Source organism: Sinomicrobium soli (assembly GCF_003285545.1).
In the GTDB taxonomy this organism is placed as follows: domain Bacteria; phylum Bacteroidota; class Bacteroidia; order Flavobacteriales; family Flavobacteriaceae; genus Sinomicrobium.
In genome coordinates this window covers 1-57524 of sequence record NZ_QLNV01000017.1, presented here as the reverse complement: position 1 = coordinate 57524, position 57524 = coordinate 1, and the positions used below count along the sequence as shown (strand labels likewise).

Below are 57524 nucleotides of genomic sequence, written 5' to 3'. Positions count from 1 at the left end.
GCCCTGATCTTCTTGTTGTCCCTTATCGCGGTATACGGACAGCGGGCAACACTGGTTTCCTTTTCCGGCTTAATGGCCATGTCCCTGGCCTTCGCCCACACTTATACGGGACGGGAGCTGATCGATCATGTATTACTCATGCTGTCCGGAGGTTTTTTCTACCTCGGGATCTCCATGATCTTTTACTATATAAGACCCCTCCGCTATGCCGAACTGCAAATGGCAGAGTGCATTCTGCTTACTTCCCGCTATCTCAAACTGAGGGGGTGCATGTGGAATGAAAAAGCCAACAGGAAAAAAATTACCAGGGAATTGCTGGACCTGCAGGTAGAACTCAATGAAATTCACGAAAAACTCCGGGAGACCCTCATACGCAACAGGACGAGGGGCGGTTCTTCCAACCAGAACCGCCGGCTGCTTATCGCGCATATAGAACTGGTAGAGATCCTGGAACTGGCCATGGCCACCTCTTTTGATTACGAAAAAATCCACCGTGCCTTTCACCGGTATCCTTACGTACTGAATGCCTACCGGCATCTCGCCTATAACCTGGCCAGCCTGCTGCTTCATCTCGGGCAAAGCGTAGAGAAGAACAAAAAATATACCGCTACGCTACATCCTTATAAGGACCTGGAATCGTTTAAAAAAAACATAGACCGCTTCCGGAAAGAGACCAATGCGGCAGACCATCCGGGTACGGAAGAAGTACTGGCATTGGTCAATATGTTTAACTATGTAGAGCAACAGGTAGAAAAAATCAGGGTAGTGGAATACTCCTTTACCGGCCTGGTCCCTCCGAGACAAGAGGTAAAACGGAAAGACCGCGAACTGGAGAAACTGCTTACCCCCCAGCATTATTCCCTGATCACCATAACGCAGAACCTCAGTTTTTCTTCCACCATTTTCCGCCATGCCCTGAGGCTTACACTTACCGTATTTGCAGGTTTCCTCATAGGCAATATGCTGACCATTCAGAACACTTACTGGATATTGCTTACCATTGTGGTCATTATGCGTCCCGGATACGGCCTTACCCGGCAGCGTTCCTTTCACCGTACCATAGGAACCCTGGCCGGAGGGGCTATTGCATTCGGCATCATTTCCGTGATCCACAACTCCACGGTACTCGGAATTATGGCCATGACCTGCATGGTACTGGGATTTTCCTTTTCCCAGCGCAATTATTCCATAGGGGCTACCTTTATTACCCTCTATGTCATTTTCGTGTACGGTATGCTCACTCCCGACATACGGGAAGTTATATTGTTCCGCATTACAGATACCCTTATCGGTACCGCACTGGCATTTGCGGCCAACCATTTCCTGTGGCCCAGCTGGGAATTCCGGAGCCTTCCGGGATTTCTGGAAAATTCCATACGGGCGACCCGGAACTATATCGGGGAAATCTCGGTGTATTACAACCGTAAAGGAGAGGTCCCCCTCTCCTACCGTATCGCCCGGAAACAGGCTTTTATAGAGATCGGCAACCTCATGGCCTCCTTCCAGAGAATGGCCCAGGAACCCAGGTCCCGGCAGAAACAGCTGGGACAGTTTTACGAGCTTGTGGTACTGAACCACACCCTGTTGTCTTCTGCTGCTTCCCTGGGTGCCTTTATACAATCGCGCAAGACCACCAAGGCATCCGAAGCCTTCAACGCTATCACCAAAGCTATTGTGCAGAATCTCGACCGGGCCGTGACACAACTGTCGGAAAACCCGGAACGGCATGAAGAACACACCGAAAACAGGGAACAGCTCAACCTGCGCTTTACGGAATTAAAAGAGATCAGGGAAAAGGAAATAAGGGCATCCGGCGGTATGCACGATGACAATTTCAAATCCAGAATGGAAGAAGGACAGCTTATTATAGAACACCTCATAGGGCTCACCAATCTCTCCGAGAATATCGGCAAGGCCGTGGGGAAAATAGAAAAGACAGGAAAGCCGTCGGGAATACTCCACTTTTAATTTCCATTCCTGCATAATCCGGGGAACACCCGGGCAGAAAACAACACTACGGTTTTCATTTAGTTTATTAGTTCGTAGTTCTTAGTTCGTAGTGTGGGCAAGTTTTGACTCTGAACTGGTTCATAGTTGTCATTCCGACGATAGGAGAACCCCGAAGGGCTCAACGCAGTTAAATCCCCAGGCATTCCGTGATGTTGTTGAGGTTCCTTTGGACCAGGGTGGAAATTCTTCCCCCCGACCAAGAGCCGGGACAGGCACTTCGGTCTGAATGACAACTTCCGACTCCTCACTTCCGACTCCTCACCATTTTCATCATTTGCAAAAATCCCGAAAAACAGGGATTTTCGGAATCCTGTAAAGCCGCTATATTTGACACTACTTTGAAAGGAAAGCGGAACTATGATTATTCCTACTAACCCGCTTTCCGGGATCAGTAAAGTTTGGGGTAATGAAATAGCCACAGGAACAGTATTCCAATTGTTCCGTGGCTATTTCTCTTTTCTTCCCCTTATGTTCCGGACAGTATGGCTCCCAGTTCCTGCAAGGTTACTGCCTTCTGTTCGCCGGTCTCCATGTTTTTGAGGGTATAATGCCCTTCCCTGATCTCGTTTTCCCCGGTCAGTACGGTATAGGGAATACCCCGCTTATCGGCGTACTGCATCTGTTTTTTCATTTTGGCACTGTCAGGATAGAGTTCGGCCCTGATCCCCTGTTTCCGCAATGCCATCAGTGCCCTCAACCCGTAACGGGCTTCTTCTTCTCCAAAATTGATAAAGAGTGCCCTGGAAGTCAGGGTTACCGCCTCCGGGAAGAGATTGAGTTCCTCCAGAACGAGATATATACGATCCAGGCCAAAAGAGATCCCTACGCCACTGATACCTTTCAGCCCGAAGATCCCCGTAAGGTCGTCATACCGGCCTCCGCCACCGATAGACCCCATGGCCACCCCGGCAGGGGCAGCTACTTCAAAAATGGCACCCGTATAGTAATTCAGGCCACGGGCCAGGGTTACATCCAGGTCAAGCACCGCAGTCTGTAGTCCGTATTCCGCGATGGTATCACAGATAAAACGCAGTTCTTCTACTCCCCTTTTTCCCTCTTCAGAAGTGTGGAGCAGTCCGGAAAGCTGCTCCAGCTTATCGGCTATAGTCCCCTCAAGGCCGAACAGGGGCTGCACCCTTGCAATGGCATCTTCGGCAATCCCCTTTTCCCGCATTTCCCTTTTTACACCGTCTTCCCCTATTTTGTCCAGCTTGTCCAGGGCCACGGTAAAATCGATCAGCTTGTCCTTCGCCCCGATCACCTCTGCTATTCCCGAAAGTATTTTACGGTTGTTCAGTTTTATGGTCACTCCTTTCAACCCCAGGGCAGTAAACACCGTATCATAGAGCTGTACGAATTCCACTTCCTGCCACAGGGACTGCGATCCTACCACATCGGCATCACACTGGTAAAATTCGCGGAACCTTCCTTTCTGCGGCCGGTCGGCCCTCCATACGGGCTGGATCTGGTATCGCTTGAAAGGAAAGTCTATCTCGTTCTGATGCTGTACCACATAACGTGCAAAAGGCACTGTCAGATCATATCTCAGCGCTTTTTCAGAAATATTCGCGGTCATACGCAGACTGTCTTTCTGCGCGTACAGTTTGTCGTCTACCTTACCGAGATAATCTCCTGAGTTCAGTATCTTAAAGATCAGACGGTCGCCCTCTTCGCCATATTTCCCCATCAGGGTGGAAGAGTTTTCAAAGCTGGGGGTTTCTATCGGCTGAAACCCGAAAAGCTCAAACTGTTTCCGGATGACGGCAATGATATAATTTCTTCTGGCGACCTCTGCCGGTGAAAAATCGCGTGTCCCTTTGGGAATACCTGGTTTCTGTGCCATGTAACAGGTCTTGTGATTACAGTTTTTACTAACTATCGGAAATACCCGGGCCATTCAGGTCACGCGGGTGTTATCCGAAAACAAATATCATAATTTTTAGCCATTTCAGGGCAGGATATCACGTATAAGTTCCCTATACCACAGTTGTCTACAACATCCCGTCCCTGAGGATATCGTCGAACCAGCGGTACAGTTCTCCCTTAGTGATTACCGCTCCTTTCTCTATCAGCTCAAATTTATCCCGGTTCCTGTCTTCCGAATATGCTTTGGCGGCGGTCATGATCTCCACCATATCAGTCATAAAATGCTTTTTAAACCAGCCAAAACCCTCCTGTGTCGTGAGGTCTATATCCGGGTTCAGCACCCGGATACCGATCAGTCTCATCTCTTTGCCGGTCAGGTGGAAGAGGTTCATCTGCCGTTGCGATATATTCTCGAGGTAGTCCACTTTCTGCAGTACCCCCTCCCAGATAAGATCACTGAAAACATCTACTTCCTGTTCTGCGGTCTCCGGCTGCTCCTTTTTTATCCTGTCCCACTCTTCTGCGGTAATCGACTGTGCAGCGAGGAAATTGATAAATTCCCGGTGCAGTTCTTCCAGTTGTTCCCTGGTAAGTCTCCTGTACTTCATACTTAGATCAGATAAGTCCTAAAAAAAGAAAATCGCCTAAAAAGGATCTTTTAGGCGACTTCCGGTATTATGATAACCTGTAAATTACTTTGCTTCGGCTACAACTTCGAAAGGAAAGTCTACTACCACCTCCCGGTGAAGCCTGATCACAGCATTGTATTTCCCGGTACGCTTTACGCTTCCGCCGTTAATGCTGATGTATTTGCGTTCGATGCTTTGCCCTTCTTTTTCAAGAGCTTCTGTGAGATCGATATTGCTTACAGAACCGAAGAGTTTATCCCCGGCACCGGTTTTGGCAGCTATCCTGATCTCCAGTTTGGAAAGCGCGTCTGCCACTTTTTTGGCGTCTTCAACGATCTTCTGCTCCTTGAATGCCCTTTGTTTAAGGTTCTCAGCCAGTACTTTTTTGGCCGACGGAGTGGCCAGTACGGCAAATCCCTGGGGAATAAGATAATTGCGTCCGTAACCGTTTTTAACAGTTACGAGATCATCTTTAAACCCTAAATTATCTACGTCTTTCTTCAGTATTAATTCCATTGTCTGCCCTTTTTTATTTTAACAAATCAGCTACATAAGGCATCAAAGCCAGGTGACGTGCCCTTTTGACGGCCACAGCCACTTTTCTCTGGTACTTCAATGATGTTCCGGTAAGTCTGCGCGGCAGGATCTTACCTTGCTCATTCACAAATTTCAGCAGGAAATCCGGGTCCTTGTAATCGATATACTTGATCCCCGACTTTTTGAAGCGGCAGTATTTCTTGGCTTTAGTGGTCTCTATATTAAGCGGGGTAAGGTACCTGATCTCCCCGTCTTTTTTTCCTTTGGCCTGTTGTTCGATAGATGACATAATTTCTAAGCTTTTTGGTTTAACTTATTCCTTCGTTTTTCAGCCCAGGCTACAGCGTGCTTATCCAGCGTTACAGTGAGAAAACGCATAACCCGCTCATCCCTTCGGAATTCCACTTCGTAAGGATTGATCGCCTCTCCGTTTACTTTAAACTCGAACAGGTGATAAAATCCGCTCTTTTTGTTCTGAATGGGGTAAGCCAGTTTTTTAAGCCCCCAGTCTTCCTTAGACACAAACTCTGCTCCCCTGGAAACCAAGAAATCCTCGAACTTCTTTACTGTTTCCTTTACCTGCGTATCAGATAAAACGGGATTAAGAATGAAAACAGTTTCGTAATGATTCATAATTATTTTATTTTTAAGGCTGCAAAAATACTCTTTTCAGTTTTATTAACCAAATCTGCGGTACTGATTTTTGCTTCAGGGGGTGAAGGTTGGTTAATAAGTTAATCAGTTAATAAGTTATTTAGGCAACCCGCATTAACCCAATAACCCAATAACCCAATAACCCAATAACCCAATAACCCAATAACCTAATAACCCAATAACCCAACACCAAAAAACTTTAAATAAGCCCGTTCTTTTTTTCTCACAAAATTGGTGAAAGCAAAAAAAATCAGTAAAATTGTCCATTATTTTCGCCCTGATTTAACAAAATTCCTTATTCTGGATATTACCCCGTCCTTTACAGAGGGATTTCCCGTATGGAAACAAGAACTTAACCGAAAAGACGAGATAGCATCATGAAGATGAATTGTATAATTGTAGATGACTCCAACATACAGCGCATGGCCGTGGCCAGACTGATCAAAAATACTCCTTCCCTGGAACTCGTCGCCGAATACGGAAATGCCATGGAAGCCAAAAACGGGTTGAAATCGAAGAAAATAGACCTTATTTTTCTCGACATCGAAATGCCCATCATCACCGGCTTTGACCTTCTTGAGTCATTGCACGATCCTCCGCAGGTGATACTGATTACGGGCAAGGCAGAATATGCCCTGAGAGCGTTTGACTACGATGTTACCGATTATCTCCACAAGCCCGTTTCCTCCGAACGCTTTGATGTAGCGGTAAAAAGGGCCATCAAAAAACACAGGCTGAAAACCGTGGCCAAAGAGGATGACGATCATATTTTTGTAAAGAGCAACCTCAAGAAACATAAGGTTTTCCTCAATGAGATCAAATGGATCGAAGCATTGGGCGACTACGTAAAACTGGTTACCGATGAAGAAGGCATCATCGTACTCTCTACCATGAAGTCCTTTGAGCAGGAACTCCCCCCGGATCGTTTTATGCGTATTCACAAGTCCTTTATCATAAACCTGGACAAAGTAGACCGCTACAACAGCAGGGAAGTAGAGGTAAGCGGCACCAAACTTCCCCTGAGCCGGAACCGGAAGGCCAGGCTGGCTGAAATACTTGGTAAATAGGATGTAAGACGCAGAATTACCGGGCGCAGGATTTATAGGACCAGGGCACGGTTCTAATAACAATCCACATCAAAAATCAGCCGGGTACTGCGATATGCCGGTATAGCAGAAAAACTGCCGTGTATACGCCACAGTATTTCCTTGACTGTTTTGAGTGACTGTCCCCGGGGAATCTTGATCATGATATCCCTGATATACTGGTTCCTTATGCGGCCTATGGCAGGAGATTCCGGACCGAGAATACAATCGTCTTTCCATCCTCCGGAAACAAGGGAATTCCTGACGCTTTTTGCAAACCAGTCTGCCGCCTCTGCTGCTGTCGAATAATTCCGGTGCCTTACGGATATCCGGATCAGCCTGAAAAAAGGCGGGTAGGAAAACTGTTTCCGGTCGTTCAGCTGGTCGGTCAGCATATCCCCGTATTTGTTCATGGAGGCCTGCTGCAGGATCTGGTGATACGGGTTATAGGTCTGTATGAGCACTTTCCCCCTTTTTTCCGTCCGCCCCGCGCGTCCTGCCACCTGTAAGATCAACTGAAAACTCCGCTCGAACGCCCGGAAATCGGGATAGTTGAGCAGGCTGTCCGCATTCATGATGCCCACAAGGCTCACCTTCCTGAAATCCAGCCCCTTGGTAATCATCTGTGTCCCTACCAGAATATCGATCTCCTCCTGTTCAAAAGCGGTGATAATCTTCTCATAACCGTACTTGCCGCGGGTGGTATCAGAATCCATACGCCCTACCCTGGCGTCGGGAAACAGGTTTCTCAGCTCCTCTTCCACCTGTTCCGTGCCCAGCCCTTTCGTATCCAGGGCATGGCTTCCACAGGCCACACAGCTTCTCGGCAACGCCATGGAATACCCGCAATAGTGGCACCTCAGTTGCTTGCGGGTACGGTGGTAGGTAAGGCTCACATCGCAATTGGGGCACTGCGGCGTGTGCCCGCACTCCTTGCACTCCATCACCGGGGCATACCCCCTCCTGTTCTGAAAAAGAATCACCTGGTCTCCTTCAGACAGCACATCTTCTATCTCCTCGATCAGCCGGTCGGAAAAATGACCTTTCATCCGCTTCTTTTTCGTTCGCTCCCTGATATCCACAAGTTCCATTTCCGGCAGCATCACATTCCCGTATCTCCGCGTCAGCCCCACAAGGCCGTACTTCCCTGTCCTGGCATTATAGCTGCTCTCCACACTGGGTGTAGCCGATCCTAACAGTACCTTTGCCCCGTACATTTTTCCCAGCACAATGGCCACGTCCCTTCCGTGATACCTCGGGGCGGGGTCGTATTGTTTAAAAGAGGATTCGTGTTCTTCATCCACCACAATCAGCCCCAGATCGGAAAACGGAAGAAACACGGCCGACCGGGCCCCGATCACGACCTGTGCCCGGGAAGAACCGTTCAACAGGTGATACCAGACCTCGATACGCTCATTATTGGAGTATTTCGAGTGATACACGCTCACCTTATCACCAAAATAACGCTGCAGGCGACCGATAAGCTGGGAGGTAAGTGCGATTTCAGGCAGGAGGTAAAGTACCTGCTGCCCCCGGGCTATCGCTTCTTCTATCAGTTTGACATAGATCTCGGTCTTTCCCGAAGACGTTACCCCGTACAACAGGGCCACATCCTTTTCCTTAAAATATTCCTCTATCTCCTTTAATGCCTTGTCCTGATATTCGTTTAAAGTGACGGAAGCCTCTGTATTCCCGCCACTATATGCCACCCGGTCTGTCTGCAGGTAATAATCTTCCAGGATATCCTTGTCGAGCAGGCTTTTGATTACGGCGGGAGAGGCCCCGCTGGTTTCCTGTAGTTTTTTCAGTTTTACGGGCTTCCGGGTAGTCGCGGAAAGAGAGAAAAGCGACAGCAGTACTTCCCGTTGCTTCGGGGCCCTGTTCATAGCATCGAGCAACTCCCGGAGCGCATCTTCACCGGCATAGCGGGAAGCTATCCGTACAAAACGCAGCAGTTTGGGCTTATACCGCTCCTGGATTTCTTCCTTCACACGGATCACCCCTTTTTCCAGGAGGCGCTTAAGCACCGGAAGGGTATTTTTCCGGTCCAGTATGGCGGCTACTTCAGCTACTTTCAGGACGGGCTGGTGCTGTAGCGCTTCGAAAATCAGCCATTCGTCATCCTTCAACTCCGCTTCAGACATCTCAAAATCATCATTGCGGAGCACTATGGTCTCACTTTCTATCAGGAGGGCTCCGGGAAGGGCCGCACGAAAAACCTCCCCGGCAGTACACATATAATACGAAGCCATCCAGAGCCATAATTCCATCTGCCTGCCGGTAACCAGCGGAGTTTCATCCAGTACCTGGTGAATATCTTTTGCTTCGTATAGCTGCGGAGGGGTGTGGTGCAGGCGAAAGGCCAGCGCCGTATATATCCTGGATTTACCAAAGGGAACGGCAATCCGCATCCCCGGCTTCAGGGCGTGGTATTCCTCTTCCGAAACCCGGTAGGTAAACTGTTTCTCTACAGGTATGGGCAGAATAGCATCTACAAAATACTGTTGCATGAAGCAAAGATAAGAAAGGGACCTGGTTATCGGATTACCGGGTTATAAAAAATCAATCTGCCCGGAACCAGTTCTGGGTACGGTATAAAAATGCCACATATCCCCTGACATTCAGTTTTGCGGGATCTTCCTCATCTACCCATATCCTGCATTTGTATTCCTTTCCCTTATTCGGGTCCAGGATAATTCCCCCGGAATACTCGTCACCGTCCTTTTCCAGGCCTTCGATGATGACCATATTAAGAATAGATTTGTCTTTTTTCTCCCCCTTGCATTTGTCACAACGGGCATCCAGCCTATCCTTGTTCAGTATCTCTACAACCTTCCCGTATACTTTTCCGTCCTGTTCGTAGATCTCCACTATCGATTTTTCCTGCCCCGTTTCATCGTCGATAGTCTTCCACTTTCCGAAAACATCCTGTGCCCGCACCGGTAAGATCGCGCATACACATAGTACTGCAAAGCATATTCCTGTTATCTGTTTCATAATTATTGGGTTATTAAGTTATTGGGTTATTTGGGTTACGGGTTGAATAGTTCTTGGTTTGTTATAGTTCATTCCGACTTCTGACTTCCATCCATTTCGTGATTTGCCAAATAACTTTACAGGCGCCTGCAACCTGCAACCACCCCCATAAAGATATCAAAATTTCCGTTTCAGGCTGCGAAGGGAGGCATTAAGTTCAAAGCCGAGCAGCAGGATATTGGAATTGAGCCATATATACAGCATCAGGATAAGAAGGGCCCCTATGGAACCGTAGAGCTCGTTGTACTGGGAAAAATTCTCTATATACACCCCGAAAAAATAAGAGGTAAGCACAAACAATACCGTAGTAAGCAATGCCCCCGGCGAGAAAAAACGGGTGTTTTTTCCTTCGATAGTACCGTAATAGTACAGTATGGAAGTAAACAGGTAAGTGATAAAGACAAAGAAAAGGAATTTGATGACATTAATCCACTGTTCCGCATTTTCCACATACCCTTTATTGCTCAGCCTTTCTATGATATCGGTTTGCAGGAACACCAGGACCACTACAGACAGGAGCAAAAGCAAGGCCATGATCACGGCAACCCCCAGCGCTACAAAATACTGTCGCACCACATTGCGGTTAATACGGACGTGATAGGAATTTTCAAACCCACCGAACACCGCATTGATCCCGTTGGTCATCAGGAAAACAGACAACAGGAAGACAGAAGAGAGCAGCCCTCCCCGTTTCTTGTCGGCAATATCACTGAAAACGGGATTGAAATAAGAGGCCGTTTCCGGGGGCAGCAGGCCGTCGATAAAGTGCAGGAATTCCATCCGGAAATCATCTGCCGTCATATCCGGCAATACAAAAGGAATATAGGGAATAAGGTTAAGCACAAAAAGCAGGAAAGGAAAGATCGCCATAAAGAAACTGAAGGATATGGCACTGGCCCTGTAGGTAAGCGCACCTTTTACGATCCCCATGGCATACATCTCCAGCAGGTCGTACACGGAAAGTCCTTCAAATGTTTTGAGCTTGATCTTCTTAAAAAAGATAACCAGTGAACGAACTACCGGTATTTTTTCCAGTTTTTCCTCGATTTCTATAGACATATCAGGTCTTGATTACAGATCACGGCTACGGGATCCGCAACTATTATATAACATCGTGCACATCGCCCTCCTGTTCCCCGACAGCTTTCAGGCTGAGATCCATATTGTAAACCGAATGTGTGAGTGCCCCGGAAGAAATATAATCCACGCCGCATTCGGCATACTTCCGGATGGTACTTTCATCGATCCCGCCGGAAGATTCGGTCTGGCACCGGCCCGATATACGCCTTACGGCTTCCGCGGTTTGTCTGTAATCAAAATTGTCCAGCAAGATCCGGTACACTCCCTCGTTGCCCAGTATCTCGTCCACTTCATCCATATTCCGGGCCTCCACGATGATCTTCAGGTCTTTCCCCCTGGATTCGAGGTACTTCCTGGTCTTTTCAAGTGCCCTGCTTATCCCCCCGGCAAAATCGATATGATTGTCCTTAAGCATGATCATGTCGTACAGGGCGAACCGGTGATTTTCTCCCCCTCCTATCTTTACCGCCCATTTTTCAAGAGCCCTGATCCCCGGGGTGGTCTTTCGGGTATCCAGGATCTGTGCTCCCGTACCCTCAAGCAGTTTCACATACTTTGCTGTCTTGGTCGCAATGGCGCTCATACGCTGCATGGCATTGAGCACCAATCGCTCTGCCTTCAGGATAGCCTGCGAACTTCCCTTCACATAAAACACGATATCTCCGGGTTTTACCCTGGTGCCGTCTTCCATAAGTACATCGATCTCCAGGCCGGGGTCCACATGTTTAAAGACGCGCTGTGCAAAATCAACCCCCGCCACAATCCCGTTATCCTTTACCAGCAGCCGGGCTTTTCCCCTGGCGGTTTCCGGTATGCAGGCCAGGGAACTGTGGTCGCCGTCCCCCACATCCTCACGTATGGCATTGACTATGATCAGGTCGATCTCGCGTTCGAATTGTTCTTTTGATATCATCGGTTTTTCCGTTTGCGCTAAAATACTAATTTCCACCCCTCTTACAATCTCCTGCACCAGACAGGGGCCCGGGCGGTCTCCGCTCCGGAATCAAAGGTACGAACTGAAAACCGGTGAAAAAACATATCCCCCGATATTTTTTATTTGCCGGCAATACCCGCATTTGAACAAAAAATCCTTGCACGGTAACCCCTGCTCTGCTTACTTTGCCTTTATGAACATCAGACTGCTCGCCATAGGAAAAACAGACAGCAAGACACTGCAATCGCTGGTACAGGAATATGAAAAGCGGCTCGGGCATTACGTCCGCTACTCCGCCGAGATCATTCCCGACATTAAGAATTCGGCCAGAATGAGCGAAGCACAGCAAAAAGCCAGGGAGGGCGATCTGTTACTGAAAAAGCTTCAGCCCGGAGATGTGCTCATTCTTCTCGATGAAAAGGGAAAAGCATACCACTCCGTAGGCTTTTCAGAGTTTCTTCAGAAAAAAATGAATGCCGGGACCAGGCAGCTCGTCTTTGCCATCGGTGGACCTTACGGGTTTTCCGATGCTGTTTATGCACAAGCCGGGGGGAAAGTATCGCTGTCGCCCATGACCTTTTCACACCAGATGGTACGCCTCTTCTTTACCGAACAGCTGTACCGCGCCTTTACCATACTGAACAACGAACCGTACCACCATCGTTAGAAAAATCCGGAGGTACCAAAAAATACACGATATGAAACTGGTTTTTGCCACCCATAACCTCAACAAGTTAAAAGAAGTACAGTCACTGCTTCCTCCTGATATCACCCTGCTGAGCCTCGATGATATCAACTGCCGAGAAGACATCCCGGAAACAGCCGATACCATCGCCGGAAATGCCGTGCAAAAAGCGGATTATATCCGGGAAAACTATGGATACGATTGCTTTGCAGACGATACCGGGCTCGAAGTTGAAGCCCTTAACGGGGCGCCCGGAGTGTATTCGGCACGCTATGCGGGAGCAGCAAAAAATGCCGAAGCCAATATGGAGAAACTGCTTTCGGAACTGCAGGACAAGGAAAACAGGAGTGCCCGGTTCAAGACCGTTATCGCCCTTCATCTCAGGGGAGAGACCAGGCTCTTTGAAGGTATCGCAGAAGGGCAGATCACGGAAAAGAAACGGGGAGACCAGGGCTTTGGTTATGACCCTGTATTTCTGCCTGACGGATATACGGAAACTTTTGCCCAGCTTACGCTGGACACCAAAAACCGTATCGGGCACCGGGGAAAGGCCATCAGGCTTCTTATAGATTTCCTGAAAGGCTGAGATCAGCGCCGGTTATGCTTTACCCGTACCCGCCTTTAAAACGTTCCCACTATACCTACGGTCCCGGCACCTACATTAAAATTCCAGGAGATCCTGTTTTTCTTTTGCGCATAGGGCGAATCATACCTGGAATCCAGGTAGTGGTCTATGGCCTCTACCGTAGCCACACTGATCGCCAGGCTGAGCACCACGTCGGAAAGCCAGTGCGCTCCTTCCCATAACCGGGATACGGGAGGAATAAGCCCCACGGTATAAATTCCGGCCTTGGCCCAGGGGTTGTTCACAAGTTTGGCCAGGGCATAAGCATTGGTAAACGATAATATGGCATGCCCCGAAGGGAAGGAATGATAATCGGAATTGTCCGGAAAAGGGTCAAAAGTATCTTTCGACTTTCCCGTTCTGGGCCTTGCCCGTCCTACCGCCAGCTTGCTCACCTGCTGCAACAGCCCGGCCGTACTGGCCGAAGAGATCAGCAGTACTCCCGTACGCCTCCATTTCTCACTTTTGGTAAACAACCCGGTAAGATAAACAGCTCCCGTAAGCATATAATTGTTCTGGGGGCTGCCGTAATACCAGCCGTAATCCCTGATCACTCCGGGAACATCATCGGCCTGTCTCATAAAAAAATCACTGGTCTCCCGGTCGGCCAGAAATACCAGTCCCGTTCCGGCCATGACACCACCGAAAACCAGCCAGTCATCCCCTTTCCAGTGAAAAGGACGGCTATATGCATGCCCCATTCCACCAAAAATACTGGCACCGTCGTATTTGAACATCTGCCAGAAGGTTTGCTCTCCTGTCTTTTCTTTTTCGGAAGGTTCTTCCGGAAAACGGGTTTGGGCATACCCTGCAGTATCTGACAAATAAATTCCCAATACAGTGACAAACGAGAAAAACAGTATAATTACTCTCATAACAATGCGATCCTTTACCCTTACGAAAAAAGTGCTGCAATATACGATAAAGCAGTAATGATTATTCCTCCCTTCCCGAAAATTTTGGCCGTCCTCCCGACTCTGCCAACCCGAAAGGGCAGACAAATCCTTACACCTCCGCAGCCGTCCCAGGTGTGGAATACCAGGAGATAATCCCGTGTTTTTTAACACATAGAACAGGAATTGTCCATCTGTTCCTCTCCCCCATATTTTTGGTCCGGGCCGGAGACCATGCCTGCCAAAAGCAAAAAAATCATTGTCGAAAAACATATAACTATATCATAAACAATACCTTTAACTTCAAAAGCCGCGGTTAAATTATTGCCAAAAAAATAGTCATTAAACGCGAATAAAGAGTACCTTTGCCCCTTATTTTAATTTTATTTATGAACAGATTTGAACAATTAGGACTTGGCGAAGAGCTTTTAAGCGCTATTGAAGACATGGGATTCGAGACTCCCTCCGAAGTACAGGAAAAAGCCATTCCAGTCCTGCTTGCCGACGATACTGATATGGTAGCACTGGCGCAAACCGGGACCGGAAAGACCGCAGCATTCGGCTTTCCGCTGATCCAGAAGATCAATTCCGGAGACAAGACCACGCAGGGACTCATACTGTCTCCCACACGGGAATTATGCCTGCAGATCACCAACGAACTTAAAAACTATTCCAAATATGTCAAAGGGCTCCGCGTGGTGGCCATATACGGAGGGGCCAGTATCACCGAACAGGCCAGGGAAGTAAAACGGGGGGCACAGATTATCGTAGCTACTCCCGGACGAATGCAGGATATGATCAACCGCCGCATGGTGGATATCACCCATATCGATTACTGCATACTCGACGAGGCCGACGAAATGCTGAACATGGGATTTTATGAAGATATTTCTTCCATCCTCTCCCATACCCCTGCCGAAAAAAACACATGGCTGTTTTCGGCGACCATGCCGAAGGAAGTGGCTGCCATAGCAAAGAAATTCATGTCGCATCCCGAAGAGATTACGGTAGGCGCCAAAAATTCGGGGACCGATACGGTACAACACGAGTATTACCTGGTTCACGGCCGCGACCGGTACCTGGCCCTGAAACGCCTGGCCGACGCCAACCCGGACATATTTTCGGTAGTTTTCTGCCGTACCAAGAGAGACACCCAGAACGTGGCGGAAAAACTGATCGAAGACGGGTATAATGCCGCAGCGTTGCACGGCGACCTGAGCCAGAACCAGCGCGATATGGTGATGAGGTCTTTCCGGACCCGGCAGATACAGATGCTGGTGGCTACCGATGTTGCCGCAAGGGGAATTGATGTAGACGATATTACCCATGTGATCAACTACCAGCTTCCGGATGAGGTGGAAACCTATAATCACCGCAGCGGGCGTACCGGACGGGCAGGTAAATCGGGGATCTCCATGGTTATCCTGGCCAAAAGCGAATTGCGGAAGATCAAGGCCATCGAAAAGATCATCAAGAAACAGTTCGAAGCCAAGAAAATTCCGAGCAGTATGGAGATCTGCGAAATTCAGCTCTACCACCTGGCCAGCAAGATCAAGAACACGGAGATCAACGAAGAGGTAAACCACTACCTCCCGGCCATCAACGACGTGCTCAGGGATATCGACAGGGAAGAGCTGATCAAGAAAATGGTATCGGTAGAATTCGGCAGGTTCTTCAATTACTACAAGAAGGCCAAAGACCTCAACGTAAGCAGCAACTCCAGAGAAAACGCCCAGGGCGGTGACCTGCCCCAGGAAGGAAGTGTCCGTTATTTTATCAATATAGGCGAACGCGACGGCTACGACTGGAGGACCCTCAAGGATTTTTTGAGGGCTACCGTAGAAGAGCTCGGGCGCGACGATATTTTCAGGGTCGATGTCAAGGAAAGTTTTTCCTTCTTCAATACCGGTGCCGAATACACCGAAACCATACTGGGGATCTTTACGGACTTTAAAATGGACGGGCGTTTTATCAATATCGAGATCTCCCAGAATCCCGGTGGCGGAGGACGCAAAAACCGCGGCAAAAACAAAGGCCGGGGAAAATCTTTCTCCTCAGACCGCGGAGGGTTCGGCAAAAAAGGGAAAAAAGGGAAAAAACGCAAATGGTAAGCCACCGGAACCGGTTATTCCGTACCTTTCCCCTATAACACTGTAATACCGGCAGGGTCGCAAAGCATCCCGACCGTACAGATACAGACAGCCGTGAACCCTATATGGTGATTGCGCAACCCGTAAAACCGACGGTTCACGGCTGTTAATTGTATATTAAAAAAGTAAAGGTTTATCCTCTTTTTTAATTTTCGTTTAGTATTTTTAGCCCCGGGACTAACCCCGGTAAAAAGGGCTTTTCAGGAGAAGCAGGGTCCTTGTGAAAAGATCACGACACCGTCCTGAACCCCCCGGGAAAAACTAATTGATCCGTGAATAAGACCATTTCTTTCATTATAACCTTGTTATGTACTGTCTACTGTTTTTCACAGGAAAGCGGAAGTCTTCACGGGGTGGTATTCAACACCAGTACCGATGCCCCGCTGGACAACGTACACGTCGTGAACCTCAACCAGGTGATCGGTACGGTGACCGACGGCAGGGGGACCTTCGATATTCCTGCCAGCGCCAACGATACCCTGTACCTCTCCTTCCTGGGGTTTAAATCCATCAAGGTCAGGGTAACCAACGACATGCTTAAATTCGGCAACACCCGGATAGGGCTCACCGAGCTGGCCTATGCCCTCGAAGAAGTCGTGGTAAGGCCCTACAGGCTCACGGGATATCTCGAGATAGACGCCAAAAATATTCCTATCAATACGGCAGGCCGCTACAGCATTTCCGGACTGCCCAAGGGGTATGAGGCGGGTAGTGCCAATCCGGGAGCCATTTCGAAGGTACTCGGGGCCATATTCAATCCTGTCGATTTCCTCCATAATGTCTTCGGAAAAAAGGCAAAGGAAATGCGCAAACTGAGAAAAGTAAAGGAAAATGATGAAATAAGAAACCTGCTGGCCTCAAAATTTGACCGCGAAACCCTGTCGGAACTGTTGCAGCTCGAAAAAGTGGATATCGACGAGATCCTGAGAAACTGTAATTATTCCAAAGACTTCATACGTACCGCCAACGACCTGCAGATCCTCGACGCCATTCACGATTGCTATGAAGAATACAAGGTATTGAACCGTATAGACGAATAGCCAGGGTTCAATCTTCCCGGTAATACCTCTTCAGCACATCATCTATACTTAGGTATGCACATCCACCCACTTCTGGGCGCCCATGGCAATATTCTTGTCGAGCCGCTTGCTGAACCGCTCTTCTATGATGTGTATGTCCTGTATTCCGAAAACATCACAACTGCGTATTACCGCACTGGCATTGTGCATCTGGAACACATCCTGCATGGCTATGGTAAAATGCCTTGTCCTCCGGGACAGTATTTCCCTGAATTTCGCCCTGCGCGCTTCGGTTAAAAAACCCTCCAGGTATTCCAGTAAAGCCAGATCTGTCATGATGTATTTCTGAATGTTTATCAGATTTCAATCAGAATCAAGTCAAGTTCCTTAATTTTAGAAAAACCTTTGTCAGCTGTAACTAAAGGAACTCCATAAACCAAAGAAGTGGAAGCAACAATAGCATCAGGCAATTTAATATTGTATTCTCTCCTCATTTTAATCGTCTCTTCTTTGATCTTCGCGTTCCATTCAATGCCAAAACAATCACCTATAAGTCGTTTTAACTTATCTTCTTCAGATTTTGTAATTCCATTAAATCCCAGCAATTCAACCTCGGAAACGAAGGAGATACCAAAATCATACTCCAAAAAAGGTTCGATTATCTTATTCCCTTCATGAACATAGATCAAAAAATTTGTGTCTGCAATAAAATCAATCTTCATTTTCTCTTATTGCAATTTGATATTCTAATCCGTCAATTTTTCTTTTCAACTTTCCATAATGGTTGGCTAAGTTCCCTTTTTTATTCTTCCTTTTTAGCTTTTCAGTTAGGATCTTAGTCACGTTTTTGGAGTTATTTTTAGTGATTACTACCGTCATCTCCTTAATGTTTGTTTTAAGTTGAGGATATAAATCCTCGAAATTGTATTACAACTACTTTAGTTTCCATAAATTTTCATAGACAGCCACAGAAAATAAATTTTTAATCTACCCGACAGACTTGAACAAGCAATAAGAAACTTATTTATCAAATTTACCAATTATTTTAATATCAAATCCATTTCGGCTTATGATTTTAAGAACCAATACAAGTCACAACGGGTTCAGAAATACATGAATCCCATCGCTATCATATTAAACGTGAACGCCTGTTCGAACACTGTCGCTTTTTTTTTTAATTTTATCATCCCAGGGTATATTTTAAAACCTGGAGAGAATAACGCAGGTATGAAAACGAAAGCAGATAAAATAGTAGTCCTCACCGGTGCGGGGATCAGTGCCGAAAGCGGGATCAGTACCTTCCGGGATGCCAACGGGCTCTGGGAAGGCCACGATGTCATGGAAGTGGCCTCCCCGGAGGGGTTTCGCAAAAACCCGGCACTGGTCCTGGACTTCTACAACAAGAGAAGAAAACAGCTGCTCGAAGTATCTCCCAACCGGGCCCATCACGACCTGGCAGCCTTACAGGAGGAATACCAGGTATGTATTATCACACAGAATGTGGATGATCTTCACGAAAGAGCCGGCAGCCGGCATGTCATACACCTTCACGGTGAACTGCTAAAGGCCAGGAGTACCTTTGACGGGGACCTGGTATACGACTGGCGAAAAGACATCCTGCCCGGTGACTTCTGCGAACACCTCCACCAGCTCCGCCCGCATATCGTATGGTTCGGTGAAGACGTACCCATGATCCCCGCCGCCATTGCGGAAATTTCGCAGGCAGATATCGTCATGGTCATAGGCACCTCCATGCAGGTCTATCCCGCAGCCGGGCTTATCGGTTATGCCCCCGGGGGGATTCCCGTATACTTTATAGACCCTGCCCCCAATATCGATACCAGAAGCTTTCCCGGGCTTATCGTAATCCCCGAAAAGGCCACTACCGGCGTAGCCCGGGCCATTACACACCTCAAAACACCAGATCGATGAGCAATCTCATTTACGACAAACTCACCTGCGTCAATGCCCTGAGAGAAAACCGGAAAAAACTCTCCGACGAGGTCCTGGCCACCCCTGCCCTCTTCCCCGAACTGCTGGCAGCCTGTTTTTCCGGCGATCCGCAGTATGCTGCAAAAGCCGCATGGGTGTTGGAATTCGTATGTATTAAAAAACCGGACCGGATACTCCCCCATATCGACATTTTTATCGGCGGGCTCCGGTCGCTGAAAGCCGACGGCGCCAAACGTTCCTGCGGGAAAATATGCGAGTTGCTGTGTGACCGTTACTTTGACCGCAAACCGAACACTGTGAAAAAACGACTTACCCGCCAGCACCTGAATACGCTTGCCGAAGTGTGCTTTGACTGGCTGATAGCCGATGAAAAGGTAGCCCTGAAAGCGTATGCCATGCACTGCCTGTACCTCCTCGGTACCAGGATATCCTGGATACATCCGCAATTGCGCCCCGTCCTGGAACAGGGCTATCACCACCACACTGCGGCATACCGGTCGAGGGCAAAAAAAATCCTCCGGAAATGTCCGAAAAACATCGAAACGGGTGAATAACCGCATTTAAAGACCGGACTAATAGCCCGATTTTCTTTAAATTCGCATGGTAGACCTTTCCGGCGGGAAAAGTCAGCAAACCCACAAAGGCTATCCCCGGGCTGTTTCCGGGAAAAACAAAAATACGGGGCAAAAGGAATATGCGAAGGGACGGGCGGAGTGAACCGAATACACACTAAACACTAAAATAGCGAAAAATGTCAAAAAAAGTAGTTATCGTATCGGCGGTACGGACCCCTATCGGGAGTTTTCTGGGAGGGCTTTCGGGCATCCCGGCCCCAAAACTGGGGGCCCTGGCCATAAAGGGAGCGCTGGAAAAAATAAACCTCGACCCCGCCCTGGTCGATGAAGTCCTTATGGGCAATGTGGTGCAGGCTGGCAACGGCCAGGCCCCCGCAAGACAGGCAGCCATATTTGCCGGTATACCCAGCAGTACCCCGTGTACTACCGTAAACAAGGTCTGCGCCAGTGGTATGAAAGCCGTAATGCAGGCCGCCCAGGCCATAGCTCTGGGCGATGCACAGGTGGTCGTGGCCGGAGGCATGGAAAACATGAGCGCCATTCCACATTACGTACACATGAGAAAAGGCGTCAAATTCGGCCCGGCCACCCTGGAAGACGGTATGCAGAAAGACGGCCTTACCGATGCTTACGACCACAATGCCATGGGCGTCTGCGGCGATGCCTGCGCAGCGGAATACGGTTTCTCGCGGGAAGACCAGGACCACTTTGCCATACAGTCGTACCAAAGATCGGCCGGCGCGTGGAAAGAGGGAAAATTTGCCGACGAAGTAATCCCGGTAGAAGTTCCTCAGCGCAAGGGAGACCCGGTAGTCATCCGTGAAGACGAAGAATACAAAAATGTGATCCTGGAAAAGATCCCTTCGCTGCGCCCTGCATTTACCAAAGACGGTACCGTAACCGCGGCCAATGCCTCCACCATCAACGACGGGGCTGCCGCCCTGGTACTGATGAGTGAGGACAAGGCCCTGGAACTCGGGCTTACTCCCCTTGCGGTGGTCAGGGGATATGCCGATGCCGCACAGGAACCGGAATGGTTTACCACTGCCCCGGCAAAAGCCCTTCCCAAAGCATTGGACAAGGCTGGAATAGCACTGGAAGAGGTCGATTATTTCGAGTTTAACGAAGCTTTTTCGGTAGTAGGCCTCGCCAATATGAAGATACTCGGGCTGAGTGCCGACCGGGTCAATGTAAACGGAGGAGCGGTATCACTGGGACATCCGCTGGGATGCTCGGGAGCCAGGATACTGGTTACCCTGATCCACGTGCTGAAACAGAACAATGCAAAAACCGGTGCCGCCGCCATCTGTAACGGAGGCGGAGGCGCCTCGGCACTTATCGTGGAAAGGCCGTAAACAAACAGTATCATCCCGGGAGTATTCCGGAAACTCCCGGGGGATATATACCCCGGAAATTAAAAACTGATTTTATCATACATGCAATACGGAATTTGTAATCTCAGTGTCGTTCCCCTGCGGTCAACCCCTTCAGACCATGCCGAACTCAGCTCACAGGTACTGTACGGGGAGCACTTCAAGGTACTTGAAAAACAGAAATACCGGAGCAGGATCCGGCTTGCATACGACCACTATGAAGGATGGATAGACAACAAGCAATACCTGCTTATCGAAGAAGCGGTCTATACCTCCCTGGACAAACAACCGCCGGGACTATGTGCAGACATGGTGGAATTCATTACCGATCACAACGGACAACTCATGCCTGTTCCCATAGGATCGCACGTAGGTACCGCCCCCCTGCTGTCCCACAGTTTTGACGGCAGGATACAGCAGACCGGCGACAACAAGCAGAACCTCATCCCCACGGCATACCTCTTTCTCAACGCCCCTCACCATCAAGGCGGAAAAACCCCCTTCGGGATCGATGCGGCAGGACTGGCACAAATGGTATACAAACTGAACGGTTACCCCCTGAAACGCGAAGCCGCCCAGCAGGCCACCCAGGGCGAACCCCTGAGCTTTATCGAGGAATCGGAGCCCGGAGACCTTGCCTTTTTTGACGATGACGAGGGCAATATCGTACATACAGGCATTATCATGCAGGACAATTATATTATCCACACAGACGGTAAAGTCCGTATCGACCGTATCGACCACACCGGGATCTTTAACGTGGATACCCGAAGGCATACCCATAAACTGAGAGTGATCAAAAAGATTATCTGACTTTAAAACATAAACTCTTTCGCAACAACAACTTGCGGATAAAGTAGGCACCACAAAAAGCTATATTTCCCGGATAGAAAATAATGCAAGTGATATCCGGCTTTCGACTTTGATGCGGATCATCAGGAAAGGATTGGGCGGGAGCCTGAAGCTATCACTGAATATCTGAGAGGCTATCTAAATAAAAAAGAGATCGAAACTGCGTTTATAAAAAAATGCTTTCCGATCCCTTTGAGTTTACGGATACGGGATAATTACTCCCTGATCAGCTTCTTGTACTTAATGCGCTTGGGTGTAACATCAGTCCCCAGGCGTTTTCGTTTGTTCTCTTCATAATCCGAGAAGCCGCCTTCAAAGAAATATACTTCCGAATTGCCCTCGAAAGCGAGGATATGCGTACAGATCCGGTCCAGGAACCAACGGTCGTGTGAAATGACCACGGCACAACCGGCAAAGTTTTCCAGTCCTTCTTCCAGGGCGCGAAGGGTGTTCACGTCCAGGTCGTTGGTAGGCTCGTCCAGCAGCAATACGTTTCCTTCTTCTTTGAGGGTCATCGCCAGGTGCAGCCTGTTGCGCTCCCCGCCCGACAGGGCAGATACCTTCTTGTTCTGCTCACTTCCCGAAAAATTAAAACGGCTGAGATACGCACGCGAGTTCACCTGTCTGCCCCCCATCATGACCAGCTCCTGTCCGTCTGAAAAATTTTCCCATATCGATTTTTCAGGATCTATATTGGCATGTCGCTGGTCTACATAAGCGATCTTCGCCGTATCGCCCACGATAAATTCTCCCTTGTCCGGTTTTTCCTCTCCCATGATCATTTTAAAGATCGTGGTCTTACCGGCGCCGTTCGGGCCTATGATCCCTACAATCCCGGCCTGCGGTAGTTTAAAATTGAGGTTATCGTACAGCAATTTATCCCCGAAGGCCTTGGCCACTCCCCTGGCGTCGATGACATTGGTCCCCAGTCTTGGCCCGTTGGGTATATAGATCTCCAGTTTTTCGTCCAGCTGTTTCTGGTCTTCGTTGAGCAGTTTGTCGTAGTTGTTCAGACGGGCCTTTTGCTTGGCCTGCCTTCCCTTGGGTGCCATACGCACCCATTCCAGCTCCCGTTCCAGGGTTTTCTGCCGTTTGGAGGCCTGTTTCTGTTCCTGGGCCAGGCGCTTTGCTTTCTGGTCGAGCCAGGACGAATAATTCCCCTTCCACGGTATACCTTCCCCACGGTCCAGTTCCAGTATCCATCCGGCTACATTATCCAGGAAATAACGGTCGTGCGTTACGGCTATAACCGTACCATTGTATTGCTGCAAATGCTGTTCCAGCCACAATACCGACTCGGCATCGAGGTGGTTGGTAGGCTCATCGAGCAACAGGATATCGGGCTGCTGCAACAACAGTCGGCATAAGGCTACCCTGCGGCGCTCTCCCCCGGACAATACCTTTATCGGGGTTTCAGGATCGGGAGTACGCAGCGCATCCATGGCAATTTCCAGCTTGGTGTCGAGTTCCCAGGCGTTGGTGGCATCTATCCTGTCCTGCAACTCCGCCTGCCGGTCCATCAGTTTCTGCATCTTGTCGGCATCCTCATACACTTCGGGCAGCCCGAACATATCGTTGATCTTGTTGTATTCGTCCAGAACGGTAACCACTTCGGCAACGCCCTCCTTTACGATCTCCAATACGGTTTTGCTTTCATCCAGCTGCGGCTCCTGCTCGAGGTATCCCACGGAATACCCCGGGGAAAACACCACATCGCCCTGGTAGTTTTTCTCTACCCCGGCGATAATTTTCAGCAAAGTCGACTTTCCCGAACCGTTAAGCCCCAGGATACCGATCTTGGCCCCGTAGAAAAAACTCAGGTAAATGTCTTTAAGTACTGTCTTGTTGGTACTCTGGTACGTCTTGGAAACACCCGACATTGAAAAAATGACCTTCTTATCGTCTGACATTATATGATGTTTTATAGTTTGTAGTTTCTTAGTTCTTAGTTCTTAGTTCTTAGTTGTTAGTTCGTTGTCATTGAAGTTGTCATTCAGAACACAGCGCAGTGGAGTGAACCTGCCTGCCGGCCAGGCAGGGAATCTCCCCCCACGATCAAAGGAACTTCAACAGCATCTCCGAAAGACCGCAGATTCCTCCTTCGTCGGAATGACAACTCCCGACTCCGGACTCCGGACTTCCGTCCATTTTCTCGTTTGCAAACTCACCATGGTTTATGGTTTCAAATTCTTCCTTTAAGCGCATTAAAAATCCACGACATGGCAAAAAAGCCGATCCCCGCCACCGAAAAACCTATGGCGTAATCCCGATACTTCAACACTCCCAGGAGCACCAGGGCGGTACCCACGAGAAACATGATCAGGGATGCCCAACCGAATATGGCATTTTTATTCATTCCCATTACTATCTCTTTTAAAGGGAAGCAATTTACGGAATATCCCCGGAAATTAGAACTTCGCGCTTCTTTTTGTATTTTAGCCACATTCTAATCGAAAGGCATGGACATCAACTTCAACAAGAACGAAGACCATAACAAACTGCTGGTATCGGAATACCGGAACAGGCTGGGCCGTATCAAGAAAGGAGGCGGACAGCAACGTATCGACAAGCTGCATTCCGAAGGGAAAATGACGGCGAGAGAGCGTATCGATTACCTGCTGGACAAGGACAGCCGGAACATAGAGATCGGCGCCTTTGCCGGAGACGGCATGTATGAGGAACACGGTGGCTGTCCGTCAGGAGGGGTGGTGGTGAAGATGGGATATGTAAAAGGACGGCAATGTGTTGTGGTGGCCAATGATGCCACGGTAAAGGCAGGTGCCTGGTTTCCCGTTACCGGGAAAAAAAACCTGAGGGCACAGGAGATCGCGATGGAAAACAGGCTGCCCATCATCTACCTGGTAGACAGTGCGGGGGTATACCTGCCCATGCAGGACGAGATCTTTCCCGATAAAGAACATTTCGGGCGCATTTTCCGCAATAATGCCCTTATGAGCAGCATGGGCATTATACAGATCGCCGCCGTAATGGGCAGTTGCGTGGCGGGAGGGGCCTATCTCCCCATAATGAGCGACGAAGCCCTTATCGTAGATAAAACAGGCAGTATTTTCCTGGCCGGAAGCTACCTGGTAAAAGCCGCTATCGGGGAGACCATAGACAACGAGACCCTGGGAGGGGCCACTACGCATTGCGAGATCAGCGGGGTTACCGATTACAAGGCAAGGGACGATAAGGATGCCCTGGATACCATAAAGAACATCCTGGATAAAACCGGGGAGTTTACCAAAGCGGGGTTTAACCGTACCGCCCCTGCCCCTCCTTCTGAGAACCCGGAGGATATTTACGGTATCCTGCCGCGGTCGAGAGCCGACCAGTACGATATGAAGGAGATCATAAAACGGCTGGCAGACCGGTCTGAGTTTGAAGAGTACAAGGCCGGCTACGGCAAGACCCTGCTTACGGGATATGCCCGAATCGACGGCTGGGCCGTGGGTATCGTAGCCAACCAGCGGAAAGTGGTAAAGACCAAAAAGGGCGAAATGCAGTTCGGGGGGGTTATTTATTCCGACAGTGCCGACAAAGCCACCCGTTTTATTGCCAACTGCAACCAGAAAAAAATACCCCTGGTATTCCTCCAGGACGTTACCGGTTTTATGGTAGGCAGCAAAAGTGAGCACGGCGGCATTATAAAAGACGGCGCCAAGATGGTCAATGCGGTGAGCAACAGCGTGGTCCCCAAGTTTACCGTAGTGATCGGCAATTCGTACGGAGCCGGGAATTATGCCATGTGCGGAAAGGCTTACGACCCCCGGCTTATCTTTGCATGGCCCAGTGCCGAACTGGCCGTTATGGGGGGTGCCCAGGCTGCAAAGGTACTGCTCCAGATAGAAAAGGCTTCCCTGAAAAAAAAGGGAGAGCCTATCACCAAAGAAAAGGAAGAAGCGCTTTTTAACGATATAAAATCGCGGTACGACCGGCAGACCTCCCCCTACTATGCAGCAGCAAGATTGTGGACCGATGCCGTGATAGATCCTGCAGATACCAGGAAATGGATCAGTATGGGAATAGAAGCCGCGAACCATGCCCCCATTGAAAAATCTTACAACCCCGGGGTTATACAGGTGTGAGAGGAAGCTCGAAGCCGGGAGTTCAGAACTAACAAACTACGAACTAAGAACTAAAAAACCATATCGCTACTAAACAAAAAATACTTATGAAAAGAATTTTCCTTCTGGCCCTGATACTCGCCGGATTTCAGCCCGCCAGGGCACAGCTTATGCAGGAAAAAGACAGCTACACCCGGGGCGATACCCTGAGGGGGTCGCTGCGTACGGAACGCAACTTCGACGTCAGGGAATACCACCTTGACATTACCGTAAATCCGGAGGCAAAATATATCTCCGGGTACAACCGCATAGTGTTTATCCCGCAACAGAAGTTAAACACCATACAGATCGACCTTTTCGAGAACATGGAGGTCGATTCTGTTATCTGCCACGGAAACCAGCTGGCCTATCGCAGGGAGTACAATGCCGTGTTTATAGATTACCCTTCCGGGTTCCGAAAAAACAGGAAAGACAGCATTACCTTCTATTACTCCGGGCAGCCCATTGCAGCCAAAAGGGCGCCCTGGGACGGGGGATTCGACTGGAAAACGGACAAAAACGGCAAACCCTGGATCGCTACCGCCGTACAGGGTACCGGGGCGAGTGCCTGGTGGCCCAATAAAGACCACCAGAGCGATGAACCGGAAAACGGTATGACCATTAAAGTTGCTGTTCCGAACGGCCTGATGAACGTTTCTAACGGAAGGTTTACCGGGAAAAAAGACCTCGGCAACGGTTATACCCGGTGGGACTGGAAAGTGATAAACCCCATCAACAATTACGATGTAGCCGTTAACATAGGTGATTATGTTCACTTCGGCGAAACCTATAAGGGCCTGGACCTGGATTTTTATGTGCTGAGTTATAACCTGGACAAGGCCAGGGAACACTTTCAGGAGGTAAAGCCCATGATGGACTGCTTCCAGGAAAAATTCGGGGAATACCCCTTTAAGGAAGACAGTTACAAGCTCGTGGAGACCGCTCACCTCGGGATGGAACACCAGAGTGCCGTGGCTTACGGGAACCGGTATATGAAAGGGTACCTGGGGCGCGATCTCTCCGGTACAGGGGTAGGGAACAAATGGGATTTTATCATCATTCACGAAACCGGCCACGAATGGTTCGGCAACAGCATTACCTCTTCCGATATTGCCGATATGTGGATACACGAAGGGTTTACCACCTACAGTGAAGCCGTATATGTAGAATGCCGGTGGGGCTATGAAGACGGACAAAAATATATCAACGGGCTTCGCCGGAATGTGAGCAACGACAGGCCCATTATAGGCGATTACGGGGTCAATAAGGAAGGCTCCGGTGATATGTATCCCAAGGGAGCCCTTATGCTCAATACCATCAGGCATATCATCAATGACGACGACACCTGGTGGAAACTGATAAAAGACTACAGCGAAACCTTTAAACACATGATCGTGGATACCGAGATGGTAGTCAATTTCTTCGAACACGAAACCGGCCTGCACCTGCAACCGGTCTTTGACCAGTACCTCCGCTACAAGGACATTCCCGTACTGGAATTAAAGAAAAAAGGGAACGGAACAGTATACCGCTGGGCAGCCGATGTAAAGGATTTTGACATGCCCGTAGACATCACCGTAAACGGCAGGGAAGAGCGGCTGCAGCCCACTACCACATGGCAGAAACTGGCCGGTGCCGTAAACCCCGAGGATATCGAGGTGGCTACGGAAAGGTTTTTTATCAAGGTGGGGGGTTAGGTTACTAAGTTATTGAGTTATTAGGTTATTAAGTGGAATACTCAATAACCCAATAACTTAGTAACTCAATAACTTACTCCCTGTTCTTCACATATTTCTCCAGCCATTGGTCCTGTTCCCACAATACGTGCAGCACGGATTCCAGGGCGGAATAACCGTGACTTTCCCTGGGCAGCATGACCAGTCTTGCCGGGGCGCCGAAGCCTTTCAGGGCATTAAAGTAGCGCTCGCTCTGCAACGGGTACGTTCCCGAATTGTTATCAGCAGCACCGTGGATTAGCAGGAGCGGGGTCTTCATTTTATCGGCGTGCATAAAAGGCGACATCCCGTTATAGATTTCGGGGGCCTCCCAATAGTTCCTTTCTTCACTCTGGAACCCAAAAGGGGTCAGCGTACGGTTGTAGGCACCGCTACGTGCTATACCGGCGGCAAACAGCTCGGAATGCGTCAGCAGGTTGGCCGTCATAAAAGCCCCGTAAGAGTGACCGCCCACACCTACCCGGTTACGGTCTATATACCCCAGGGCATCCACGGCATCTATGGCCGCTTTTGCGTTGGCTACCAGCTGCTCCCTGAACGTATCATTGGGCTCTTCATCTCCCTCTCCTATGATGGGAAATGCCGCCTTGTCCAGCACCGCATACCCCCTGGTGATCCAGTATACGGGCGAACCATAACTCGGGTAGGTAAACGAATTCGGGTTGGAAGTCGTCTGTGCCGCACTGTTCTTGTCCTTGTATTCCCGCGGATATGCCCACAGTATCATGGGAAGCTTTTCCTTCTTACCGGTATCATACCCGGGAGGAAGATACAGCGTACCGCTGAGTTCCAGGCCGTCATCCCGCTTATAGGTGATCACTTCCTTATGTGCATCCGCAATGCTGGTAAAGGGATTTTTGAAATCGGTAACAGGAATGGGGGCCATTCTCTTCCGGAGGTTCCGTATAAAATAGTTGGGATACTCGTTGCCGGACTCTATCCGAACGAGGACCTCGCCCTTTTTAGCATCTATAACCGCACTTATCTCTTCCAGTTTGTCGGTAAATGCCGACTGATACAACCGGTCTGTCTTAAGACTGGAAAGATCTATTTCATCCAGGAAAGGAAATTGTCCCTTTTCGGAATATCCTTCCCCGATAAGATAAGCTTTGGAACCCTCCATTTTCAAGACATTAACCCCGTATTCATTCTTTTCGGTCTCGAATTCGCCGGGATCGCTGTAGCTGTCCTGGTAATTCCGGTCAAACACTACCCTGGCCTCTTCTCCCGGGGCGGAAGGGTCGAATACGTAAGTTTTGGTATTCCGGTCATTCCACCAGTAATCCGTAAGTACGGCATAGCGGTTGTTACCCCAGGTGATATCGGAAAAACGGTTGATGGTCTTTACCAGGGATACCGGCTCACCGCTGAACGGGGCCCCAAGCGTAAACAATTCATCCCGGAAGGGGACCTCCTGTTCCGGGTCGCCCCCGTCGAGGGCCTCTACCCATACCAGGGTCGAAGGCTGGTCTGCCCTCCAGCTGATATTCCGTTTTCCTGTACGTGTCGCCATAAACCCTTTCGGAAGATCTTCTACAAGCGGGGTTTCCTCTACGGTCTTTACCAGCTTGCCGCTGGTGTCATACACCGCAGTAGTCATGGGAAAACGGTTCAGGGGAACGATATATGAAAAAGGGCGCTGTATGGTGACCACTTTAACATATTTTCCATCCGGTGAAAAGCTTTCGCTGCCGTACATGGCTTTTTCCTTCCAGAGCGTCTTACTGCCATCCGGGCCCACCTTGTAGAGTTCGGAGGTAGCCAGTACTTCAAAATTAAATTCGTCGTCCTTGTTTTTCAACAGGTCTTGGTATGTCCTGTTCTGGGCCAGAATACCGCTGCTCACGGTCACCGTAGGGCCGGCAGGAACAGCTTCCCCGGTATCTATAAGGGGAGGACGGTCTTCCGGGAGCATCCGTACCAGCAGCGATTTACCATCCCTGAACCAACTGACAGGATTGCCCATATTGGCATTGGCCGTGGCACCGGTCAGTTTTTTGGCCGTAGCCGATGCAATATCCAGTACCCATACTTCCACACCATCTGCAGTAGTATGTGTAAAAGCCAGTTTCTTCTCGTCGGGGGAAAGACGGAGATTGGCAAGCCTGGCATTTTCCGGCAGTCCCTGTACCGGGGTTGTTGCTGCAGCCTTCAGTTTTTTGATCTCGATGTTATTGTAATATGTAGCCCTGCTGGAGATATTGGTTTTCGGGTTAATGCGCAGGCCCGCCAGGCGCAGCTCATCTTCGGAAAGCTCTGCAATGGTCTTATAACTGTTGCGGTATAAGAGCAGCATATTTTCCTTCCTGCTGTCTGTAATCACCTGCGGCGGCCTTTTGATATCCACCAGTTCCACAATTTCCTGCGGTGGTTTCTGATACGTCAGGTGTTCCTGTGCCACAACGGGCATCATCAGGCCGGCACACAGGGTGTGGAGTAAAAATAATCTGAACTTCATATGATTTTTTTATCTATCTCTTATCCGGTCATAAAACTACGAAAAAACCAGTTCGGGCCAACCTCATACTTTTATTTTCGGTCAATGCCCCGTGCAAACCGTATAATTAATGTAATGACCGGGTAGAATCCGGGGGATGCCAGCGGGGTCTCCGGGTCAATACCTCCAGATATCGTCGAACCCTCTTTTCAGTTCGCCTAATTCCCGGTCGGAAATCCTGCCCGTCCGTTTTACCAATCGCTCTTTCGCTATGGAACGGATATGGAACATCAGGACCTCAGACTCCTTTTCCAGTCCGTTCCCCGGATCGGGCGCCAGCACAAGGTTGCCCTTGTAGTTTTTTATCCTGGAGGTAAGCGGCATAACGATAACAAGGTTCAGGTAAGTATTGAGCATATTTCCGCTTACGATGACCACCGGCCTGTAGCCCGACTGCTCGTTGCCCCTGACCGGATTCAGGTCGGCATACCATATCTCGCCCTGCTGAAAATTATTCGTCATTTTCCGTGCGTTTTATATCAGACAGATAATCCGTCATCCCCTCTTCCGCCATAAGCAGAATATCGGTATCTTCGGCCATCCTTTTATACGACTGTATATAGGCGGCTTTATTGAGCTGATCGAGATAAATTCTAAGGGCCTTTTCTATAAGCTTGTTTTTCGGGAGTTTCAGCTCCTTCGATTTCTGATTCAACTGAAACATCAGGTCGTCCGGTAATGTACTGGTAAATGTCATCATGGTGATTTATATTTAAAATATACAAATATAATTTATATTTATAAAACATGCAATAGTACGGAGGAGAGGTTGAGGGATCCGAAGCCGGGTTATTCAGGTAAACTTAATGAACAACAAATTGCTTAATTTAAAAGAAATATTTACATTTGCACCCGATTTCAGATCAACCTCTGGCGAAGGACGTGAATGTTGGTTCGAATAAACGTTTATAAATCTTTTAACCATGGAAGATCTTGTAAAATTTGTACAGGACGAATTTGTGACCCGGAAGGATTTCCCGGAATTCTCTGCGGGAGATACCATTACGGTATACTACGAAATCAAGGAAGGTGAAAAAACCCGTACCCAGTTCTTCAGGGGAGTGGTTATTCAGCGAAGGGGAAGCGGAGCTTCCGAAACCTTTACCATCCGTAAGATGTCCGGCACTGTGGGGGTAGAACGTATATTCCCCGTCAACATGCCTGCATTACAGAAAATCGAAGTAAACAAAAAAGGTAAAGTACGAAGAGCCCGTATATTCTACTTCAGAAATCTCAGAGGTAAAAAGGCAAGGATCAAGGAAATCCGAAGGTAATTTTTTGTTCCTTCGCAAAAGATCAAAAAGGTCGTCTTCCCGGAAGATGGCCTTTTTTATTAACCATTGTTAATAACCCCGGTTCATAACATGTTGATTTTTAATCTCCTGTTTTCTTTTTTCCCGTCTTATTTTTTCCTAATTTTATATCATAAACAAACCAAGACACGTTCTTTAATAATACACGCTGATCAAACGGTAGTTCCGTTGCAGGAGCAATTCATGGAATTGTCTTAACGGAACAGCGACATTGAAAATACCTGCATTTTCAATGATCGCGGCAATACCGGATCGCAATGATCCGGAAAAGCAGTTACCGGAAAGCGTGAGGAAATATTCCCGAAACAGGATTTCAGGATATTTCCGCAGGAAATGGTGAGACGGTCCGGCAACCGGAGTTTGCAATCCTGGTAATAATACCGGGAAAAACAACAACCGAAACACTGTTTCCGGAAGCCATATCATTACATGAAGTAGTGATATGGCTTTTGTTTTTTACAAAGACACCCTCCTTTTTTACGTTATAAGAAACTGTTTAAAGTTTCTAACAATTTCACCGTGTTTCCTGCCATTTTTTGAACCGTTTGCCCCCGCCATTCTTACATTTAATTGTATATTTGCTATCGCTTTAAAAGCGTCGAATACATATTTTTTCACACAAATTACCTTTCAAAATCATGTCGAACACACCCAAGATAATTTACACAAAAACAGATGAGGCTCCTGCCCTCGCCACACGTTCTTTATTAGCCGTAATTCAATCGTTTACAAAATCTTCAGGAATTGCCATCGAGGTTAAGGATATCAGCCTCTCCGGACGCATACTGGCCGCTTTTCCCGACTTTCTCACCGAGGGACAACGCGTAAGCGACGACCTGGCGGAACTGGGAGAGCTCGCCAGGAATCCCGATGCCAATATCGTAAAACTGCCCAATATCAGTGCCTCGGTACCACAGCTTGCGGCAGCCATCAAAGAGCTACAGGGCAAGGGATTCGCCATTCCCGACTATCCCGACGACCCTGAAAACGACAGGGAAAAAGAGATCAAATCCAGGTACGACAAAATAAAAGGCAGTGCGGTAAACCCCGTATTACGCGAAGGCAACTCCGACCGGAGGGCCCCGAAAGCCGTCAAGAATTACGCCAGGAAACACCCCCACTCCATGGGAGCCTGGACGGCAGATTCGAAATCTCATGTGGCCACCATGAGCGCAGGAGATTTCATGCATAACGAGAAATCGCTTACCCTGTCTCAAAACGATACGCTAAAAATAAGCCTGAAAAAAAATGACGGCAGTGTACAGGTGCTCAGGGAAAGCCTCCCCGTATTGAAAGGAGAGATCATAGACGGTACGGTCATGAGCCGGAAAGCACTTGTCGCCTTCCTGCAACAACAGGTTGAAGAAGCCAGGGCACAGGGCGTACTGCTCTCCCTCCACATGAAGGCCACCATGATGAAGGTCTCCGACCCCATCATCTTCGGGCATGCGGTAAAAGTGTTCTTTGCTCCTGTATTTGAAAAATACGGTGATTTGCTGGATAAGGCCGGCGGCGACCCCAATAACGGCCTGGGTGATATCATTGCCGCAGCCGAAAGCCTTGAGGAAGCAGACCGGAAAGCTGTTCTCGCAGAAATAGCATCGTGTATCGCCAACGGCCCGGACCTGGCCATGGTAAATTCCGACAAGGGGATCACCAACCTCCACGTGCCCAGCGATGTGATCATCGACGCTTCTATGCCGGCCATGATAAGAAATTCGGGACGTATGTGGAATGCGGACGGCAAACCCCAGGATACCAAAGCCATCATACCCGACAGCAGCTATGCCAGTGTTTACGAGGAAACCATAAATTTCTGCAAGGAACACGGCGCTTTTGACCCTACCACTATGGGAACGGTTCCCAATGTAGGGCTTATGGCCCAGAAGGCCGAGGAATACGGATCGCATGACAAGACCTTCGAGATCCCTGCAGACGGCACGGTGGAAGTTACCGACGGTTCCGGGGCGGTCATTATGTCTCACCCCGTGGAAAAAGGGGATATCTGGCGGATGTGCCAGGCCAAGGATGCCCCGGTACAGGACTGGATAAAACTGGCCGTAAACCGCGCCAGGGCCACACAGACCCCCGCGGTCTTCTGGCTGGATGAAAAACGGGCACACGATGCCGAACTGATCAAAAAGGCAAAACAATACCTTCCCGGGCACGATACGGAAGGGCTCGACATCAGGATACTTTCCCCTGCCGAAGCCACAAAATTCACCCTGGAGCGTTTAAAGGCCGGGAAAGACACCATTTCGGTAACAGGAAACGTATTGAGGGACTACCTCACCGACCTTTTCCCCATACTGGAACTCGGTACCAGTGCCAAAATGCTTTCCATCGTTCCGCTGATGAACGGCGGAGGGCTGTTTGAAACGGGTGCCGGAGGATCTGCCCCGAAACACGTACAGCAATTCCTCGAAGAAAACCACCTGAGATGGGATTCTCTCGGAGAGTTCCTGGCCCTGGCGGTTTCGCTGGAACACCTCGGGAACAAATACGGTAACGACAAGGCCATTGTGCTCGCCGAAGCACTGGATGTCGCTACGGAAAAATACCTCGAAAACGACCGTTCTCCTTCGCGCAAGACAGGTGAACCCGATAACAGGACCAGTCATTTTTACCTGGCGCTGTACTGGGCACAGGCCCTGGCGGGGCAGGACAGGGACAGCGAACTGAAAGCCGAGTTTACCCCGCTGGCCGGTGAACTGCAGAGCAAGGAGCAGGAAATCGTTGGCGAATTCAATACCATACAGGGCAAGCCCGTAGACATAGGGGGCTATTACGAACCCGATGACAAGCTGGCCGACAGCGCCATGCGCCCTATCAGTGCATTTAACGAGGCCCTGGCAAAACAACTGGAAGTATAATTTTCTTATATATTCGTAAAAACGGCCGCCCGGAAATTCCGGGCGGCCGTTTTTTTATCATATGAGGCCATTGATATAAAAATGGTTTTACATTACATATATTTTCCTATTTTAGCAACAACCAAAATATAAACAATAACATGAAAAAAGACAACTTTTCCAATATCGGACTCGCCCTGCTCCGGATCGTTCCTTCCATACTGATGATGACACATGGTTACGGCAAACTGCAAATGCTGCTCCAGGGAGGAGAGATACAGTTTCCGGACCCCATAGGGGCAGGAGCCAGTGTTTCGCTGGTCCTTGCCATACTGGGAGAATTTATCGCCCCCATATTTATCATACTGGGCTTTAAAACGAAATGGGCCAGTATCCCGGTAATCATCACCATGGCTACGGCCGCCTTTATCATTCACGGCAGCGATCCGCTCCAGAAAAAGGAACTGGCACTGGTATACCTGGTTGTTTTTGCAGTTATCGGACTCTGTGGAGCGGGAAAATTAAGTCTCGACGGAGCACTGGGAAAAAGATCTTCCTACTAAGGGGGAATACTTTCCTGTAAAAACCGGGGGCTCGCACAGAAGGTAAGCAAGCGATCAGTTCATGATCCTGACCAGTAATTCCTTCAGCAGGTCAGACTGCGGCATATTGGCAGCCCCCACTCCTTTTCCTTTCATGTCCAGTTCCCGCAATGCGGTTACTGCGGCACTCACCTGTTTCATCGGGTAATTTCTCGCGGCAGCCTCGTATTCCTTTACAAAAAAGAGATTGATCCGTAAGGCCGATGCCGCATTTTTAGGAGATTTATCACTGAGCCCGTGATACTGTAACAACTGGGAAAAGAAATTAAACAGCAAGGCTACGGTTACTACAAAAGGGTTATCCCTCGGGTTCTGTCCGAAATAATGAATGATCCTCGTCGCCTTGACCACATCCCTCTCCCCCACGGCCTTGCGCAATTCAAAATTATTATAATCCTTACTGATCCCTATGTTTTCCTCTATATGGACCGGGGTGATCTCGGTCCCGGGAGGCAGGACCAGCTGTAGTTTTTCCAGCTCATTGCTGATCTTCCCGAGATCAGTACCGAGAAATTCCACCAGCATGGATGCCGCCTTGGGATTTATACCGTATTTTTTTCCCGCAAGCACACGCCTGATCCAGTCGCCCACCTGGTTTTCATAAAGCTTTTTACTCTCAAACAACTCCCCGCTTTTCTTTACCGTCTTATACAGTTTCTTGCGTTTGTCCAGCGTCTTGTATTTATAGCAGATGACCAGCACCGTAGAAGGTTGTGGCTGCTCTGCATACGAAGCCAGGTTTTCTATCGTCCTGGAAAGTTCCTGGGCCTCCTTTACAATAACCACCTGCCGTTCGGCCATCATCGGGTATCTCTTTGCCGCTTCCACGATATCCCCCACACCAACGTCCTTGCCGTACATCACCATCTGGTTGAACCCCTTTTCTTCCTCAGAGAGTACGTTGCCTTCTATAAATCCGGCAATCCGGTCTATGTAATACGGTTCCTCCCCCATCAAAACATAAAGTGGTTTTATATTCCCGGATTTGATATCCGATACGATCCGTTTTACCTCGTCCATAATGTTTAATTATCAAGTTTAAAAGACCTGGGCCGCAATGTTAACGGTTACCTGTATATTTTAAGATAACGCCCTATATTTGTCACATGGAGCCTTTACATTTTCCACCGTATGACTTTCGCTTCAAAAATAGAGAAAATAAAACCTATATTTTTGATAGTATCCGTAAAAAATTCGTCCTGTTGCAACCCGAAGAATGGGTCCGGCAGCACGTGGTCCGTTTTCTGCTCTCCGAAAAGAACTATCCCGCATCCCTGGTCAACGTAGAAAAGGAATTACGTGTAAACGGCTTAAAACGGCGCTATGATATCGTTGTATATACCTCACAGGGAGAGATCACCCTTATTGTGGAGTGCAAGGCCCCTTCCGTACGGATCACCCAGGAGACCTTCGACCAGATCGCCCGTTACAACCTCACTCTGAACGGAAAATTCCTGATGGTCACCAACGGGCTCCGCCATTATTTCTGCCAGATGGATTACGACCGGGAAAAATATATCTTTTTACCCGATATTCCCGTTTATAGTCGTTAATTTGCGATCTTTGACCGATTAAAAATACATACAGACGAGAGTGCTCCCCATTATCAGGACCGCTTGCGCGTAACTATGAAGACAGCTATTGTTATACTCAACTGGAACGGAAGATCATTACTGGAAAAATTTATTCCCTCCGTACTAAAACACTCCGGAGGAGCCGATATATATGTAGCGGACAATGCCTCTACCGACGATTCCGTAACTTACCTGAATGCCGCCTATCCCCAGGTAAAGATCATCCGAAACAAGGAAAACGGCGGTTTTGCCAGGGGGTACAACGAGGCCCTGCGCCATATTGACGCCGACATATACTGCCTGCTGAACTCTGATGTAGAGGTCACGCCAGACTGGCTTGCCCCGGCCCTGGAGATCTTCCGGACGCGGGAAGACATAGGCATTATTCAACCCAAAATACTGGATTACCACAGGAAAGACACGTTTGAGTATGCCGGTGCTGCGGGCGGATTCGTAGACATGCTCGGGTACCCCTTCTGCAGGGGGCGCCTGTTCCAGACCCTGGAACAGGACACCGGCCAGTACGACGATACCTGTGAGATATTCTGGGCCACGGGTGCCTGCATGTTTATCCGCAGCAAGGTATTCCATGCCCTTGACGGGTTTGACGAAGACTATTTTGCCCACCAGGAGGAAATAGATCTCTGCTGGAGGGCGCGAAACAGGGGATACCGCATTCTTTACACCGGCAAAAGCCATATATACCATGTGGGCGGGGCCACCCTGAGCAATATGAACCCCAGAAAAACCTTCCTGAATTTCAGGAACTCCCTCTTTTCGCTAACCAAAAATGCCCCTGCAGCACATATTTTTCCGCTGGTTTTTGCCCGCTTGTTATTAGACGGTATTGCAGGCATCCGCTTTGTCTTTCAATTAAAATTCAGCCACTGCCTGGCTGTTGTAAAAGCGCATTTCAGTTACTACTACAATCTGAAAAAAATGCTAAAAAAACGAAGTAGGGGTAATAAGACAGGGCATTACTACGTTATTAAGTCAATAGTTTGGGCATATTACATTGCCAATGTAAGAGTATACCCCAGATTGGTTAAAGATTAACAAAAACAGCTTGTATAATAAGAAGATTTTAATACTTTTGGGAACTCATTTTTTTAACCAAATAATCACAATCATGAAAACAGACCTGCACAGGCAGGCATAAATTTTAGACAGATGAAAAAAATAGTTTTGTTAGGGGCAGGTATTGCCGTTTTCTTCTCTTCTTGTGTATCGCAAAAGAAGTATTCCGAACTTGAAGCGAAGCAAAAGGAGACTCAGGACTTGTTGAACTCAGCTACGGTAAAGCTGAATTCCTGTCTTGAAAGCAAATCGAGACTTGAAGCGGACAATCAAAGCCTGAGATCGGAAAAGAACGCACTTATAGACAATATGGGAAATCTTACTACCCTGTCTAAAAAAGGGGCGGAAAACCTGGAAAAATCACTGGAGAGCCTGAGGGAAAAAGACCTGCGTATCCAGCGTCTTCAGGATGCTATGAACAAAAAGGACTCTGTTACCCTGGCACTGGTTACCAGCCTGAAAGGCGTATTGGGTAACCTCAACGACGAGGATATAGAGATCACCGTTGAAAAAGGAGTGGTATTTGTTTCCATTTCAGACAAATTATTATTCCGAAGCGGAAGCTATACCGTAACCGACAGGGCCAAGGAAGTACTCGGAAAAGTGGCCAAAGTGGTAAACAACAAGCCTGATTTCGAGTTTATGGTAGAAGGCCATACCGACAATGTGCCGATCAAGCGTCCCGGTATCGAGGACAACTGGGATCTCAGTGTGCACAGGGCTACTGCAGTGGTACGTATACTGCAAAACGAATTTAACGTAGCACCTGCGCGAATGACTGCTGCCGGTAGAAGTTACTACATTCCTATAGACAGTAACGAAACTGCTTCCGGACGTGCCAGGAACAGGAGAACCCGAATCGTGGTGCTCCCGAAACTGGACCAGTTCTACGGCATGATCGAGGATACCATGAAAGACATGTCTAAAAATTAATAAGGACAACACCTTTTATAACTGAGAAAGAGCCGCTCCATGAGCGGCTTTTTTTATGGATACAGGTTAAACAGCCAAAGGCTTTTTTTTGTAAATTTAATACAATGAAAGTCTTGTGTACACATATCTGCCGGATCGTTATCCTGTTGACAGGGCTTACGGCCTGTAATACGGCCAGGGTAAATCATTCCGCCCCGGATGAAGAGACTATTTTCAGGTCTTCTACGGGAGAGCCGGTAACCATTGCCAACGACAGCCTGGAATACGAGATCATTATCATAGAGCCCGGTTTTGACGCCTGGCTCAACAGTGTGGCCCGCCCCGAAGGGTACTATTCCCAATCCTTCCTGGAAAACCGGAACCAGGTGTATGTAGTCAACTGGAATCAGCGTGTAAGGGAACCGCACCGTTACAATCCCGACCTGTACGGCATGATCATCGATTACGACCCCCACATAGACTACGGTTACGAGGTCAATTATAAGCTGTACTGCTATTTTATATACTTTCAGCGAAAATACAGGCAGCAACTGGCCGGTTTTATCCCCCGCATATAGATCGCAAGTCCCAAATCTTGGCTATCTTTGCGGTACTGCAACTGTCAAAAAAAGGTCAAAAGGGTATGAACAGATTAAAACAGCGCTGGGGTATACATTCCAACATACAACTTTTCATTATTCTTGTCGTATTTGCCCTTACAGGATCGTCTTCGGCAAGGCTTTCAGGACCGGTACTCGATTTTTTTGAACTACAGGAAGAAAACATGCACAGTGCATGGTACTGGTTGCTGCGCATAATACTCATTTTTCCGGTATACCAGGTATTGCTGGTCGTATTCGGATGGCTGTTCGGCCAGTTTGAGTTTTTCTGGAATTTTGAAAAGAAAATGCTAAAACGGATGGGGCTGGGATTCATGTTCAGAAAACCGTAATCTTTCCGGGTCAGGAGCAATATTTGCATATTCCGTTTAACAGCAGGGACGATTTCTTCACAACAAAGCCCTCGGGAGCGTGTACCCCCGGAATCTCGGTATTGGGAAGACAATAGGTCTGGGCACAAATATCGCATTTGAAATGTACATGGGCAGCTTTTCCCTCTTCTGGGGTCACGGCATATTTAACCCCTCCGCTACCGTCGTTAACGGCGTGAATGATCCCCTTGCCCTCAAAACTGTTCAGGGTGCGGTATACGGTAGATTTATCAAACCCGGGGCCCAGTTCCTCACTGATATCGTTATAGGATATGGCATGGCCGCTGTCCAGCAATAAAGACAGGATATCGATACGGGCCGAAGTTCGCTTAAGCCTGTTGGTCTTCAGTATATGATCTACTTCTTTCTCCATAATCACCTCTTTAATATCTCCGTTGCGGGGTTGGTTATTCAGGTGTGGTCAACAACCACAAACTATAAAACTAACTAAGAACTAATAAACCAAGAACTAATAAACTCTAAAGAGCAAACCCCCTGGCATCCCTGAGAATATAATTACAATGGTTTATATCCTCCGCATTGAGTTCCAGCACCCCGGTTATGGTGACCACTTCATCGGTCTTAAACGACGGGCTGTTCCTGAACTTGATCTCCATCACCGATTCCGGTCCGCCACCTCCGCAGAAAAAACAGGAAGCCATTGGGTTCTGGGAAAGCATGAATATTCCTTCTTCCGGGGCCAGGTTCAGAAAATACCCGGTTACGGAGATTTCCTTGCCTTCCAGTTCCTTTACATCCGGTCCGAAACTGGGTACCAGGAAATAGCCGTCCGTATCTCCGAAATACTTCGATGTAAACGAAACATCGGTAAGGTCTTCCCAGGTTACTTCCTGCTGTCCCTGTACACTACATATGCCCCATAATACCAGGGCCCCGCTGCATATCAACTTTTTAATCATCCTCAGCCAAAATTTTAGATACATTCAGATAAAAGACCGGTACTGCGGCCATTATCGTAGCAAATATCGTTAATATTACGGTAAAAATAAACAAAAATATCTCCTCTTTCATAATGCCTGCATTTCCGAGGGCATACCGGTAACTCTCCTCTACATAACTCCCCAGCACGAGCATCCCGAGCCTGCTGAAGATGATTCCTGCCAGAAACCCGGTAATACCGATCACAAGGCCCTCTACCATGACGGCCAGCAAAAGCTGCCCCCTGGAAGCCCCGTAGGTACGCAGCAGTGCCATTTCGTACTTTCGTTCCCTGACCGCCTTGTACAGGTTTACAAAGATACTGATGGCCGATACCAGCATGATGACCGCTGCGATAAACGCAATAGCCCTGCTTCCCGCACTGAGCAGGGTAGACAGTCTTTCGATCTCATAATTCGGCAGGGCGGCCTGCATATTGGTGTTATCATTGATCATCCGCGGAAGGCTTACCATCCCCATGGGGTTCTTAAACTTGATAAGCATGGAGGTGATCTCACGGTCCTCATCCGGAACCTGCCCGTGATCGTGCTCATGTTCGTGGTCGTGATCATGCCCTTCATCATGCTCATGCGGGTGCTCCCCTTCTTCTTCCTGATGCTCGTGAGGTTCTTCCCCCTGTTCCGCTTTTCCGCTCTCCGTCCCGTGATCGTCATGACCGTGCTCATGAACCAGCCATACGCTTTCCAGGTTACAGATGATCAGCTGGTCCGCAACCGTATTGGTAGGTTTTAATACCCCCACTACCGTAAGGGGATGGTGATCGTGGTGTTCCGCACTGTTCTCCATAAGTCCGTGAGACCCCGAAAAAGTACTTCCCACTTTCAGCTGCAGACGTTCCGCAGCCAACGCCCCGACCACGACCTCAAAAGGTTTTTCCCATATACGCCCCTCTTCGGTCTCCGCACGGTATAATTCCAGGAAACTCTTCTCTGTTCCGAGAATGCGGAATCCCTTGTAGTTATCTCCATAAGACACCGGTATCCCTTGCTTTACCAGGGGGTTGCGCGCAATTTTTTTCGCTTCGCCAAAATTGATGTTCCCGGTAGGGGCATCCACGTGCAGCACAGACGACAACACCAGTTGCAGCGGACTTCCCTTGGCGCCAAGCACCATATCTATGCCCCGGATATTGCCGGCCAGCTTGTTGTCCAGCTGCCGGGTTACCTGGAACATCAGCGAGATAAGACCGATACTCAACAACATCAATACAATGCTCAGCATGGTACTGAGCGGGTTCGACAAGGCGTTCTTTATACCTAACTTATAAATATTCATAAACGGATACTATTGGAAAATTGAGACGATAAACGATGATCATGGGTAATGACCAGCAGGCTTGCACCGGTCTGTTCGGCCTGCTCCCGGAGCAGGTCGGTAACCACCCTGCAATTCTTGTCATCCAGGCTGGAGGTAGGTTCGTCTGCCAGGATCACGTCGGGATTATTTACCAGTGCCGCCGCAATGGAAAACCGCTGCTTCTGCCCTTCGCTGAGATTTGAACCCCGGGCTCCGGCCTTGTTCCCTATATTCAGCCGTTCCAGGATCTCCCGCACCTTATCGCGGTCCTGTCCGGCCCCGGACAGGTGCTGTACGAGCAAAAGGTTTTCCTCTACCGTAAGCGCCTTTACAAACCTGGATTTCTGGAATACGATGCCGATGTGCTTTCCCCTGAACCTGTCCTGTTTCCGCTGCGAAAGGGAAGTTATATCCGTCTCTCCTATACGGATCGAACCCGCTTCCGGCCGCAACAGCCCGGCCAGCAAGTGGAGAAAAGTGGTTTTTCCCACCCCCGATTCTCCGAGTATCAGAAGATAGCCGCGCCTGTCAATTTCAATATCGGGAAAGTTAAACCTGTGTTCCCCGTCATACCCGAAACGGAGCCCCTTTGTTTTTATCATAGGATCATAAAGTTTGATATACGTTACAAATGTAAAGATATAAAATGCTTTTATCAATGCTATGTTGTTGCATTTAAAATTTATTTAACTACATTTGCATGAAGTTTAATTGCAACAATGTAGCATTTATGAGATTAACAAGAATAAAACCCTGGTACGATCACGTCGGATTTTCCGCTTCGCTGTTATGTGCCATTCACTGTGCGGCGATCCCTATCCTGATCAGCTTTTCCGCGCTGGGCAGCCTGGCTTTCCTGGCCCATCCCCTCGTAGAATGGACCTTTATTTCCATAGGGCTGGTACTGGCCCTGTTATCCTTACGCCCCTCTTACCTGAAGGATCATCATAAAAAACTCCCCATAATACTGGCCATATCGGGGTTCGTATTAATCGCCCTGAGCCGTATAGAAATACACGAACTGTGGGAGGCCATCCTCACCCCCGCAGGGGCCATATGCATAGCCGTGGCGCATTATTACAACTGGAAATTCCTGAAATCCTGCAAACACAAACACTGAGTCCCATACTTTTCTCATAACCTGGTATACGGACCTGCAGCCGGACACCTGCAGGTCCGGGGACTCGGTCGGTGAAATGTTCGGTCCGGGGTACGGTCAGTCCGCAAAAGCAGATAACCCTAATTCAATTCATCCGTAGTTTCCACCTCGATAATCTCCGGGTCTTCCTTTTTTATAACGTAGGTATAGAGCCATGTCAGGGTAAAGGTGGGCACCACATCAAATCCGGGAGCGAGTTCTTCCACCAGCGACACCACCGCTGCTATTTTACCGGTCTGCCCCTTGTACATCCTCGAGATCAGCCAGGCCGAAGCCGGTGCCCATATCACATCGGAGAACTCTCCCACCCCGGGAATTATAAAGGACAGGTATCCCACGGCATCAAACAGCAGCCCGAGGAACAGTTTTTTGTATTTTCCGGTATTTTTGTTGTGTTTTGTCATATAACATAAACATATTTTTACGAAAGATCAGACCCGATAAGCCTGAGGAATTCCGTTCTCGTTTCCACCTTTTCAAAAATTCCCCTGAACCCTGAAGTGGTCGTTACCGAATTCTGTTTCTGCACGCCTCTCATCATCATACACATATGGCAGGCTTCGATAACCACGGCTACCCCCTGGGGCCTCAGCGTGGTATTGATACATTCCAGGATATCATGGGTCAGCCTTTCCTGAACCTGCAACCGCCTGGCAAATACATCGACCACCCTTGGGATCTTGCTCAGCCCCACGATCTGCCCGTCCGGAATATAAGCTACATGCGCCTTGCCGAAAAACGGCAGCATATGATGCTCGCATAGGGAATACACCTCTATATCCTTCACGACCACCATATCGTTATAACCTTCGCGGAAGGTCGCCTCTTTCAGTATTTCTTCCGGGTCCTGGTGATATCCCTGTGTCAGGAACTGCATGGCCTTGGCCGCCCTTTCGGGCGTTTTAAGAAGCCCCTCCCGTTCCGGGTTTTCCCCCAGGTCGGAAATAATGGTCTGGTAGCTCTGTTTTATCACATCGGTAACCTGAAGGTTGTATTCCTCAAATCTCCTGTATCCCATATATTGTGTGTTATTTTATCTGTTGCGGTAATTTCCCGGTTATACCTCCCTGAGTTTTTTTCGGAACAGGGTATCGAGTTTTTTCAGCTTGGGCCTTATGACCACTTGGCAATAGGGCTGTTCCGGATGCAGGTCGTAGTAGTCTTTATGTTCCGTTTCCGCAGGATAAAATGCCCCGGCTTCCGTAATCTCGGTAACTACGGGACGATTAAACACACCCTCCCTTTCGAGCAGGGTTATATACTCCCGCGCTGTTTCCCGCTGCCGGTCTGTGGTATAAAAAACGGCCGACCTGTACTGTGTGCCCACATCATTCCCCTGCCGGTTCAGCGTGGTGGGGTCGTGTGTGGCAAAAAAAACATCCAGGAGCTCCCCGAAACTTATTTCCGCTTCATCATACTCCACACGAATGGCTTCGGCATGCCCGGTACGCCCGGTGCATATCTCGCGGTAAGCGGGGTTCTTTATGGTTCCGCCCGTATAACCGGGAATTACTTCCTTCACTCCCCTGAGTTTTTTAAAGACCGCTTCGGTACACCAGAAACACCCTCCGGCCAGCACGGCCACTGACAATTTCTTCTCTTTCATCTATACAAAATTTCACAAGCCATTGGTTTGGCTTTGTTTATATCAATTGATATTGGCCATTTTTGCTAAACCTGCCTGCCGGCAGGCAGGTGCCCATTATGGGCTTCCATACCTGGTTAAGATTAAGATTTAAACAAGTTCTTAGACCGTTTTAAAGGTAATAATAAAAAATCATTTCCAATTTCTCCCCCAACTGCCATATAAAAGTTATTTTTGGGCTTTCACGCCAGAAAAGCCGAAACAACAATACGATGATAAAAGCTGTCAATATCCACAAGCGGTTCGGGGATCTCGAAGTACTGAAAGGGGTTTCCCTGCATATCAACAAGGGGGAAATTGTCTCTGTCGTCGGTGCTTCCGGAGCGGGAAAAACAACCCTGCTGCAAATTCTCGGCACGCTCGATCTTATGAGCAATCCCGACGGAAAACTGCTGATCAACGATATGGAAATTTCAGGGCTCAGCGCACGTAAACTGGCCCGTTTCCGCAATAAACATATCGGCTTTATCTTCCAGTTTCACCAGCTCCTGCCTGAATTCACCGCCCTGGAAAATGTCTGCATACCGGCCTTTATCGCCGGAAAACCCAGAAAGGAAACCGAAGCACGGGCCGCTGAATTACTCGATTTCCTGAACCTCTCCCACCGCCATGACCACAAACCCAAGGCGCTGTCGGGAGGTGAGCAGCAGCGGGTAGCCGTGGCCAGGGCACTGGTCAACAACCCGGACATTATCTTTGCCGACGAACCCAGCGGTAACCTGGATTCGGAATCGGCCGAAAGTCTTCACCAACTCTTTTTCCGGCTCCGGGACGAATTCCGACAGACTTTTGTCATCGTCACGCATAACGAGGAACTCGCTGATATGGCCGACAGGAAACTCGTTATGGTAGACGGTAATATTCTCGACGGGGAGATGGGATAATGTGATAATGAGATAATTTGGCAATGGGATAATGTGCCGATGGCGATCTTTCGGGTGGGGGTGATTTTCCGGGGGAAGCCACTTTGGCACGCTCATTGATATGTCTTTGTCGTAACCGACCTCTATTTTCTTAATTTAAAAAAAGAAACCATGAGACGAATAATGATAATGATCACAGTCATCGCAATGAGCATCAGCCCTGCCCTTATGTCGGCGTCGGCTCCTGCCCATACGGCTTCAGCGAGGTATAACGATTCCTTTATTTTTGTAGAAGACGGTATTACCTTTTCGGTATTTCCCAACGGGGAATTCGATTTTTATATAGACAGCAGCCCTTATATAAGTGCAGGGGTCAATGTAGGTAATGTAAATATCAGCTTCAATTCTGGGTACGACTATAATGCCTATGTACAATACGACGATTACGGCGCTGTAATACAGGTACTGAACACTCCTGTTTTTTACGATTATTACGGACGTGTATCCCGGATCGGATCGGTAAATGTGTACTACGATACCAACCGGATTGTCCGGGTAGGCGGTCTGCATGTTTTCTACGATTCATACGGGGCCTTCAGCCGTTTTACAGGGTATATCAATGTACACAACCGGGGGTATGTATACAATCCCTTTCACCGTTACTTCGCAAGGCCGGTAGCCCGCTATTGCATCATAGATACCCGTCCTTACCGAAGGTACTATCACCCCGTACGATACAGCTATTACAAACCTTACCAGAACAATTCACGGCGTGTTTACGCCAAGGTAGGGAGAACATACCATTATAAGGAAAACAACAGGAGAAGCAGCGTATACGCCAACGACAGACGGGTCAAAAGACAGGAATACACTTCTTACAGGAGGGAACTGGCAAGCAGGAGCAGCAGGGAAAGCGGACCTTCTACGGTAAGGCAGACCAGCACCAGCAGAAGCAGTTATACTTCGCCCGACACCAGGAACAGTGCAAATTCGCGTTCCACTTACAGGAATACGAGAAGCTCCGGGGCAACACAGGCACAAAGAAATACGGCAACGCCACGTAACCAGGACAGGAGCACTACGGTAAAAAGGAGCAGCAATACACAGCGTCAGCCTTCGGCCACACAGCGGAATACCAACAGAACCCGGCAGAAGGCCGGCACCCCGCAAAGCCGTACCGTGCAGCAAAGCCAGAGGAATACCAACAGCTCTGCCAGGAACACTTATAATGCACCGCGTAAGGCACCGCAAAAACAAAGTGCCACCCCGCGAACCACAACCCGTCAGCGAAGCAGTGTCCAGAGATCTGCAGCGCCGAAACAGGCCAGGAGATCATCCGGTACTGCGGTAAAGAGACAGGCAACTACCCCGGGGAGGTCTGCTTCCTCTTCGGGAAGAAGCCGGAGATAAACGATAAAGTTAGTTAGTTTTTAGGTTAAAGATAGGAGCCTGCAGTACTACGGTCTGCGGGCTTTTTTTATAAGCCCGTTTACCGCTCCGGTAATATCTTCCGAAAGCTTCCAGTAGTATACCAGCACGAGATAAGAAAGTCCGGCCAGGACAGATTTAAGTATGATATTCACTATGGGATGAAATCCGAAATCCCAGAACCCGAATACCAGCCATACCAGGATTACAGCCCCGGTAGTACGCCATGTTCCGGGAGAGAACGGCTGTAATCCCATACTGAAATACACAAAGCATATTTTCGTGGCATTATAGGCCAGTACGGCCAGAAGCGTGGCCAATGCCGCTCCCTGTATGCCCCATAGGGGGATAAAGATCATGTTAAGGACTACGGTAAGTACAGCCAGAAAAACCCCGAAAAACAATATAACCCGGTAATAATCGGAGTTGAACAGGATCGCATTGTTGTTCCCTATCAGGTTTTCCGCAAGTTTGGCGGCAGCGATCATATATACCACGGGAATCCCTTCGCTGTAATTCCCGGGAATAATGCGGTACAGCATTTCTATATTAAGTGTGATGAGCAGGAAAAGCAGCCCGCCCGTAACATAGAGGGTCAGCGAGCTCCGGCGGTACAGTTGCCGCAATTCTTCCCTGTTTCCCTCATTCATCAACCGCGCCGTTACCGGGTAGGTGATCTGGTGCATGGCCCTGGAAGGGACCACAATAACCATCGCGATAAAGACAGCCACGTTGTAAAACGCCACATTGTTGATGATCTCGTACTGCCCTATCATAAACTTGTCCACGTCCAGCAGGATCACCGCTATGGAACCGGCCAGCACGATCAGGGCAGAGTACTTCCACACGGTCTGCGCATTTTCCGGAAAGGCAGGGATAAACCCCGGCGCTTTCAGTTTCCAGGCATACACTCCCATCCCGGCAGTCCGCAACAGGTACATGCCCGCAAGCCAGAAGATGAACTCCGAAGCATCAATCCACCCCAGGTAAAGCACAAAAAGCAGGACCATGACCACGGCCCGCGGAAACACTTCCTTCATAAAATTACCGAAAGTGGAGTTCATCTGCACCTTGGTCCAGGCAAAGAATACCTCGAAATAGGCCATGGCAAAGGCCACCAGGTAAATGGCCCAGACATAGTCTTCCACGATCCGGTTCTTTTCCGAAAGGAAAGCCACGATATACGTATACCCCATTGCCCCGAGGATACCGGCAGGTACCATAACCACCAACGGCAGTACAAACATCATGAACACAAATTTCCTGCGCTGCTTTTCATCGCTGTACGAGGAGAAAAATTTCACCATGGTATTGTGCACCCCGAATGCGAACAGGGGCATCAGGATATTGGCCGTAGACAACAGGTAGCCGACCAGCCCGTAATAGGCTTCGGAAAGGAAATGAGTATATAGAAAAAGTGTATTTATCGCCCCCAGGGCAAATCCCAGGTACGTGTTTACAGTATTTTTAAAGGTTTGCCTGAAAATTATCCCCATAAACGATCACCTAAATATAAACCGGCCGTGACGCATATCACTTCCCCGTTACAAAGATCAGTATTTATCTGTAATTTCAAACCGCATGTTTTTCCGAAAATTCCAGCACCAGGTTGGCCATGCGGTTGGCCAGCGACCGCCGGCTGTACTTCTGAAGCCCCGAAGGTGTCATGGCGTGCTTATGCCTCAGAAACCTTTCGTAACACCTGAAGATCCGGGTTTTCACCATTTCTTTCTGTCCGTAGGTATACGTGGGGCCCATTCCGGTCTCTTCCATAATGCGGGTGACGTCCCATCCTTCCGGCCCTATGGCTATAACAGGCCTCCTGGCATCGAGGTATTCAAAAAGTTTCCCTGGAATAATGGCCCTGGTCTCCGGCCTGTCGATCTCTATAAGCAGCAATACCGACGCCGCCCGCTGCAGTCTCAGGGCTTCCTCATGAGACACATACCCTTCCGGGCGCACATAAGGCTCCAGTCCGCAACGCCTTATCGTATCGGTCACCTCGGGGCTTACCGTTCCGGCCAGTTTAAGCACCAGATTGGCTGCGAGGTCTTTGTGTTCGGAAGCCAGTTCGGCCAGGGCTTCCCAGAGCATGACCGGATTCCGTTCCGTAAGCAACGAACCGATATGTGCTATGGTAAAGGTTTCGTCCGGCACTACTGCTCCGGTATATGTGGGGTCATAGCCATTGGTGATCACTTCTACCGCCCTTCCCGACTTTTCCCTGAATTCATCTGCAGTCGTAAAACTGGTAGCCACTACCCTGTCGGCCGTATGCAATACCTCTTTTTCCAGCGCCTCATGCCGTTTCCGGGCGTAATGCGACAGTTTCAGTTTCCGGTGATACCCTATGGTAGTCCAGGGATCGCGAAAATCGGCGATCCAGTGCACGCCGCACTGTTTTTTGAGCCGCATGCCAATCAGGTGCAGGCTGTGGGGAGGCCCCGTAGTGATGATCACCCTGATATTTTCTTTTTCCAGATATGATTTCAGAAAACGCACCGACGGTTTTACCCAGAACACCCGGGCATCCGGAATAAAGAAGTTGCCCCGTACCCACAACATCAGCTTTTCCGCAAACGACTGTTTTTTGTCCGCTATAACCCCGGAGCTGATCTCCCGGGTCTTTTTTCTCCCGGAGAACCAGGAAGCAAACGCATAGGGTTCGAATACCGGGTGTTTGAGGACTTCCATGCCAGGCGGCACCTCCTTCTCAAAACTGCTGTCTACCACCGGGTAACTGGGATTTTCGGGCACATAGACCACCGGCTCCACCCCGAAATCGGGCAGGTATTTTACAAATTTCAGCCAGCGCTGTACCCCCGGGCCTCCGGCGGGAGGCCAGTAATAAGTGATGACAAGTACTTTTGGTTTCTGATCGTTCAAAATAGCTGTAGTTTCCTTTTCGCTTGCCCCCTGCATGTGTTCCCGTACGGGTATTTCCTTCTTATTCCTTTTTGCGGATACCGTAAAAAACCCCTCCCAGCAGGGCCAGGAACAGGACAATATTTCCCGCAAGGGCCACCATACTGCCTTTTTTGACAATTTCCGGTTCAAAACGGAATACTATGGTGTGTGTCCCCGCCGGCACCTGAAGCGCACGCAAGGCGTAGTTTACCCGGAAAAAAGGTACTTCCTCCCCGTCTATTTCAGCCTTCCATCCGTGAGGATAGTACATCTCGGAGAACACAGCCAGGCCGTCTTCGGGATTTTCCGAACGGTATTCCAGCCTGTCGGGACGGTAAGCCAACAGTGTTACCGAGGCTTCCGGGGTTACCGTATACGAGGAGGTTCCGGGCACCACATCCCCGAAAGCATTGCGGTCGTATACTGCGGTATGCCTGATATCCAGGGTATCCAGTGCCCCCATTTCCCCGTCGGCATGCTCCACGGGCTGCAATTGCCTTACGAACCAGGCATTTCCGGCAGCCTCCCCGTTCAATACGGCCCCCTGCTTACCTTCCTGGTCTTTCTGAAGGATATACTTTACATTGAGCATATCGAGCACCACCCTGTTGTTTTTTGCCATCTGGTATTCGAAGAGCTCCTGTAACCTTCCCGGTTTTGCCGCATGGTACCCTCCTATGGAATGATGGAAATAGGACGTACGGGCACCGTTGAGCCCTACGGCAGGTTCGAACACCCTGTAATAAGAAGAATCCTCAAGCACCTCCCGGTCTGCAGCCGTAGCCTGGAACGGCGTATCCATGGCCCGGGCCTGTACAAAGTCGTCGCGGTTTACATAGCGTTTGGCCACCCCGGCCAGGTCGAACAACATCAGCGCCATCAGGCCGGCAACGATCTGTATGCGTTTGGCCACTCCTCTCAGTCCGGCCCACAGCAGGGCAGCCGAAAGGAACACAAACAGCAGTGACCTGAAAAGGTCGCTGTTGTACATGGCCTTTCTGTCGGCCCTGATCATATCCACCACCTCATTGCCGTAATACTGCCGGTAGGCCTGGTCGTTGACCCCGCTGAAATCAAAAAATCCCCTTCCGGCAAACAACAGTACGATAAGCCCGAAAACAATGCCCGAAGCCCATTTGAGGGCTTTTACCTTTTCTTCCGGCGGCGTACTGCCATTCAGAAATCGGGCTACCCCCAGTATGGCCAGCGCCGGCACACAAAGCTCCAGGATCACCTGTATGGAAGACACCGCCCTGAACTTGTTATACATCGGGAAATAGTCGATCATAAGGTCGGTAAGCGGTGCAAAATTCTTGCCCCATGACAGCAGCAAAGATATCACCACTCCCGCAAGCAGCCATTTTCCGGTTCTTCCCTTTACCAGGAATATCGCCAGGACAAACAGGAAAAACACCACTGCCCCGATATAGGCCGGTCCGGCCACTATAGGCTGATCGCCCCAGTAGGAAGGCAGGTTATCGGCAAATTCCAGGGCCTGTACTCTCGGCACCCCCTGCCGTATAAGGAACTGGTATGTCTTGGAATCCTCTCCCAGCTTTTCCCCGTTGGAACCTCCGAAAAGGCGGGGCACAAACAGGTTCAGGGTTTCGCTGATCCCGTAACTGTATTCGGTAATATACGATTTGTCCAGCCCTCCCGACACCTTTTTGGGCGAGCCATCCGGGTTTACGGTAAGCTCACTGCTGCCACGGGTACTCCAGGCCGCATATTCGCGGGTAGCCATCAGGTTTGTAGCATTGGTAAGCAGGGCCAGTACTACGGCCGCCACCAGTATGCCACAGGTCCTGAAAAACGCGGGAAGCTCCTTTTTCTTAACGGCATCTGCCAGGTACACCACCCCGAGGGCAAGCACCAGCAACATCAGGTAGTAGGTCATCTGTATGTGATTGGCACTGATCTCGAGGGCCATCGCAAAGGCCGTGAGCAGGAACCCGGAAACATATTTTCTGCGGAATGCCAGGATAATACCGGACAATACCAGGGGGAAATACCCTATGGCATGGGCCTTGGCGTTGTGCCCCACACCGAGTATGATAATGAGATAGGTAGAAAAACCAAAAGCCAGTGCCCCCAGGAAGGCCAGTTTATAATCAACCCGAAGCACAAGCATAAAAATATAGAACGCTACAAAATACAGAAAGAGGTAATCTGCCGGCCTGGGCAGAAAACGTATGGCACGGTCCAGTTTCTTGATATAATCGTGCGGGTAGCTGGCCCCTAACTGGTAGGTGGGCATCCCTCCGAAAGCACTGTTGGTCCAGTAGGTCTCCTCCCCGGTTTCCTTTTTGAAATCGCGCTGTTCCTTGGCCATTCCGTTAAATTGTACAATATCACTCTGGAAGATCTTTTTGCCCTGCAATACGGGAGAAAAATATCCCACGGATATCATCGCAAAAACCAAAAGAATGACCAGGTGAGGAACTATATGTCTGATTTGCATGAAAATTGGTTTGGTTTCGGTTAGTCCACTTCTTCAAAATCAATATACTCACCCACCTTTTTTCCGGGTGATGAAGTCCTGTTCTCTTTGGTATTTCCGGACGCCTTATCGATCACCACTTCTCCTTCACGCCGTTGTTGTCCGTTATTATAAGCTGTATTTCCACGATATGGTCCCTGGTATTTTTCCTGTGCCTTTTTAGCTGCGTAACGGATGAGCATGGGGCCGAAAACACGGCTCAAAAACCGGATCAGGTAATAAAACACAACAATTACCAGTATTGTTCTCACTAACTGCATTCAAAACACGGTATTGATTCTCTGGTCAAAAATACAATTCTATTGCCTTAAAACCCCCCGTAATTTCATAAAAAAATAATAAAATCTATATATTTGGGCCATTATCACAATAGCACGCATACCCGTCTTTCCGACGGAAAAACCCGGAACATCACATATACCAGAAGTGTATCAACTGACGTTATTATAGTCCCGGACCATTGCATTTAACGACTATCGCCGTTAAGAAAACTAACATATTGACAGGCAACTCATGAAAAACATCCACATAAAGCATATCTTCACCATGATCTCCCTGTGTACGGGTTTTGCGGCAAACGCCCAGTACACGGATATTATCAATTCCGACCGTCCGGGGAAATCCATGAGCGCCTATGCCCCGGGAAAGGGAGTGTACCAGGCAGAAATAGGAGGTTTTTACGAACGGAGGGAACACAGCGGCCTACGGACCGAAAACAGCCAGTTCGGTACCGATTTCGCCATAAGGCTGGGCATGCTGGAAGAACGGCTGGAACTGTCCTGGAGGGGTATTTACCTATGGGACCAACTTACCCAGAACACCTCGAACGGGTCGTATTCGATAAACCAGAGCAATTTTTACGAAAATACCATTGGCGCCAAATACCTGCTCTTCGAACCCGAAATCCGCGAACCCAACCTGTACAGCTGGAGGGCAGACCATACCGCATTCAATATCCGGGACCTGATCCCGGCGATATCGGTGTACCTCGGGACCAACCTGTTTATCGGGGACAATCCTTTCTTCCCCGAGGAGTCGGGAAGCATTTCGGTCAAGGCAGGGGTGATTACCCAGAGCCATTTTGCGGGGAGGTGGGTACTCACCACCAACTTTTTTTACGACCGCCTGGGAGGCAGCGATGAAATGTTCAACTATATATTCACCCTCACCCATTCCCTTTATGACGGACGCTACTCTGTTTTTGCGGAACACCAGGGATATAAAAGCTCCGTGTACAGCGATGGCATCTTTCGCCTGGGTGCTGCCAGGCTTATCAACAGCAACCTCCAGGTAGACCTGTCTGCGGGGATCAATATCAAGGACACCCCTTCCCGGTTATTCGGAGGGGTCGGGGTATCGTACCGGCTGGATTATCACAAGGACGAACTGATACCGGGACCGGTGGAGGAAAATGACAGGAACGGTTCATTAGACAGCGAGAAAAAAACCGAACTGATAGACCACAAGGCCGGGAAAAAGAAAAAATATGCTTCAAAAAAGAAAAAAGAAGATAAACGCAAACAGAAAAAAGCCAGGAAGAAGAGAAAAAAATCCAACCCTTTCGACGATAATAACTAATCATGATAACGATCAAAGAAGTAAAAAACAAAAAGGACCTGAAGACTTTTGTGAAATTCCCCTTCAGGCTGTATAAAAAATCCCCATACTGGGTGCCCCCCCTGATCAACGAGGAGATGGGATCCTTCGACCCGGATAAAAACCCGGCATTTAAAGATTCGGAAGCCTGGTTATACCTGGCCTATAAGAACGGAGAAATTGCAGGACGTATTGCCGTAATACTAAACCACCTGGAGATCGATGAACTGCAAAAGAAAAAGGTGCGTTTCGGATGGTTTGATGTCATAGACGATGTCGAAGTGACCAGGGCCCTGTTGCAAAAAGCCGAAGAAAAAGGCCGGGAACAACAACTGGAATACATGGAGGGGCCTGTAGGTTTTTCCAATATGGACAAGGCCGGAATGCTGGTAAAGGGGTTTGATGAGCTCAGCAACATGACCACCATATACAACTACCCCTATTACCCCGAACACTTTAAGCAACTGGGGTTCCGGGAAGGGGCGGCCTGGGTGGAATACCGCATTCATATTCCCGATAAAGTTCCTGAAAAAATCGAAAAGTTTGCCGACATCATCCTCGAGCGTTTTGAGCTCAAGTTGTTGAAATTCAAATCTTCTTCGGAACTGGTGGCTTATGCAGACGATATGTTCGACCTCATGAACCGGTCTTTTAAGGATTTGCAGTCCTTTATTCCCATTCAGAAACCCCAGATCGAACTTTACAAGAAAAAATACCTCAAATTCATCCATCCCGATTTTGTAAAGTTTATCGTAGACAAGAACGGAAAGATGATCGCATTCTCCATTACCATGCCCTCTTTTTCAGAAGCGCTTCAGAAAGCCAACGGGCGCCTGTTCCCTTTCGGGTTTATTCATATTCTCCGGGCACAGAAAACGAGCAAACGGGCTTCACTGTACCTCATAGGCGTAGACCCGGCATACCAGAATAAAGGCGTTACCGCAGTTATCTTCAACGAAACCAACAAGGTATTTCAGAAAAGAGGCATGAAAATCGTGGAGTCCAACCCCGAACTGGAAGAAAACATCGCCGCGCAGTTATTGTGGAAACGCTATAAAAACAACGAGCAGCACAAGAGGAGGGTGACCTGGATCAAGGATATTTAGATTCGTGGAGAAGTAAGGCTACGGGGTATTTTCCGTTTACCGCAGGTCCTCACTGGCAGACCGGGCCACCTGTTCTACCGTACCGGGACCTTCGTCCTGTCCTGTTTCCCGTTTCAGGGCTTCTTCCTGCTGCTTTAGCCTTTCTCCGGCATACGCATGGCCCTGCTCCCACCAGGAAGCCATCAGCTTTTTATCGAATACCAGCGAATTTTCGGTAAGTTTGGTAGGTGTATAATACAGGTTGAGTTTTACATTTTTGTTGATGGCCGAGAGCTTGCCTTCCACGATATCGTGAAACTCCACCTGGTCGAGCAGGAAACCGAAAAGATTGACCATCAGTGAAAAAGGGTTTTTGCCCAGCACCTTGTTGTACTCCATATTCTCTGCCTCCAGGATAACGGCATCCACCTCCGTGGCCCCCCGCCTGATGGCCTCCCGTATGGGCACCACACACCCCAGGCCTCCGTCGGCATATTCGAAACCGTCTTTCCGGGCCAGCGACATAAACGGCACATAATTACAGGAGATCCATATCCAGTCGCAGAAATCCTCGTAATCGCATTCGTGGATCGATTTGTACTCCACCCTGTTCTTGGAAAGGTTAGACACCGTTACGATCACCTCCCTCCCCTGTTGCCGCAATCTTTCGAATTCTTCCCTGGTAAAATTCCTCTTGATATTCCTCCTGAGGTTTTTGCTCTCCCCGAAGGTCCGTTTCCCTTTTATTAACTGCCATGCCACATTAAAGTAGTTTATGGCCACATATTCCCGGCCTTCCTTCTTCCTGACCACAAAGGGATTGTTACTGAATATCTTACGCTGATTAACCGAAGTGTATATGTCGTAGATCTTCGGAATGTTATGATCGGCAAGATGGGGAATCAGAAGGCTTCCGGTAGAGGTTCCGAGAAACATATCGTATTTTTTATTCCGGTCTTCGAGAAGGTACTGTGCCACACCTCCGGCAAAGGCACCCTTACTCCCCCCTCCTGATATTACCAGGGCTTTCATAGTTTGAGTTTATTAGTTCTTAGTTCTTAGTTCTTAGTTCTTAGTTGCTGGTTGGGCTCAAATGTCATTCAGAACGAAGTGAACCTGCCTGCCGGCAGGCAGGGAATCTACCCCCAGGCACATAAGGAACTTCAACAGCATAACGGAAGCCCCGCAGATTCCTCCTTTCCCGATTCTCTGGACAGGCTGTCGGAATGACAACTCCCAACTTCGGCCCCCCCGACTTCCTGCCATCCCGTCGTTTACAAACTAACTATGTATGCAGGTTAAAATACAACTCTGAACCGGTTCATAGCCGTCATTCCGCCGCAGCACATATCCCAAACACCGTGCCAAAGCATTCCGAACTCCCTAAATCTCCGAGGCTTCGTGGTTCTTTAACCGGGCATAATCATAGCCGTTCTGCCACCACCTGGTCATTTTGTCTTTGTTAAAGATAAGGGAATTTGTGGTCAAAACGGTAGGTGTGTAATAAAAATTGATAATTGCCCCCTGGTGTGAAGCCACAAACTTTCCGATCTGGATATTCTGGTGTTCGATGCGGTCGAGCATATAACCGAACATGGTGGTCAGCAGATCGAAGGCATTGCGAGACGGCATCCTGTTCATATAATTCACTTCGGTATGCAGGATAATGGCATCGATCTCCTTTGCCCCTCTCCGTATCGCCTCTTCGATAGGCACCATGGTAGAGAGCCCGCCATCGGCATATTCACACCCGTCCCTGCGCACCAGGGTCATAAAGGGCGTGTAGTTGCAGGATATCCAGATCCATTCGCAAAAATCGTCGTAGCCGAAATCGGTGATCGACTTGTACTCCACCTGGCTCCGGGAAAGATTGGAGACCGTGATCACGATATCCTTGCGCAATTCCCTGAGCGCTTCAAATTCGTCCGGTGTCAGCGTTTTCCTGATCAGGGCTTTCAGGTTATGGCTCTCCCCGAACGTCTTGCTTCCCCTGAGAAAATTGCGTAAAACATTCAGGTGGTTAATGGCGATCTGCTGCCCCCCGTATTTCTGTTTTATCCGGAAGGGGCAATGACTGAAAATGCTCTCCTGGTTTACCGAAGTATATACGCCCTTGATCTTTTCCACCATCTTCAGTGCGAGGTGGGAAACCAGCAGGCTTCCCGTAGATGTCCCGAGGTATAACTGGTAGTCCTTCTGCATATCCTCGATAAGATACTGGGCCACACCGCCGGCAAAGGCTCCCTTACTCCCTCCGCCGGATATTACCAGTGCTTTCATAGTTTGAGTTTATTAGTTTGTAGTTCTTAGTTGTTAGTTCTTAGTTGCTGGTTGGGCTCAAATGTCATTCAGAACGAAGTGAACCTGCCTGCCGGCAGGCAGGCCCGCCTGTCCGGCCTTTAGATTTGTAAATATAAATAAAATCTATAATGATGATGTTGAAAGAGGGGGGGTCTGGGGGGAGACTAA

At 49.0% G+C, this 57524-nt stretch carries 56 protein-coding genes and 2 pseudogenes (1 of these 58 running past the window's edge); 26 read left to right on the top strand and 32 right to left on the bottom strand.

Features of this window, described 5'->3' with window-relative positions:
* On the top strand, positions 1–1968 hold the 3' portion of the coding sequence (locus DN748_RS16580; RefSeq protein WP_112372947.1) for an FUSC family protein. 285 nt of this gene lie to the left of the window's left edge; the window shows 1968 of its 2253 coding nt (coding positions 286–2253); its start codon lies off the left edge, out of view; it ends in the stop codon at positions 1966–1968.
* A gap of 508 nt (positions 1969–2476) precedes the next feature.
* Here the strand turns inward: DN748_RS16580 and hisS are convergent.
* The 5 genes from hisS to rpsF form a co-directional block, all read right to left on the bottom strand.
* Positions 2477–3853, bottom strand: a complete 1377-nt coding sequence (gene hisS / locus DN748_RS16575; RefSeq protein ID WP_112372946.1) for a histidine--tRNA ligase — start codon at positions 3851–3853, stop codon at positions 2477–2479.
* 148 nt (positions 3854–4001) lie between these two features.
* Entirely contained in the window at positions 4002–4484 is a 483-nt protein-coding gene (locus DN748_RS16570) for a DUF6495 family protein (protein ID WP_112372945.1), read from the bottom strand.
* Between the two features lie 84 nt (positions 4485–4568).
* Positions 4569–5021, bottom strand: a complete 453-nt coding sequence (gene rplI / locus DN748_RS16565) for a 50S ribosomal protein L9 (RefSeq protein ID WP_112372944.1) — start codon at positions 5019–5021, stop codon at positions 4569–4571.
* Positions 5022–5034: 13 nt separating this feature from the next.
* Positions 5035–5334, bottom strand: a complete 300-nt coding sequence (gene rpsR, locus DN748_RS16560) for a 30S ribosomal protein S18 (protein WP_201741509.1) — start codon at positions 5332–5334, stop codon at positions 5035–5037.
* 2 nt (positions 5335–5336) lie between these two features.
* The gene (gene rpsF / locus DN748_RS16555; RefSeq protein ID WP_112372942.1) at positions 5337–5675 is read right to left on the bottom strand and encodes a 30S ribosomal protein S6; all 339 of its coding nucleotides are present in this window, start codon (positions 5673–5675) and stop codon (positions 5337–5339) included.
* A gap of 398 nt (positions 5676–6073) precedes the next feature.
* Between rpsF and DN748_RS16550 the strand changes: the two genes are divergently transcribed.
* Positions 6074–6763: a LytR/AlgR family response regulator transcription factor gene (locus DN748_RS16550; protein ID WP_112372941.1), complete on the top strand. Its 690-nt coding sequence runs from the start codon at positions 6074–6076 to the stop codon at positions 6761–6763.
* 53 nt (positions 6764–6816) lie between these two features.
* On the opposite strand, the gene priA is transcribed toward DN748_RS16550, so the two are convergent.
* The 4 genes from priA to nadC all read right to left on the bottom strand — a co-directional run bounded on the left by priA (position 6817) and on the right by nadC (position 11810).
* Positions 6817–9291: a replication restart helicase PriA gene (priA, locus tag DN748_RS16545; RefSeq protein ID WP_112372940.1), complete on the bottom strand. Its 2475-nt coding sequence runs from the start codon at positions 9289–9291 to the stop codon at positions 6817–6819.
* 52 nt (positions 9292–9343) lie between these two features.
* A complete protein-coding gene (locus DN748_RS16540; protein WP_112372939.1) occupies positions 9344–9778 on the bottom strand; it encodes a DUF2147 domain-containing protein in 435 nt (144 codons plus the stop codon).
* Positions 9779–9934: 156 nt separating this feature from the next.
* Complete coding sequence (locus tag DN748_RS16535; RefSeq protein ID WP_112372938.1) at positions 9935–10876, bottom strand: YihY/virulence factor BrkB family protein; 942 nt, start codon at positions 10874–10876, stop codon at positions 9935–9937.
* Positions 10877–10919: 43 nt separating this feature from the next.
* Entirely contained in the window at positions 10920–11810 is an 891-nt protein-coding gene (gene nadC / locus DN748_RS16530; protein ID WP_112372937.1) for a carboxylating nicotinate-nucleotide diphosphorylase, read from the bottom strand.
* Between the two features lie 214 nt (positions 11811–12024).
* On the opposite strand from nadC, the gene rlmH reads away from it, so the two are divergent.
* Both rlmH and DN748_RS16520 read left to right on the top strand, forming a co-directional pair.
* A complete protein-coding gene (gene rlmH, locus DN748_RS16525; RefSeq protein WP_112372973.1) occupies positions 12025–12498 on the top strand; it encodes a 23S rRNA (pseudouridine(1915)-N(3))-methyltransferase RlmH in 474 nt (157 codons plus the stop codon).
* Between the two features lie 31 nt (positions 12499–12529).
* A complete protein-coding gene (locus DN748_RS16520) occupies positions 12530–13102 on the top strand; it encodes a non-canonical purine NTP diphosphatase (protein ID WP_112372936.1) in 573 nt (190 codons plus the stop codon).
* Positions 13103–13137: 35 nt separating this feature from the next.
* Here the strand turns inward: DN748_RS16520 and DN748_RS16515 are convergent, their stop codons facing one another.
* Complete coding sequence (locus DN748_RS16515; RefSeq protein ID WP_112372972.1) at positions 13138–14016, bottom strand: phosphatase PAP2 family protein; 879 nt, start codon at positions 14014–14016, stop codon at positions 13138–13140.
* Between the two features lie 407 nt (positions 14017–14423).
* On the opposite strand from DN748_RS16515, the gene DN748_RS16510 reads away from it, so the two are divergent.
* Together DN748_RS16510 and DN748_RS16505 are read left to right on the top strand one after the other, a co-directional pair.
* Positions 14424–16145: a DEAD/DEAH box helicase gene (locus DN748_RS16510; RefSeq protein ID WP_112372971.1), complete on the top strand. Its 1722-nt coding sequence runs from the start codon at positions 14424–14426 to the stop codon at positions 16143–16145.
* A 311-nt stretch (positions 16146–16456) separates the two neighbouring features.
* Positions 16457–17224, top strand: a complete 768-nt coding sequence (locus DN748_RS16505) for a carboxypeptidase-like regulatory domain-containing protein (RefSeq protein ID WP_112372935.1) — start codon at positions 16457–16459, stop codon at positions 17222–17224.
* 54 nt (positions 17225–17278) lie between these two features.
* Here the strand turns inward: DN748_RS16505 and DN748_RS16500 are convergent.
* The 3 genes and pseudogenes from DN748_RS16500 to DN748_RS19145 all read right to left on the bottom strand — a co-directional run.
* A pseudogene (locus DN748_RS16500) lies at positions 17279–17539 on the bottom strand (TrmH family RNA methyltransferase); the annotation flags it as partial.
* Between the two features lie 20 nt (positions 17540–17559).
* Positions 17560–17925 carry a type II toxin-antitoxin system VapC family toxin gene (locus DN748_RS16495; protein WP_112372933.1) on the bottom strand — a complete coding sequence of 122 codons (366 nt, stop codon included), beginning with the start codon at positions 17923–17925 and terminating at the stop codon, positions 17560–17562.
* Entirely contained in the window at positions 17915–18082 is a 168-nt protein-coding gene (locus DN748_RS19145; RefSeq protein ID WP_161554590.1) for a hypothetical protein, read from the bottom strand. The genes DN748_RS16495 and DN748_RS19145 overlap by 11 nt, the downstream gene beginning before the upstream one ends.
* A gap of 348 nt (positions 18083–18430) precedes the next feature.
* Here DN748_RS19145 and DN748_RS16490 point away from each other — a divergent pair, with 348 nt between their 5' ends.
* The 5 genes and pseudogenes from DN748_RS16490 to DN748_RS19390 form a co-directional block, all read left to right on the top strand.
* On the top strand, positions 18431–19135 hold the full coding sequence (locus DN748_RS16490; RefSeq protein ID WP_112372970.1) for an SIR2 family NAD-dependent protein deacylase: 705 nt from the start codon (positions 18431–18433) through the stop codon (positions 19133–19135).
* Entirely contained in the window at positions 19132–19710 is a 579-nt protein-coding gene (locus DN748_RS16485) for an adenylosuccinate lyase (protein ID WP_112372932.1), read from the top strand. The genes DN748_RS16490 and DN748_RS16485 overlap by 4 nt, the downstream gene beginning before the upstream one ends.
* A 197-nt stretch (positions 19711–19907) precedes the next feature.
* Entirely contained in the window at positions 19908–21086 is a 1179-nt protein-coding gene (locus tag DN748_RS16480) for an acetyl-CoA C-acyltransferase (RefSeq protein WP_112372931.1), read from the top strand.
* An 81-nt stretch (positions 21087–21167) separates the two neighbouring features.
* A complete protein-coding gene (locus DN748_RS16475; protein ID WP_112372930.1) occupies positions 21168–21917 on the top strand; it encodes a C40 family peptidase in 750 nt (249 codons plus the stop codon).
* A gap of 28 nt (positions 21918–21945) precedes the next feature.
* A pseudogene (locus tag DN748_RS19390) lies at positions 21946–22086 on the top strand (helix-turn-helix domain-containing protein); the annotation flags it as partial.
* A gap of 85 nt (positions 22087–22171) precedes the next feature.
* Here DN748_RS19390 and ettA read toward each other — a convergent pair.
* Both ettA and DN748_RS16460 read right to left on the bottom strand, forming a co-directional pair.
* A complete protein-coding gene (gene ettA / locus DN748_RS16465) occupies positions 22172–23866 on the bottom strand; it encodes an energy-dependent translational throttle protein EttA (protein ID WP_112372929.1) in 1695 nt (564 codons plus the stop codon).
* Positions 23867–24138: 272 nt separating this feature from the next.
* Complete coding sequence (locus DN748_RS16460; RefSeq protein WP_112372928.1) at positions 24139–24318, bottom strand: CAL67264 family membrane protein; 180 nt, start codon at positions 24316–24318, stop codon at positions 24139–24141.
* 97 nt (positions 24319–24415) lie between these two features.
* Between DN748_RS16460 and DN748_RS16455 the strand changes: the two genes are divergently transcribed.
* The gene (locus DN748_RS16455) at positions 24416–26044 is read left to right on the top strand and encodes an acyl-CoA carboxylase subunit beta (protein ID WP_112372927.1); all 1629 of its coding nucleotides are present in this window, start codon (positions 24416–24418) and stop codon (positions 26042–26044) included.
* An 86-nt stretch (positions 26045–26130) separates the two neighbouring features.
* Entirely contained in the window at positions 26131–27759 is a 1629-nt protein-coding gene (locus DN748_RS16450; protein WP_112372926.1) for a M1 family metallopeptidase, read from the top strand.
* Positions 27760–27832: 73 nt separating this feature from the next.
* On the opposite strand, the gene DN748_RS16445 is transcribed toward DN748_RS16450, so the two are convergent.
* The 3 genes from DN748_RS16445 to DN748_RS16435 form a co-directional block, all read right to left on the bottom strand.
* Complete coding sequence (locus tag DN748_RS16445) at positions 27833–30256, bottom strand: S9 family peptidase (protein WP_112372925.1); 2424 nt, start codon at positions 30254–30256, stop codon at positions 27833–27835.
* A gap of 156 nt (positions 30257–30412) precedes the next feature.
* On the bottom strand, positions 30413–30757 hold the full coding sequence (locus tag DN748_RS16440; RefSeq protein WP_112372924.1) for a type II toxin-antitoxin system PemK/MazF family toxin: 345 nt from the start codon (positions 30755–30757) through the stop codon (positions 30413–30415).
* Positions 30747–30995, bottom strand: coding sequence for a CopG family transcriptional regulator (locus DN748_RS16435; RefSeq protein ID WP_112372923.1), 249 nt, complete (start codon positions 30993–30995; stop codon positions 30747–30749). The genes DN748_RS16440 and DN748_RS16435 overlap by 11 nt, the downstream gene beginning before the upstream one ends.
* Positions 30996–31218: 223 nt before the next feature.
* On the opposite strand from DN748_RS16435, the gene rplS reads away from it, so the two are divergent.
* The 3 genes from rplS (at position 31219) to DN748_RS16420 (ending at position 35023) form a co-directional block, all read left to right on the top strand.
* Entirely contained in the window at positions 31219–31569 is a 351-nt protein-coding gene (gene rplS / locus DN748_RS16430) for a 50S ribosomal protein L19 (protein ID WP_112372922.1), read from the top strand.
* 677 nt (positions 31570–32246) lie between these two features.
* Entirely contained in the window at positions 32247–34481 is a 2235-nt protein-coding gene (locus DN748_RS16425; RefSeq protein WP_112372921.1) for an NADP-dependent isocitrate dehydrogenase, read from the top strand.
* Between the two features lie 140 nt (positions 34482–34621).
* Positions 34622–35023 carry a DoxX family protein gene (locus DN748_RS16420; protein WP_112372920.1) on the top strand — a complete coding sequence of 134 codons (402 nt, stop codon included), beginning with the start codon at positions 34622–34624 and terminating at the stop codon, positions 35021–35023.
* A 54-nt stretch (positions 35024–35077) separates the two neighbouring features.
* Here the strand turns inward: DN748_RS16420 and holA are convergent, their stop codons facing one another.
* Positions 35078–36082 (bottom strand): DNA polymerase III subunit delta, encoded by a 1005-nt coding sequence (gene holA, locus DN748_RS16415; protein ID WP_112372919.1) that lies wholly within the window; start codon positions 36080–36082, stop codon positions 35078–35080.
* A gap of 86 nt (positions 36083–36168) precedes the next feature.
* Here holA and DN748_RS16410 point away from each other — a divergent pair, with 86 nt between their 5' ends.
* From DN748_RS16410 to DN748_RS16390, 5 genes are all read left to right on the top strand, one after another.
* Complete coding sequence (locus DN748_RS16410; protein ID WP_112372918.1) at positions 36169–36615, top strand: type I restriction enzyme HsdR N-terminal domain-containing protein; 447 nt, start codon at positions 36169–36171, stop codon at positions 36613–36615.
* Positions 36616–36690: 75 nt separating this feature from the next.
* Positions 36691–37692 (top strand): glycosyltransferase family 2 protein, encoded by a 1002-nt coding sequence (locus DN748_RS16405; RefSeq protein ID WP_112372917.1) that lies wholly within the window; start codon positions 36691–36693, stop codon positions 37690–37692.
* A 114-nt stretch (positions 37693–37806) separates the two neighbouring features.
* Positions 37807–38646 (top strand): OmpA family protein, encoded by an 840-nt coding sequence (locus tag DN748_RS16400; protein WP_112372916.1) that lies wholly within the window; start codon positions 37807–37809, stop codon positions 38644–38646.
* A gap of 104 nt (positions 38647–38750) precedes the next feature.
* Positions 38751–39203, top strand: coding sequence for a DUF6146 family protein (locus DN748_RS16395; RefSeq protein WP_112372915.1), 453 nt, complete (start codon positions 38751–38753; stop codon positions 39201–39203).
* 65 nt (positions 39204–39268) lie between these two features.
* Positions 39269–39577 (top strand): DUF6787 family protein, encoded by a 309-nt coding sequence (locus tag DN748_RS16390; protein WP_112372914.1) that lies wholly within the window; start codon positions 39269–39271, stop codon positions 39575–39577.
* A gap of 10 nt (positions 39578–39587) precedes the next feature.
* Here DN748_RS16390 and DN748_RS16385 read toward each other — a convergent pair whose 3' ends face one another.
* From DN748_RS16385 to DN748_RS16370, 4 genes are all read right to left on the bottom strand, one after another.
* Positions 39588–39989 (bottom strand): Fur family transcriptional regulator, encoded by a 402-nt coding sequence (locus DN748_RS16385; protein WP_112372913.1) that lies wholly within the window; start codon positions 39987–39989, stop codon positions 39588–39590.
* A 106-nt stretch (positions 39990–40095) separates the two neighbouring features.
* Positions 40096–40536, bottom strand: a complete 441-nt coding sequence (locus tag DN748_RS16380; RefSeq protein WP_236636906.1) for a hypothetical protein — start codon at positions 40534–40536, stop codon at positions 40096–40098.
* Complete coding sequence (locus DN748_RS16375; RefSeq protein WP_112372912.1) at positions 40529–41851, bottom strand: ABC transporter permease; 1323 nt, start codon at positions 41849–41851, stop codon at positions 40529–40531. Before DN748_RS16375 ends, DN748_RS16380 begins: the two co-directional genes overlap by 8 nt.
* On the bottom strand, positions 41848–42474 hold the full coding sequence (locus DN748_RS16370) for an ABC transporter ATP-binding protein (RefSeq protein WP_112372968.1): 627 nt from the start codon (positions 42472–42474) through the stop codon (positions 41848–41850). The genes DN748_RS16375 and DN748_RS16370 overlap by 4 nt, the downstream gene beginning before the upstream one ends.
* 128 nt (positions 42475–42602) lie before the next feature.
* Here DN748_RS16370 and DN748_RS16365 point away from each other — a divergent pair, with 128 nt between their 5' ends.
* Positions 42603–42992, top strand: a complete 390-nt coding sequence (locus DN748_RS16365; protein ID WP_161554589.1) for a MerC domain-containing protein — start codon at positions 42603–42605, stop codon at positions 42990–42992.
* A 119-nt stretch (positions 42993–43111) separates the two neighbouring features.
* Here DN748_RS16365 and DN748_RS16360 read toward each other — a convergent pair whose 3' ends face one another.
* Genes DN748_RS16360 through msrA form a run of 3 tightly spaced genes read right to left on the bottom strand, consistent with a single transcriptional unit; the run spans position 43112 to position 44637 of the window.
* Positions 43112–43435 carry a hypothetical protein gene (locus tag DN748_RS16360; RefSeq protein ID WP_112372910.1) on the bottom strand — a complete coding sequence of 108 codons (324 nt, stop codon included), beginning with the start codon at positions 43433–43435 and terminating at the stop codon, positions 43112–43114.
* A 17-nt stretch (positions 43436–43452) separates the two neighbouring features.
* Positions 43453–44049: a GTP cyclohydrolase I FolE gene (gene folE / locus DN748_RS16355; protein ID WP_112372909.1), complete on the bottom strand. Its 597-nt coding sequence runs from the start codon at positions 44047–44049 to the stop codon at positions 43453–43455.
* A 39-nt stretch (positions 44050–44088) separates the two neighbouring features.
* On the bottom strand, positions 44089–44637 hold the full coding sequence (gene msrA / locus DN748_RS16350) for a peptide-methionine (S)-S-oxide reductase MsrA (RefSeq protein ID WP_112372908.1): 549 nt from the start codon (positions 44635–44637) through the stop codon (positions 44089–44091).
* 251 nt (positions 44638–44888) lie between these two features.
* Between msrA and DN748_RS16345 the strand changes: the two genes are divergently transcribed.
* Positions 44889–45560 carry an ABC transporter ATP-binding protein gene (locus tag DN748_RS16345; protein WP_112372907.1) on the top strand — a complete coding sequence of 224 codons (672 nt, stop codon included), beginning with the start codon at positions 44889–44891 and terminating at the stop codon, positions 45558–45560.
* Between the two features lie 150 nt (positions 45561–45710).
* The gene (locus DN748_RS16340; RefSeq protein ID WP_146746632.1) at positions 45711–46949 is read left to right on the top strand and encodes a hypothetical protein; all 1239 of its coding nucleotides are present in this window, start codon (positions 45711–45713) and stop codon (positions 46947–46949) included.
* Between the two features lie 47 nt (positions 46950–46996).
* Here DN748_RS16340 and DN748_RS16335 read toward each other — a convergent pair whose 3' ends face one another.
* The 4 genes from DN748_RS16335 to DN748_RS16320 form a co-directional block, all read right to left on the bottom strand.
* Positions 46997–48463, bottom strand: a complete 1467-nt coding sequence (locus DN748_RS16335; RefSeq protein WP_112372905.1) for a lipopolysaccharide biosynthesis protein — start codon at positions 48461–48463, stop codon at positions 46997–46999.
* 76 nt (positions 48464–48539) lie between these two features.
* Positions 48540–49853, bottom strand: a complete 1314-nt coding sequence (locus DN748_RS16330; RefSeq protein ID WP_236636905.1) for a glycosyltransferase — start codon at positions 49851–49853, stop codon at positions 48540–48542.
* 61 nt (positions 49854–49914) lie between these two features.
* Positions 49915–52329 (bottom strand): YfhO family protein, encoded by a 2415-nt coding sequence (locus tag DN748_RS16325; protein WP_112372966.1) that lies wholly within the window; start codon positions 52327–52329, stop codon positions 49915–49917.
* A gap of 26 nt (positions 52330–52355) precedes the next feature.
* Positions 52356–52634 (bottom strand): DUF4834 family protein, encoded by a 279-nt coding sequence (locus DN748_RS16320; protein ID WP_112372904.1) that lies wholly within the window; start codon positions 52632–52634, stop codon positions 52356–52358.
* Positions 52635–52887: 253 nt separating this feature from the next.
* On the opposite strand from DN748_RS16320, the gene DN748_RS16315 reads away from it, so the two are divergent.
* Positions 52888–53952: a transporter gene (locus DN748_RS16315; RefSeq protein ID WP_112372903.1), complete on the top strand. Its 1065-nt coding sequence runs from the start codon at positions 52888–52890 to the stop codon at positions 53950–53952.
* 2 nt (positions 53953–53954) lie between these two features.
* Entirely contained in the window at positions 53955–55076 is a 1122-nt protein-coding gene (locus tag DN748_RS16310; protein ID WP_112372902.1) for an N-acetyltransferase, read from the top strand.
* A gap of 36 nt (positions 55077–55112) precedes the next feature.
* Here the strand turns inward: DN748_RS16310 and DN748_RS16305 are convergent, their stop codons facing one another.
* The gene (locus DN748_RS16305; RefSeq protein ID WP_112372901.1) at positions 55113–56087 is read right to left on the bottom strand and encodes a patatin-like phospholipase family protein; all 975 of its coding nucleotides are present in this window, start codon (positions 56085–56087) and stop codon (positions 55113–55115) included.
* A 351-nt stretch (positions 56088–56438) separates the two neighbouring features.
* Positions 56439–57335 carry a patatin-like phospholipase family protein gene (locus DN748_RS16300; RefSeq protein ID WP_112372900.1) on the bottom strand — a complete coding sequence of 299 codons (897 nt, stop codon included), beginning with the start codon at positions 57333–57335 and terminating at the stop codon, positions 56439–56441.
* Positions 57336–57524 lie beyond the last annotated feature (189 nt).

Bases quoted from the DNA above. Each gene is read 5' to 3' on its own strand.
- hisS (WP_112372946.1), bottom strand. From the start codon at position 3,853: ATGGCACAGAAACCAGGTATTCCCAAAGGGACACGCGATTTTTCACCG.
- DN748_RS16570 (WP_112372945.1), bottom strand. From the start codon at position 4,484: ATGAAGTACAGGAGACTTACCAGGGAACAACTGGAAGAACTGCACCGG.
- rplI (WP_112372944.1), bottom strand. From the start codon at position 5,021: ATGGAATTAATACTGAAGAAAGACGTAGATAATTTAGGGTTTAAAGAT.
- rpsF (WP_112372942.1), bottom strand. From the start codon at position 5,675: ATGAATCATTACGAAACTGTTTTCATTCTTAATCCCGTTTTATCTGAT.
- DN748_RS16550 (WP_112372941.1), top strand. From the start codon at position 6,074: ATGAAGATGAATTGTATAATTGTAGATGACTCCAACATACAGCGCATG.
- priA (WP_112372940.1), bottom strand. From the start codon at position 9,291: ATGCAACAGTATTTTGTAGATGCTATTCTGCCCATACCTGTAGAGAAA.
- DN748_RS16540 (WP_112372939.1), bottom strand. From the start codon at position 9,778: ATGAAACAGATAACAGGAATATGCTTTGCAGTACTATGTGTATGCGCG.
- DN748_RS16535 (WP_112372938.1), bottom strand. From the start codon at position 10,876: ATGTCTATAGAAATCGAGGAAAAACTGGAAAAAATACCGGTAGTTCGT.
- nadC (WP_112372937.1), bottom strand. From the start codon at position 11,810: ATGATATCAAAAGAACAATTCGAACGCGAGATCGACCTGATCATAGTC.
- rlmH (WP_112372973.1), top strand. From the start codon at position 12,025: ATGAACATCAGACTGCTCGCCATAGGAAAAACAGACAGCAAGACACTG.
- DN748_RS16520 (WP_112372936.1), top strand. From the start codon at position 12,530: ATGAAACTGGTTTTTGCCACCCATAACCTCAACAAGTTAAAAGAAGTA.
- DN748_RS16515 (WP_112372972.1), bottom strand. From the start codon at position 14,016: ATGAGAGTAATTATACTGTTTTTCTCGTTTGTCACTGTATTGGGAATT.
- DN748_RS16510 (WP_112372971.1), top strand. From the start codon at position 14,424: ATGAACAGATTTGAACAATTAGGACTTGGCGAAGAGCTTTTAAGCGCT.
- DN748_RS16495 (WP_112372933.1), bottom strand. From the start codon at position 17,925: ATGAAGATTGATTTTATTGCAGACACAAATTTTTTGATCTATGTTCAT.
- DN748_RS19145 (WP_161554590.1), bottom strand. From the start codon at position 18,082: ATGACGGTAGTAATCACTAAAAATAACTCCAAAAACGTGACTAAGATC.
- DN748_RS16490 (WP_112372970.1), top strand. From the start codon at position 18,431: ATGAAAACGAAAGCAGATAAAATAGTAGTCCTCACCGGTGCGGGGATC.
- DN748_RS16485 (WP_112372932.1), top strand. From the start codon at position 19,132: ATGAGCAATCTCATTTACGACAAACTCACCTGCGTCAATGCCCTGAGA.
- DN748_RS16480 (WP_112372931.1), top strand. From the start codon at position 19,908: ATGTCAAAAAAAGTAGTTATCGTATCGGCGGTACGGACCCCTATCGGG.
- DN748_RS16475 (WP_112372930.1), top strand. From the start codon at position 21,168: ATGCAATACGGAATTTGTAATCTCAGTGTCGTTCCCCTGCGGTCAACC.
- ettA (WP_112372929.1), bottom strand. From the start codon at position 23,866: ATGTCAGACGATAAGAAGGTCATTTTTTCAATGTCGGGTGTTTCCAAG.
- DN748_RS16460 (WP_112372928.1), bottom strand. From the start codon at position 24,318: ATGGGAATGAATAAAAATGCCATATTCGGTTGGGCATCCCTGATCATG.
- DN748_RS16455 (WP_112372927.1), top strand. From the start codon at position 24,416: ATGGACATCAACTTCAACAAGAACGAAGACCATAACAAACTGCTGGTA.
- DN748_RS16450 (WP_112372926.1), top strand. From the start codon at position 26,131: ATGAAAAGAATTTTCCTTCTGGCCCTGATACTCGCCGGATTTCAGCCC.
- DN748_RS16445 (WP_112372925.1), bottom strand. From the start codon at position 30,256: ATGAAGTTCAGATTATTTTTACTCCACACCCTGTGTGCCGGCCTGATG.
- DN748_RS16440 (WP_112372924.1), bottom strand. From the start codon at position 30,757: ATGACGAATAATTTTCAGCAGGGCGAGATATGGTATGCCGACCTGAAT.
- DN748_RS16435 (WP_112372923.1), bottom strand. From the start codon at position 30,995: ATGATGACATTTACCAGTACATTACCGGACGACCTGATGTTTCAGTTG.
- rplS (WP_112372922.1), top strand. From the start codon at position 31,219: ATGGAAGATCTTGTAAAATTTGTACAGGACGAATTTGTGACCCGGAAG.
- DN748_RS16425 (WP_112372921.1), top strand. From the start codon at position 32,247: ATGTCGAACACACCCAAGATAATTTACACAAAAACAGATGAGGCTCCT.
- DN748_RS16420 (WP_112372920.1), top strand. From the start codon at position 34,622: ATGAAAAAAGACAACTTTTCCAATATCGGACTCGCCCTGCTCCGGATC.
- holA (WP_112372919.1), bottom strand. From the start codon at position 36,082: ATGGACGAGGTAAAACGGATCGTATCGGATATCAAATCCGGGAATATA.
- DN748_RS16410 (WP_112372918.1), top strand. From the start codon at position 36,169: ATGGAGCCTTTACATTTTCCACCGTATGACTTTCGCTTCAAAAATAGA.
- DN748_RS16405 (WP_112372917.1), top strand. From the start codon at position 36,691: ATGAAGACAGCTATTGTTATACTCAACTGGAACGGAAGATCATTACTG.
- DN748_RS16400 (WP_112372916.1), top strand. From the start codon at position 37,807: ATGAAAAAAATAGTTTTGTTAGGGGCAGGTATTGCCGTTTTCTTCTCT.
- DN748_RS16395 (WP_112372915.1), top strand. From the start codon at position 38,751: ATGAAAGTCTTGTGTACACATATCTGCCGGATCGTTATCCTGTTGACA.
- DN748_RS16390 (WP_112372914.1), top strand. From the start codon at position 39,269: ATGAACAGATTAAAACAGCGCTGGGGTATACATTCCAACATACAACTT.
- DN748_RS16385 (WP_112372913.1), bottom strand. From the start codon at position 39,989: ATGGAGAAAGAAGTAGATCATATACTGAAGACCAACAGGCTTAAGCGA.
- DN748_RS16380 (WP_236636906.1), bottom strand. From the start codon at position 40,536: ATGATTAAAAAGTTGATATGCAGCGGGGCCCTGGTATTATGGGGCATA.
- DN748_RS16375 (WP_112372912.1), bottom strand. From the start codon at position 41,851: ATGAATATTTATAAGTTAGGTATAAAGAACGCCTTGTCGAACCCGCTC.
- DN748_RS16370 (WP_112372968.1), bottom strand. From the start codon at position 42,474: ATGATAAAAACAAAGGGGCTCCGTTTCGGGTATGACGGGGAACACAGG.
- DN748_RS16365 (WP_161554589.1), top strand. From the start codon at position 42,603: ATGAGATTAACAAGAATAAAACCCTGGTACGATCACGTCGGATTTTCC.
- DN748_RS16360 (WP_112372910.1), bottom strand. From the start codon at position 43,435: ATGACAAAACACAACAAAAATACCGGAAAATACAAAAAACTGTTCCTC.
- folE (WP_112372909.1), bottom strand. From the start codon at position 44,049: ATGGGATACAGGAGATTTGAGGAATACAACCTTCAGGTTACCGATGTG.
- msrA (WP_112372908.1), bottom strand. From the start codon at position 44,637: ATGAAAGAGAAGAAATTGTCAGTGGCCGTGCTGGCCGGAGGGTGTTTC.
- DN748_RS16345 (WP_112372907.1), top strand. From the start codon at position 44,889: ATGATAAAAGCTGTCAATATCCACAAGCGGTTCGGGGATCTCGAAGTA.
- DN748_RS16340 (WP_146746632.1), top strand. From the start codon at position 45,711: ATGAGACGAATAATGATAATGATCACAGTCATCGCAATGAGCATCAGC.
- DN748_RS16335 (WP_112372905.1), bottom strand. From the start codon at position 48,463: ATGGGGATAATTTTCAGGCAAACCTTTAAAAATACTGTAAACACGTAC.
- DN748_RS16320 (WP_112372904.1), bottom strand. From the start codon at position 52,634: ATGCAGTTAGTGAGAACAATACTGGTAATTGTTGTGTTTTATTACCTG.
- DN748_RS16315 (WP_112372903.1), top strand. From the start codon at position 52,888: ATGAAAAACATCCACATAAAGCATATCTTCACCATGATCTCCCTGTGT.
- DN748_RS16310 (WP_112372902.1), top strand. From the start codon at position 53,955: ATGATAACGATCAAAGAAGTAAAAAACAAAAAGGACCTGAAGACTTTT.
- DN748_RS16305 (WP_112372901.1), bottom strand. From the start codon at position 56,087: ATGAAAGCCCTGGTAATATCAGGAGGGGGGAGTAAGGGTGCCTTTGCC.
- DN748_RS16300 (WP_112372900.1), bottom strand. From the start codon at position 57,335: ATGAAAGCACTGGTAATATCCGGCGGAGGGAGTAAGGGAGCCTTTGCC.